This is a genomic window from Kribbella sandramycini (assembly GCF_013131805.1).
Classification (GTDB): domain Bacteria; phylum Actinomycetota; class Actinomycetes; order Propionibacteriales; family Kribbellaceae; genus Kribbella; species Kribbella sandramycini.
On sequence record NZ_JABJRC010000008.1, the window covers coordinates 164,159 to 220,977 of the forward strand.

The window sequence follows — 56,819 nt, forward strand, 5'->3', positions numbered from 1 at the left end:
TCCGTCTCCGACCAGCTATCAGCCAACAAGCTCGCCTGACCGCATGTTCAACCACGCTCCGGCGGACTACGACTGTCCCTTCTGCAGGCTGATCGCAGGCGAGGAGGACGACGTCACCTCCCAGCAAGACATCGTCCTACGGACGGACGGCGCACTCGCGTTCGTCGCCTCTCGCTGGTGGCCGAACAACCCGGGCCACGTCCTCGTCGTTCCCACCGCCCACCACGAGAACCTTTACGACCTCCCGCCCGAGGCCGGTCACGCCGTCCACGACGTCGTCCGCGCCGTAGCCATCGCCATCCGGCACACCTACAACTGCGCCGGCACCTCGACTCGCCAGCACAACGAACCCGCCGGCTACCAGGACGCCTGGCACCACCACGTCCACGTCTTCCCCCGCTACCCCCACGACAACCTGTACAACCTCCTCCCCCTCTCCACCAAACTCCGCAACTACCTCGCCAAACACTCTCCCCTTTGACCATCGGGAAGGTCGGCACGCTGCACTGCGTTGGCAGAACAGGTCGGAACATGGCAGAACCCCTAGGTCAGGAACGCTCTGACCTGGGGGTTCTTGTTGCTCCCCCGCCTGGTTTCGATCCAGGTCTTCGAGATTCAAAGTCTCGCGGGCTGCCGATTACCCCACGGGGGATCGTGGTGGTTGCCGGGACATCTTGCCATGAGTGGGGTGGATGACACGCCTGAGGGGTTCCTTACCTACGGTGTCGTAGGTTACGGTGGCGTAGGTAAGCCGTCCTCCACCCGAGGGATACAGACATGACGCCACCCCCTGTTGCCGCGCCGGAGGCGCCTGAGCGCGCTGGGCAGGTTGACGAGCTCGACGTGCACACCGGGACGCTCGGGGGTGAGCAGAAGCAGGTGTGGGAGCAGGTCGCGCTGGCGCTGTTCATCGGGATTCCGTTCCTGGCGGTGCTGGCGGCGGTGCCGATCGCGTGGGGCGGGTTCCTGGGGTGGCGGGACGTGGTGATCGCGGTCGTGTTCTACACGATCGCGGGGCACGGGATCTCGATCGGTTTCCACCGGTTGTTCACGCACAAGTCGTTCAAGCCGAACCGGGCGACGAAGTACGCGCTCGCGATCGCCGGGTCGCTGGCGATCGAGGGGCCGGTGATTCGCTGGGTGGCCGATCACCGCAAGCATCACAAGTTCTCCGACCGGGACGGCGACCCGCACAGCCCGTGGAAGTACGGGAACACGCTGGGCGCGCTGACCAAGGGGTTCTTCCACGCGCATGTCGGGTGGCTGTTCGACACCGAGCAGACGCCGCAGCGGCAGTACGCGCCGGATCTGCTGAAGGACAAGGACATCGTCAAGGTGTCGCGGCTGTTCCCGGTGCTGGTGACGATCTCGCTGCTGCTGCCGGCCGTGATCGGCGGGTTGTGGTCGTGGTCGTGGCAGGGCGCGCTGACGGCGTTCTTCTGGGCGAGCCTGGTCCGGATCGCGCTGCTGCACCACGTGACCTGGTCGATCAACTCGATCTGTCACACGATCGGCGACCGGCCGTTCAAGAGCCGGGACAAGTCGGGCAACGTCTGGTGGCTGGCGATCCTGAGCCAGGGCGAGTCGTGGCACAACCTGCACCACTCCGACCCGACCTGCGCGCGGCACGGCGTCCTCAAGGGGCAGCTCGACACCTCCGCCCGGACGATCTGGTTCTTCGAGAAGATGGGCTGGGTGAGCGACGTCCGCTGGCCGGTCAAGGAGCGGCTCGAAGCCCGGCGCCAGGACGACTCGCGCCGCACCCTGAAGGCGGCCTGACCGTAAAACTCCCACCCCGCGGCACCGGAATGCGGCATGATGCAGACGTGATCTCGACGTGACGGACCCCAAACCGCGGCGATCCGGCCGGATCCGGATGACCAGTGCCGAGCGTCGCGAGCAGCTGATCGTGATCGCCCGCGGCCTGTTCGCGCAGCGCGGGTACGAAGCGACGTCGGTCGAGGAGATCGCCAACCGCGCCGAGGTCTCCAAACCGGTCGTCTACGAACACTTCGGCGGTAAAGAGGGCCTGTACGCCGTCGTCGTGGACCGCGAGGTCCGCGCGCTCCTGGACGGCGTGACCCAGTCGCTCACCGCGGGCCGGGCGCACGAGCTGGTCGAGCAGGCGGCGCTCGCGCTGCTCGACTACATCGAGAACAACTCCGACGGCTTCCGGATCCTCGTCCGGGATTCGCCGGTCGGCTCCGCGACAGGTTCGTTCATCTCGATCCTGAGCGATGTCGGCACCAGGGTCGAGCACATCCTCGCGGAGAACTTCAAACGCCGCGGCCTGGACCCGAAGAACGCCCCGATGTACGCCCAGATGCTGGTCGGCATGGTCGCGCTCACCGGCCAGTGGTGGCTCGACGCCCGCCGACCCCGCAAACAGGACGTCGCCGCCCACCTGGTCAACCTCGCCTGGAACGGCCTGTCCGGCCTGGAGCTGAAGCCGACCCTCTCGACCCGTCCCCACAAGTAGCGGACCGCGCCCTCCCCCAGTCGTACGACGACATCAGCCTCAGGCATGACCCGCGGGCGGGCGCGCCGCCGTACGCTGGCCGCTATGACGGGGTTCATGACCGCGCAGCCTTTGCCTGCCCGCAGTAAGGCGTTCGACCTGCTGCTCGCGGGCGCTTTGTGCATGACGCTCGGCTTCCTGAGCATCGCCCAGGCCGGGTACGGCGGTGTGCTCGCGTTCGCGATGCTCGGCCCGCTGTGGTGGCGACGCTCGTACCCCGAGCTGGTCTTCTTCGGCGTCTCCGCGGTCGCCGTCCTGCAATGGCTGGTCGGCATCGACCTGTTCCCCGGGAACGTCGGCCTGCTGATCGCCCTCTACACGATCTCCGTGTACGGCGACGTCCGCTACAGCCGGATCGCGCTCGGCGTCGGCGGCCTCGGCGTCCTGATGGCCACCTCGCGCTACTGGTCGAACTCCGACTGGCGCCAGCAGGTGACGATGATGGTCGCGCTCGGCGCCGTCGTCCTCGGCGTCTGGGCCTTCGGCGAACGCCGCCGGACGAGGGGCCTGTACGTCGCCCAGCTCGAAGCCCGCGCCGCCCAGCTCGAACGCGACCGCGACCGCGAGTCCAAACTCGCCGTCTCGGCCGAGCGCACCCGGATCGCCCGCGAGATCCACGACGTCGTCGCGCACGGACTCTCCATCATGATCGTCCAGGCCGACGGCGGCCTGTACGCCGCCGATCAGTCCCCCGAGGCCGCGAAGAAGGCCCTGGCCACGATCGGCGACACCGGTCGCGCGAGCCTGACCGAGATGCGCAAGATGCTCGGCCTGCTCAAGGCCGACGAGCAGCGCGAGCTCGACCCGAACCAGCCGCGCCCGCAGCCGGGCGTCTCCAGCCTGCCCGAGCTGATCGAGAACGTCCGCGAAGCCGGCCTGTCGGTCGACTACTCGGTCACCGGCCGGCCGCGCGACCTCCCGGCGCTGCTCGGGCTGACGGCGTACCGGATCGTGCAGGAGGGTCTGACCAACACGCTGAAACACGCCGGGCCGGGAGCGCGCACCTCCGTCGCGCTGGACTTCGGTCGCGAGATGCTGACCGTGGTGGTCACCGACGACGGCCGCGGCGGCGGCGTCGCCCCGAGTACCGAGCCCGGGCACGGCCTGGTGGGGATGCATCAACGCGCATCCGTGTCAGGCGGTACGGTGAGCGCCGGACCGAAGGCGGGCGGCGGTTACGAGGTGATCGCCAAACTGCCGTACAACCTGCCCACCGGAGGCCAGCAGTGAGTGACGAGAACATCCGGGTGTTCCTGGTGGACGACCAGGAGCTGGTCCGGGCCGGGTTCACCATGCTGGTGGACTCGCAGCCCGACATGCGGGTGGTCGGGCAGGCCGGGGACGGCGGCGAGGCGGTCGAGAAGATCTCGGTGACGGCATGCGACGTCGTGCTGATGGATGTCCGGATGCCCCGACTGGACGGCGTCCAGGCCACCCAGCAGCTCCAGTCGTTGCCGCAGGCCCCGAAGGTGATCGTGCTGACCACCTTCGACCTGGACGAGTACGCGTTCGCCGCGATCAAGGCCGGCGCGGCCGGGTTCCTGCTCAAGAACACCCCGCCGGCCGATCTGCTGTCGGCGATCCGCCAGGTGTACTCCGGCGACGCCGTCGTCTCCCCCAGTACGACGAAGCGGCTGCTCGAGCACTTCGCGGGCGCCCTCCCGGACTCCGAGGTCGAGCGCCCCGACCTGGCCGACCTGACGGCTCGCGAGCGCGAGGTGCTGGTCGAGGTCGCGCGCGGCCTGTCGAACGCCGAGATCGCCAAGCTGTTCACGTTGTCCGAGGCAACGGTCAAGACGCATATCGGCCGTATCCTGGCCAAAACCGGTCTCCGCGACCGGGTTGCCCTGGTCGTTCTCGGGTACGAGACCGGGCTGGTCCGCCCGACCAAGTAATACCCAGGTACTACACGGAATACGTTCCGTGGGACGACGTACCGGCGCACCGCGTTCACTACCTTGAGGAGCATGACAGGGCGGGCCTGTCGATGATCCGAGGAGTGACATGAGTTTGCAGACCGGTGGACTTGCGGTGGGGCGGCTGCCGCAGGACGGGATGCCGCGTACGGCGATCCGCGCGCACGAGCTGCGTAAGGTCTACGGCCAGGGCGACACCGCCGTGGCCGCGCTGGACGGCGTGTCGGTCGACTTCGCCGTCGGCAACTTCACCGCGATCATGGGCCCCTCGGGCTCGGGCAAGTCGACGCTGATGCACTGCCTGGCCGGCCTCGACACCCCGACCAGCGGCCAGGTCCTGCTCGGCGAGACCGAGCTGACCCAGCTGCCGGACGCCGCGCTGACCAGGATCCGCCGGGACCGCGTCGGTTTCGTCTTCCAGTCGTTCAACTTGTTGCCGATGCTGTCCGCCAAGGACAACATCCTGCTCCCGCTCGAGCTGGGCAACCGCAAACCTGACGAGCAGTGGCTCGCGACGCTGGTCGACGTCCTCGGTCTGCAGGACCGCCTCACGCACCGGCCGTCGGAGCTGTCCGGCGGTCAGCAGCAGCGCGTCGCCGTCGCTCGCGCCCTGGTCGGGCGGCCGGAGGTCGTCTTCGCCGACGAGCCGACCGGTAACCTCGACTCGCGCTCCGGCGCCGAGGTGCTCGGCTTCCTGCGGCGCAGCGTCCGCGAGTTCGGCCAGACGGTCGTCATGGTCACCCACGACCCGCTGGCCGCGTCGTACGCCGATCGCGTCGTGATGCTTGCCGACGGCAAGCTCGCCGGCGAGCTGCGCGACCCGAAGCCGGAGACCGTCCTCGACGCCCTGCGCCGGCTGGGGGCGTGACGTGCGTCGTTCATTGCTCTCCTCGCTGCGCGCCCACCTGGGCCGCTTGATCGCCGCCTGTCTGGCGATCGTGCTGGGCGTCGGTTTCGGCGCCCTGGCGATGACCGCGCACGCCTCCGCGTCGCACGGGATCGACGAGACGATCGGCGTCCAGTACAAGGGTGTCGACACCTTCGTCGAAAGCCGGAGCGACACGATCACCCCGGCCCTGGCGGCCAAGGTGAAGGCGCTCCCGCAGGTGGCCGAGGTCGTGCCGAAGTCGACCGCCTACCTGCAGGCGACTTTCCCGGGCCTGGTCCGGCCGGTCAACCTGGCGATCGACGCGCTCTACCAGACCACCCAGATCGCCACGCCCGGGACGACGTCCGGGCGGTTGCCGACCGCAACCGATGAGATCGCGCTACCGAACAAGCTGGCCGCCAAGCACAACGTCGCGGTCGGCCAGACGCTGCGGATCACGTCGTACGAGAAGAAGTCCTGGACTGTGAAGGTCGTCGGTCTGATCGACGACAAGAGCGCCTTCGGGCTCGGGGCCGCGGTCGCGACCCCGGCCGCGCTCAACATCTTCGAGAAGAACGGCTGGATCAGCGGGATCGCGATCGCCGGCAAGTCCGGCACCGACCCGCAGAGCCTGACGGCGGCCGTCCAGGCCGCGGTCGGCTCCAGCTTCACCGCCATGACGGGCGCGGACAAGATCGCGGCGGAGGTGAAGGACTACACCAACGGCATCGACGTCCTCGGCGGCGTGTTCGGGATGTTCGCGGTGATCGCGCTCTTCGTCGCCTGCCTGGTGATCAGCAACACCTTCACGATCGTGATCGCCCAGCGCACCCGGGAGATGGCGCTGCTGCGCTGCGTCGGCGCCTCCAAGCGACAGGTCTTCAGCTCGGTGCTCGCCGAGGCGACCGTGGTCGGCGTCGTCGCCTCCGCGATCGGTGTGGTCTTCGGGGTCGCACTGTCCGCGCTGGCGCTCGCCCTGTCCCGCGAGTTCGACTGGGGTATCCCGCCGGTCTCGCTGCACCTCGGCCTGACGTCGATCTTCGTCCCGCTGCTGCTCGGCACCGTGGCCACGATCGTCGCGGCCGTCGTACCGGCTCGCCGGGCGACCAAGGTCGCGCCGCTGGCCGCACTTCGGCCCGAGGCCGCGCCTGCGGCGGCGTCCAAGCGCGGGATCGTTCGGCTGGTCTTCGGGTTCCTGCTGCTCGCCGGCGGCGGCGCCCTGCTGGCCGGCTCGGCCGCACAGCACAGCGTGATCTTCGGCGTCGCCGGTGGCGTGATCTCGTTCCTCGGTGTCCTGGCGATCGGCTCACTGCTGGTCCCGGCGCTGATCCGGGTGCTCGGCGTCTTGCCGGCCAAGACCGGCGTCCCGTCCCGGATCGCCGTCGCGAACGCCGTCCGGAACCCGAAGCGGACGGCGGCCACCACCGCCGCGCTGCTCATCGGCGTGACGCTGATCAGCCTGACCTGCGTCGGCATCGCCTCGGTGCAGAAGACGTTCGACGTCTCGATGGACGCGCAGTACCCGGTCGACCTGACCGCGACGACGTACGACGAGAAGCTGCCGGCCAGCGCCGAGCAGCAGCTCAAGGAGATCAAGGGCATCACACACGTCGTCCCGGTCAAGAAGGTGCTGGTGAAGGCGGGCGAGAACCAGTTCCCGGTCGTCGGGATCGACCCAGCCACGGCCGGCTCGATCATTCACAACTCGCAGCTGGTCGCGGATCTGAAGCCCGGTACGGCGCTCGTCGACAACAACACGCTGTACATGCTGAAACTCAAGGAAGGCGATCCGGTCACGATCGTCTCCGGGCAGAACAAGCTCACCGCGACACTCAAACTCGGGCTCGGCCTGGAGCCGTTCAACCTGACGACGACCGACCTGGCCAAGCTGGCCCCGAACGCGCCGATCGGCAGCTACTGGCTGGCCGCCGATCCGAACGCCGACGGCGCCAAGGTGATCGACGCGCTCAGCCAGTCGATGCCGTCGGTGCAGAACCTGGAGATCAGCGGCGGGCTGGCCAAGCGGACGGCGTACACGAAGATCTTCGACGTCCTGCTGGCCGTCGGGATCGGGCTGCTCGGCGTCTCGGTGCTGATCGCGCTGGTCGGCGTCGGCAACACGCTCAGCCTGTCGGTGCTGGAGCGGACCCGGGAGAACGCGTTGCTCAGGGCAATGGGTCTGACCCGGCGCCAGCTGCGCAGCATGCTCGCGATCGAGTCGGTGCTGATGGCGCTGGTCGCCGCCGGCCTCGGGATCGCGCTCGGCCTGATCTACGGCTGGGTCGGGACGACGGCGCTGATGGGCAGCCAGACCAAGGACGGCACGGTCGAGTACGCCCTGCCGATCGGGTTGCTGATCGCCATCGCCGCCGTCGCGATCGTCGCCGGCCTGCTCGCCTCGGTCCTGCCCGCCCGCCGGGCCGCCAAGGTCGCCCCGGCCGGCGCGCTGGCGACCGAGTAACCAGAAGCTAGCGGCTCGCCCGGCTTGAGGGGGCTGGGCGAGCCGCTGTTTTCAGACGATCTCGATCCGGTTCCCGTGGCCGTCGGCGGTGTGAAAGCGCCGGCGGCCCGGGATCGTTTCGTTGTCCCAGGCAACCGGGTAGCCCTGGTTCTCGAGTCTGGCTGCCAATGCGTCCAGATCGTCGACCGCGAGCGCGGGATGGGCCTTGCGGGCCGGGCGGAAGTCCTGCTCGACGCCGACGTGGATCTCCGCGCTGCCGCGCCGGAACCAGCAGCCGCCGCGCGGTTTCAGCAGCTCGGGTTTCTCGAGTTCGATCATGCCGAGCGCGTCGCGGTAGAACGCGCGGGCGACATCCTCACCGCCGGGCGGGCAGGAGACCTGCACGTGGTCGAGTCTCATCGCTTCTGCGCAACCGCGAAGATGCGGCGGAACGGGAGCAGCGTGCCGTAATCCTGCTGCGGGTACGCCGCGGCCAGCCGGGCGCCGTACTCAGCCTCGAACTCCGCCCGCAGACCATCCGGCAGCGACTGCAGAACCGGCCGCGCGCCCGTCCCCTTCACCCACTCCAGAACGGCGTTGTCGCCTTGCAGGGCATGGATGTACGTCGTCTCCCACGCATTCACCACGCAGCCTTCGGCACTCAGGACGTCGACGTAGTCGGCCGGGCCGGGCACGTCGGGGCGCAACGAGGTGTCGCGGGCGAACTCGGCGTACGGCTCCTTGGCCGCGAGCTCGCGGAGGATCGCGTGCGACGGGGCGTTGCCGTTACCGGGGATCTGGATCGCGAGCGTGCCGCCGGGGCGGAGCGCCTGGACGAAGCCGGGGAGCAGGTCGAGCTGTTCGGGCACCCACTGCAGGGTCGCGTTGGTGACGATGACGTCGAGGCTCGCCGCGGGCGCCGTCCACTCCCGGACGTCGCCGAGCGCGAAGCTCAGGTGATCGTCGGCGTACGGCTGGGCGGCCTCGATCATCTGCGGGGAGCTGTCGATACCGACGATGGACGCCGTCGGCCAGGCCTCGCGCAGAGTCGCAGTGAGGGCGCCGGGGCCACAGCCGAGGTCGACGACGGTGGTCACGTCGGTGGTGCGGATCTGGCGAACCAGGTCCGCGAAGGGGCGGCCGCGCTCATCGGCGTACGTGCCGTACTGCTCGGGACTCCAGACGGGGGACGTGCGCATCCTCGGCACCTCTCATCAGCGATTTATCTTGATGTCAAGATACATTGAACGCTCTCAGGTCTCTTGATGTCAAGAGTCTTGATGGCGTACGCTCGCGGTATGGAAGACGAGGTCGATCGGCTGCTGGAGGCCTGGCGCCGGGAGCGGCCCGATCTCGATGTGACCCCGATGGAGGTGCTCTCGCGGGTCAGCCGGCTCGCCCGGCATCTGGACCGGGCGCGCAGCCAGGCGTTCGAGACCCACGGGCTGGAGTCCTGGGAGTTCGACGTCCTGGCGGCCCTGCGGCGGGCCGGATCGCCGTACCAGCTGTCGCCCGGGCGGCTACTGAAGGAGACGCTGGTGACGTCGGGGACGATGACGAACCGGGTCGATCGATTGACCGCACGCGGGCTGGTCGAGCGCCTGCCCGATCCGGGAGACCGGCGCGGCGTCCTGGTTCAGCTGACCGACGCCGGGCGGGATGCGGTAGATGCGGCCATGGCCGATTTGCTGGCGCACGAGCGGACGTTACTGGGGTCGATCAGCGAGCAGGACCAGTCGCACATCGCACAGGTGCTGCGCGAGCTGGTCCGCCCGTTCGATCTCGAAAAACACTGAGCGGGTTTTGTATACACATTAGTTGGGCAGAAATCCGCCGCAATTCTTCGAAATACCCGGCCGTCACTTCGCATCTCCCGAATCGTTGCTAGTTGCAACGAGATCGAGAGGCTGTTGTAGCGGACCACTATCGACACTGAGTGATCGGGACCACTAGGGTCATCACTGTCGGTGGTTGATCGACTACAAAACGTTAGAGTTGCACGGTGACTTCGGCGGCAAGAGGTGGTCCGCCGAAAGCGGTCGTGCGGTGTCCGGGGCTCGGGGCCCGAACAACGCCGACCGGCACGGGGCCCGCTCACCCTGGGCGGCGAGCCCTCCGAATCACAGGGGATCGGAGGGCCGCCGCCTCCATCACGGCCCCGCGGATTTGATCAGATCCGCATTCTCGAATGGTTATTCCGCGCGTTCGGCGGCGTCGAACCAGGCGGTTTCCAGCTCGCCGCGTTCGTCGCCGAGTTTGCGCAGTTCGGCGTCCAGCTCGGCGAGGCGTTCGTAGTTACTCGCGTTGGCCGCGATCTGGTCGTGCAGCTTCGCCTCGGACTCGGTCAGCTTCTGCAGCTGCCGTTCGATCCGGTTCAGCTCCTTCTTCGCCGCGCGGGCCGCGGCGGCGTCGGCCACCGGCGCCTCGGCCGCGGCCTGGGGCTGCTGCGTGGGCTCCGCCGTCCGCTTCGGGGCGCTCTCGAGCTCCTCGATGTACTGGTCGACGCCGCGCGGCAGGTGCCGGACGCGGGCGTCGCCCATGATCGCGTAGACCATGTCGCTGACCCGCTCGAGGAAGTACCGGTCGTGGGTGACCGTGACGACGACGCCGGGCCAGCTGTCCAGGAAGTCTTCGAGGACCGTAAGGGTCTCGACGTCCAGGTCGTTGGTCGGCTCGTCGAGGATCAGCACGTTCGGCTCGTCGAGCAGGATGCGCAGCAGCTGCAGGCGGCGCCGCTCACCACCGGACAGATCCGAGATGCGGGTGGTCAGCCGGTCGCCGGTGAAACCGAACCGCTCCAGCAGCTGGGACGACGTGAGCTCACCGCCTTTGCCGGCGAGCGCCGCCGTCCGCTTGATCGCGGTGATGTGGTCGAGGACGGTCGCCGTACCGTCGATCTCCTCGAGGTTCTGCGACAGGTTGGCGATGCGGACCGTCTTGCCCTGTTTGACCAGACCGCCGTCCGGCGGGAGCTGGCCGGTGAGGACCTTGAGGAACGTCGTCTTACCGGCGCCGTTCGGGCCGAGCAGGCCGATCCGGTCCGCCGGGCCGAGGCGGAAGGTGACATGGTCGAGCATCTTCCGCGCGCCGAAGCTCAGGCTGACGTCCTCGGCGTCGAACACGTCCTTGCCGAGGCGGGCCGTCGCGAGCTTGGACAGCGCGAGTTTGTCGCGCGGCTCCGGCTCGTTCTCGATCAGCGCGTTGGCGGCGTCGATCCGGAACTTCGGCTTGCTCGTCCGCGCGGGCGCACCGCGCCGCAGCCAGGCCAGCTCCTTCTTCAACAGGTTCTGCCGTTTGGCCTCACTCACCTGCGCCGAGCGCGACCGCTCCGCCTTGGCGAGCACGTAGGCGGCGTACCCACCGTCGTACGACGTGACGTTCCCGTTCTGCACCTCCCACGTGTCGGTGCACACGGCGTCCAGGAACCACCGGTCGTGGGTCACCACGATCAGCGCCCCGGCCCGATCCACCACATGCGCGGCAAGCCAGTTGACCGCCTCGATGTCCAGATGGTTGGTCGGCTCGTCCAGGATCAGCAGATCGACGTCCGTCAGCAGCAGCTTCGCCAGACTCGCCCGGCGCCGCTCCCCACCACTCAGCGTCCCCACCTTGGCACTGTGGTCGACTCCACCCAGCAAGTGCTCCATCACCGACCGCGCCCGCGGATCCGCCGCCCACGTGTACGTCTCGACATCCCCCAGGACGGCGTACTCCACCGTCTCCTCAGGATTGAGCTCGTCGGCCTGCCCCAGATACCCCAGCCGCAGATCCCGCACATGCGTGATCCGCCCCCCGTCCGGCTCCAACCGCCGAGCCAGCACCTGTAGCAACGTCGACTTCCCGTCGCCGTTCCGCCCCACCACCCCGACCCGGTCGCCCTTCCCCACCCCCAGGCTCACCGAATCCAGCAACACCCGCGTCCCGAACCCCTTGGACACGCCTTCCAAATTCACCAAATTCAAGGCAGCCATAACCGCCCCAGCGTACCCTCCCACCCCTACTGCTCAGGATGGAACGCCTCCACCTGGCTCCACTCCCAGTGCAAGTGCCCAGCCGCAGCTGCCCCCACGACGAACTCCCCCAGCTCAGCGGGCTGAGCCTCCGGTGGGACGTCGATCGCCACGTGCCGGCCCCCGCGCCACTCGTGAGCCAGCCCAGAGGCCGCGAGCACTGCCTCCAACGGGCCAGGAGCGTGCTCCGGTGCGATGAGAATTCGCAGCGCCCGGTGACCAGATGCCGTGACCAGATCGGTCGCGTGTGAGCCGTCCGGCGAGATGCGGACGACGTCGTTCAGCGCCAGGCCGTAGGCGACGAACGGGATGCAGCACAGCTCGGCGAGGTCGCCGTCGAGGCGCCGCAACCACACCTGCTCGACCTCACCCTCGAAGCCGAACCGCTCGAGGTCGATGCGGGCGACGTAGTTCGCGTCGGCCCGCCGTGCGGGGTTGTCATGGACGACGAAGGTCGTGGGGCGGTGGTCTCGCATCAGCTGATTCAAGCTCAGGCCTGTTGCTGTGGGCATCTTTGTGACCAGGCTGTGATCCAACTAAGTTCGAGGTGCTGGCGTCTCTATGGGCGGCGGGCTCACTGGGGGCCCTTGTTCTAGAGGGGAAAGTTACGATGCGCGTTCGTTCTCAGGTGGTTCGCCGGGTTACCGCGGTTGCGGCTGGGCTGGGGCTGGCGGCCGGTGCGGTGGTGGGGGTTGTGGGGGCGGCGTCCGCGAACGCCGAGACCACCAAGAGCGCGTCGAGCGCGGCGGCGGTGAAGAAGTCGGTCACGATCGACGCCTCCGACTGGATCGTCCCGGCCGGCTCGAAGGTCCGCTACTTCGGCAAGACCGCGGGTATCGCGAAGAACACCGTCGTCCAGGTCCAGCGCCTCGAGGGCACGAAGTGGGTCAACTTCCCGGCCACCACCAAGGTCACCTCGAAGGGCACCTACTCCGTCTACGTCCAGACCTCCCGCGTCGGCAAGCACCAGTTCCGCATCGCCGTCGCCGGCCTCGTCACCAAGCCCCAACACCTCACCATCACCAAGAAGTAACCACCCCGCCGGCGCCCGAAGTCCCCAAGACTTCGGGCGCCGCCGCATTTCACAGCCGGCGGAGCGCCTTCAACCGCTCGGCGGCCAGGTTTCGCGCACGTCGCGTACGTGCCTCCGCGGCCAGCTTCACCGGGGTCTCCTCCCTGGTGCTTGTGCTCGCAACTCGACGGAGCAGCCAGTCGGACCACCCGGAGACATCAGCCGGCGGCGACCCCGTCCGATGGACGTCGGCCGTCGCCAGCTCCGCGGAGCGGCGCGTCAGGAATGCCCGCCCGCTTGAAGGGACGACGGCAATCCACGAGTCGCGCTCACCAGGTGGAAGCTGCTCGAACAACACAAGGACCGTCGACGTCGCCAGGCTCTGATCTGGCTCAGCAACAAGCGCCGGCCGCAGCGCCGGATGGGCCGACGGTTCCACGAGCGCGCGTTGACAGATCGCCCACCGAACATGCTCGTCCGTCAGGTCGACGTCCTCCGCCGGGGCGAACCCCACCAGCATTTCCCAAGGATCCGCGGCGCCGGAGGTCATCGGAGTCCGTTCAGGTGGGTTTGGTATTCGGCGGGGTTGAGGGGGTTGCCGTCGGTTCGGGGGGTGGTGGGGTAGGGGGGTCGGGTGGGGTGGTGGGTGTGGAAGGTGGTGGTGAGGAGGGCTTCGCCGTGGGTTTGGGCGGGGAGGGCGGTTTCGAGGGGGGCGGTGTGGGCGGCGGGGAGGGTGCCTTCGAGGTGGGTGGGGGTGATGTGGGTGGGGGTGGCTCGGTGGTCGGCGAGGAGGGTGAGGACTTGGGGGAGGGTTTCGGGTGGGATGTCGAGGGTGAAGTGATTGATGGGTTCGCGGACTGTGGTGCCGGCTTGGTTGACGGCCTCCAGGAGGACTGGGGGCACCAGACGGCGGAAGTCGGCGGCGGTGGTGGCGACGCTGCTGTAGGCGGTGTGAGTCAGGATGATGTGGATGTTGGGGATTTCCCAGCCGTAGAGACCCTGATGGAGGGTTTGGCGGATGGTTTCCTCGATGGCGGTGTGGAAGGCGCGCGGGAGACCGCCGAGTTCGACGGCGAGTTCGTACGCGAGACCTTCGTCGTGCGGGGCGACCCGGAACCCGATGCCGGCCGCCCAGAGGTTGCTGGGGGCACCCATCTCTCGGCGGGATTCCCCAATGCCGTTCAGGTGTTCGATGTAGATGGGCGTCGTGGGGCTGAACTCCGCGTGCAGCCCGTACTCGGAGTCGAGCAAGGAGGCGATCACCTCCTTCTGAACCTCGCCGTACAACCGAACGGTGATGTCATCAGCACGGCGGACCTGGATCAACGGGTCCTGTTCAGCGAGCTGGGTAAGGGCTTGGAAGAGCCGGCCGCGATCCCGCGCGGTGACGACAGTCTCCAGGGTCGGCCGGGCGAAGAGCTCCGGCACGTCGGACGTCGGTACGCCGAGCTGATCGCCGATCCGAACATCCTTCAGCCCGCGGAGCGCGACGATCTGCCCGGCCTCCGCACAGGACGCCGTACGACGGACGCCGCGTTCGTAAACCTCGATACCCGACGGGCGGGCCTGGTACGCACGGTCGGCGGTGTGAACGTCGACGTACGAGCGCTCGGTCAGCCTGCCGGCGTAGATGCGCGCGGAGGCGAGCTTCTGCCCCGCGGCGACCCGCTCGACCTTGAACACCTTTGCCTGTAAGGGCTGATCAGCTACGGCGGTTGGCCGCGGCAACCAAGTGCGGATACCGTCGATCAGCTCCGGTACGCCGATACCGGTCATCGCGGAGCCGAAGTACACCGGATGCGCCAGCCCGGCGCCAACCTGCCGCCGAAGCTCATCCACATAATCCCCCGGCGCCAACCCGTCATCGAGATACCGCTGCAGGAACGCATCGTTGCGCTCGGCAAGGAACTCCCCCAGCTCGGGTTGCCGGGCAACAAACCGGGCCGCCCGAGCGCCCAAGCCGGCTACCACCCCCATCGGTACGGCGTTCGGCGTCAGCAACCGATCGATATCGGCGAGTAGACCCACGTCACGCGCACCCACCCGGTCGATCTTGTTGACGAAGATCAGCGTCGGAATCCCCAGCCGACGCAGCGTCCGCATCAGCAACCGAGTCTGTGCCTGCACGCCCTCGACAGCAGACAGCACCAACACAGCGCCGTCCAGCACCGACAGCGCCCGCTCCACCTCGGCAATGAAATCCGCATGCCCAGGCGTATCGATCAGATTGACCGAAAGATCCCCCAGCTCGAACGCCACCACCGCCGACCGGATCGTGATCCCCCGCCGGCGCTCCAGCTCCATCGAGTCGGTCTGCGTGTTCCCGTCATCGACCCGACCAACCCGGTCGATGACCCCGGCGGCATACAGCAGCCGCTCGGTCAGGCTCGTCTTACCGGCGTCGACATGCGCGACAATACCCATCGTCAAAGAGTTCAACGGTCCTCGCGAGTGCTCCGAAGTGATCAGTCCAGATGGGTTGGATCACTGAGCACCGCATCCCGCTCTCCTTCACTCCCGACAGGTCTCCCCGGAAGCTAACACCCCGCCACCCGCAGGTCGACCGATTTACCGGCTGATGGTGGCGGGGAGGATTCGGGCGCCGGGGACGGGGGCTTCGGCTTGGCGGACCATGCGGCAGAGGCCGGATTCGGCGAGTTCTACGGCTAGGTCGACGGCGGAGCGGGAGTCGGCGGCGAGGAAGAGGCAGGTGGGGCCGGAGCCGGAGATCTGGGCGGCGAGGGCGCCTTGGTCGAGGCCGAACTGGAGGGTGTCGCCGAGTTCGGGGCGCAGGGAGAGGGCGGCGGCCTGGAGGTCGTTGCTGAGGGCAACTGCTAGGGCTTCGGGGCGGCCGGAGAGGAGGGCGGACATGAGTTCGGGGCGGACCTGGGGCGGTTCGACGCGGCGGAGCGGGCGGAGGCGGTCGAGCTCCTGGTAGACGGCGGGGGTGGAGAGGCCGCCGTCGGCGATCGCGAAGACCCAGTGGAAGGTGCCGCGGGACATCACCTCGGTGACCTGCTCGCCGCGCCCCTGGCCGAGGGCGGTGTGCCCGACCAGGCAGAAGGGGACGTCGGAGCCCAGCTCGGCCGCGAGCCCCTGCAGCTCGGTCTGCGACAACTGGAGGCCCCAGAGCCGGTTGCAGGCAACCAGCGTCGCCGCGGCATCGGTCGAACCGCCGGCCATACCGCCGGCGACCGGGATGGTCTTGCGGATGGTCAGCTCGACGCCCTCGTCGATGTCGTACTCCGCCTGCAACAACCGGGCGGCCTTGACGGCGAGGTTCGACTCGTCGGTCGGCACCTCACCGGCGAAGTCACCGGTCACCTCGACCGAGATCGTCGGGTCGTCGTCCCGCAGGACGGCCGTGACGTCGTCGTACAGCGCCACGGCCTGGTAGACCGTGGCCACCGGGTGGAAGCCGTCCGGCAACGGCGGACCGACCGACAGACCCAGGTTGATCTTGGCCGGCGCCCGCACCGTGACCTCAGCAGAAGGTGGCACGGGCACACACTAGGACATCAGGCAGTCTTCAACGACTGTCCTGCGCCGGCCAGGGCGGCGAACTCGGCGATTCCGAGCATCTCGCCGCGCAACGCCGGGTCGATCCCTGTGATGCGGAACACCTCGTCGAGGGCCGCACGATCCGGCATCCAGCGGGCGAGCGCCGAGCGTACGGTCTTCCGCCGCTGTGAGAACGCCGCCTCGATCACCGCGAACACCTCCTCGCGGGACGCCGCCGTCCCCGGGGGCTCGCGGCGCTCGAATGCGACCAGGCCGGAGTCGACGTTCGGCGCCGGCCAGAACACGTTCCGCCCGATCGGCCCGGCGCGCCGCACCTCGGCGTACCAGGCCGCTTTCGCCGACGGTACGCCGTACGTCCGCGACCCCGGCCCGGCAGCCAACCGATCAGCCACCTCCGACTGGACCATCACCAGCCCGTGCCGCAGCGAGGGCGACACCGCGAGCAGGTGCAGCAGGACCGGTACGGCGACGTTGTACGGCAGGTTCGCCACACACGCGGACGGCGACCCGATCTGCTCGGCCGTGACCGTCATCGCATCCGCCTCGATGACGGCGAAGTCGCCCACCTGACCAGGCGCGTACTCGGCGATCGTCGACGGCAGCGCGGCCGCCAGCACGGAGTCGATCTCGACCGCGGTGACCCGGTGGCCCTCGGCAAGTAACGCCAGCGTCAGCGACCCGAGCCCCGGCCCGATCTCGAGCACGGTCTCACCGTCGGCCGACAACTCCGCGGCGCGAACGATCCGGCGCACGGTGTTCGGGTCGATGACGAAGTTCTGGCCGCGCTGTTTGGTCGGACGGACGCCGAGCCGCGCGGCCAGGGAACGCACATCGGCCGGACCGAGGAGTCTCGGTCCGGCCGTTGTGGATGAATCAGACGAGGTCACCCCGTCAGTCTCGCACTATCAGGCCTTCTTACCGCAGTGCGGCCAGTCACCGTAGCCGCCGCGCGCCGCGCGAACCTTCTCGGCGATCGCAATCTGCTGGGCCTTGCTGGCCTGGTGTGCGTTCGGGGCGTACGTGCGGCCGCCGTAGGCCGCCCACGTCCCGCTGCTGAACTGCAGACCGCCGTAGAACCCGTTACCGGTGTTCAAGTTCCAGCGGCCGCCGGACTCACAGGCGGCGATCCGGTCCCAGGCGCCGGCGTTACCGCTGGTCGGCGGCTCCGGGGCTTCCGGCTTCTCCTTGGTGCCGACGGTGACCTTCTCGTCGACAGCCTCGGTGAGCACCTTGCTGGTGACGACCTTGGTGGCGCTGAGCTTGCCGTCCAGGTACGTGTACAGGTAGGTGACGGACTTGGAGCCGTCGGTGCCCTTGGCGGTGACCTTCTTCTCGCCCTCGAACATCTCGGCGGACTCGGTCTCGTCGGTGCCGTGGGCGACCTTCTCGGTCTTGGTCGCCCGCTTGGTGTCGACCTTGACGAAGCTGATCTTGTTCACACCCGTCTTCAGCACCGTCGCCGGCGCCGGGACGATCTTGTCGTCCTCGTCCCAGGCGATCTTGGCCGCCGTCAGCGCCTCGCCGACGGTCGAAGCCATCAGCTTCGCGGTCGACGGCTTGCCGGCCCGGACGATCTGCACCGTCCGCGGGGTCTTGACCGTGAGCTCCAGACCCTCACGCCCGATCGGGGCGGAACGGCTGGTCGAGAAGTAGGCGCCGGTGTCATATCGCAGGCCCAGGTCGGCCAGCGCCTCGGTGACGGTGTCGGCCGTCGTCCAGAAGGCCTTCTTCACGCCGTCGGCGTTCACGGTCAGCTGGCGGCCGTACTGCACCGCGATCTCCTGGCCGTCCTGGAGCTTCGAGTCCAGAGCGGGGGCGACCACGTCATGGTCGCCGACCTGAACTTTCTCCGCCTTCAGGGCGTCGGAGACGGTGGAGCCGAAGGTGTGCACCTTCTGCACCTGACCGTCGATGGAGAGGCTGACCGTCTTGCTCTTCGCGGCGTACGCCACGGAGCCGCCGACGACGGCGAACGCGGCTGTCACACCGACGGCCGCGATGATGGACTTACGCACTAACGCTCCCAGGTAGAGCTACCCGGGCACGGGGTGGGACAGCACTGGCAGCGGCCACAATCTCCGGGCTGGAGGCCCGGCTACCACGGTCGACGCCGAGGGGCGTGCTGTCCGGAATCTTCCCCGATCCCGGCCAACATCACGGGACCATAACGAAGAAGTCGCGTTGACGCCAATCCTCTTCCCGGCGCGTCGGAAAAAGGTGTAATGACGCGATCACGCCGAGTGATTCCCCCACTGCCCGCGATGGACGACTTCGGCCGTCGTCCGGCGGCCTCTCTTCAACGATGGAGACCGTTTGTCCGGGGCCCGGTACCCGATCGACAACACCCCGATCAGGTCGAACCCGGCCGGTACGCCGAACTCGGTCAGCAGGGCCCCCACCTGGTCCGCCGGAGGCCCGAAAAAGCAGGCTCCCAAGCCTTCGTCGACCACCGTCTGCAGCATCAGCAGCGATGCCATCCCGGTGTCGACGTACCAGTACGGCGCCGTCCAGCGGGACTCGTCGCGGTCGGTCCAGCCCTTGTCCGGCGCGGTGTACCGATCGAGGTACGCGTCCTTGTGCGCGAAGGCCAGGATCAGCAGCGGCGCCCGGCGCAGCCCTGTGACCCATTCCACATACTTCGGATCGGGGTCCGCGGCCGCGATCTCCCAGTAGCGCTCGCGATCCGCGCCCTCCAAGGTGAGGAAGGCCCAGCCCTGGGTGAACCCACCCGACGGCGCGCGGAGACCGTTCTCCAGGATCCGCTCGCGAATCTCGGCCGGGACCGGGCGGTCCGGGTCGTAGTTGCGCACCATCCGGCGCCGGCGGACGACCTCGCTGAACTCCATTACCAGGCCCCGCCGAAGGCGCGGTTGGCGTTGTCGTTCAGCGCCGCGCAGAGCTCGGGCACGGAGATGTTCAGCACGCCGGCCATCTTCCGCACGGTGTGCGGGATCAGGTACGACGCGTTCGGCTGCCCGCGATGCGGGGACGGCGTCAGGTACGGCGCGTCGGTCTCGACGAGCACCCGATCCAGCGGCGTGACCGCCAGCGCGTCGCGTAACGAGGTCGCGTTCTTGAACGTGACCACCCCCGCGAAACTCAGGAACGCGCCGCGGTTCACGCACTCGCGGGCGAACTCGGTGTCACCGGAGAAACAGTGCATGACCAGGCGATCCGGCACCCCTTCGCGATCCAGGATGCGCAGGATGTCGTCGTGTGCGTCCCGGTCGTGGATCATCAGCGTCTTGCCGAGCCGCTTGGCCAGCTCGATATGCGCGGCGAACGACTCGTGCTGCGCGGCGCGCCCGTCCTCGCCGGTGCGGAAGTAGTCGAGCCCGGTCTCGCCGATCACGCGAACCTTGTCGGAGACCTGAGCCAGCCGCTCGATATCGGCCAGCGCGCTGTCGAGCTCACCGGCGGCCTTCAGCTTCGGCGCCTCGTTCGGGTGCAGGGAGACGCCGGCGATCAGGTTCGGGTACTGCGTCGCCGCCTCGACCGCCCAGGCCGAACCGGGCAGGTCGCAACCGACCTGGACGATCCGCGTCACGCCGACCGAAGCGGCCAGCTTGATCGCCTCGGCCGGGCTCAGCCACGCGCCGTCTTCTCCGTCGGCGATATCCAGGTGGCAGTGCGCGTCGACCACGCTCATCGGCAACGGATCGGGCAACACCGGCCGGCTCCGGTCCCGCGAACGCCCGTCCTCACTGACCGCCGCCCGCTCTCGCGTCGGCCCGCCGATATCTGCCATGCGCCCAAGGTTACGGGGCGGACCGCCCCCACTCACCAACTATGCACAACCCCGCACCCCCACGCTCAGCCGAGCGGCCCAGACCACCCATCAGGCGAGTTGGTGAGTGTTGCAGGTCCGCCCTCCAACCGAGCCATCTCGACCTCCACGACCTCCGGGCCAAGTTTCGTGAACACCGGCCGAGGCACCGGCACCGCCGTCCCCGGGACAATCGGCTCGGAGGCCCACCGGGGCTGGGTTTCGTAGTCGCCGGCGATGACCGGATAGCCCGGGCCGCCGTCGAGGTCGGCGACCTCGCGGATCTCCGGAGTGGGCAAGAAGGCGCCGCGCCCGCCCAGAGCCTCGTGGACGCGCTGCGCCGCATGCGGGAGCACCGGCGCCAGCAGCCGGTTGGTATCGGCGACGACCTGAGCGGCCACATGCAGGACGGTTGCCTTGCGCTCCCGGTCGAACAGCTTCCAGGGCGCCTGCTGGGAGAGGTACTGGTTCGCCTCGGCGGCGTTGCGCATCGCGGCGCTGACGCCCTGACGGAGACGTTGCCGACCGAGCAAGTCACCCACGACGCCGAAAGCTTGTTTGCTCTTGGCAAGCAGCTCGTGATCGGCCGGGGTCAGCTCGCCGGGCGGCGGGATCGCGCCGTAGTTCTTGGCGATCATGGACGCCGTCCGGTTCACCAGGTTGCCCCAGGTGCCGACCAGCTCGTCATTGGTCCGGCGGACGAACTCCGACCAGGTGAAGTCGGTGTCCTGCGTCTCCGGCCCAGCGACCGCGATGAAGTAGCGCAACGGGTCCGGCCCATAGCGCTCCAAGACGTCGCGAACATAGATCACCACCGATCGCGACGACGAGAACTTCCGCCCCTCCTGAGTCAGGTACTCGCTGCTCACCACCTCGGTCGGCAGGTTCAGCACGCCGTACTCCCCCGGCGCGGCGTTGTGCGCGAGCAGCTCGGCCGGCCAGATCTGGGCGTGGAAGGTGATGTTGTCCTTGCCCATGAAGTAGTACGACTCGGCCGCCGGATCGCACCACCACTTCCGCCAGGCCTCCGGATCGCCGCTGCGCCGGGCCCACTCGACACTGGCCGACAGATACCCGATCACCGCGTCGAACCACACGTACAGCCGCTTCGCGCCCCAGCCCGGCAGCGGAACCGGGATCCCCCAGTCGATATCGCGGGTCATCGCGCGCGGACGGACGTCGTCCAGCAGGTTGGTCGCGAACTTCAGCACGTTCGGCCGCCACCCGGACCGGGTCTGCAGCCAGCCGCCGAGCTGGTCGGCCAGCGCAGGCAGATCGAGGAAGAGGTGCTCGGTCTCGACGAAGGCCGGCTTCTCGCCGTTGATCCGGCTGCGCGGGTTGCGCAGGTCGATCGCGTCGAGCTGGTTCCCGCAGTTGTCACACTGGTCGCCACGGGCGGCGGCGTACCCGCAGATCGGGCAGGTGCCCTCGATGTAGCGATCGGGGAGCGTGCGGCCGGTGGACGGCGAGATCGCGCCCTGCATGGTCTTCGGGACCAGGAAGCCGTTGCGGTGCACGACTTTGAAGAGCTCCTGCGCGACGGCGTAGTGGTTGCGCGTCGTCGTTCGGGTGAACAGGTCGTACGAGAGGCCCAGCCCCTGTAGGTCCTCGACGATGACCCGGTTGTACCGATCCGCGAGCTGTTGCGGGCTGACGCCGTCCCGCTCGGCCTGGACGAGGATCGGCGTCCCGTGCTCATCCGTCCCGGACACCATCAGAACGTCGTGACCGGCCATCCGCGAGTACCGGCTGAAGACATCGGACGGTACGCCGAACCCCGACACATGCCCGATGTGCCGGGGTCCGTTCGCGTACGGCCAGGCGACCGCGGACAGGATGTTGGTCATGCGGCCGACTGTAAGGACCGGGCCGACCGCGGACCAAGTATTTACGGCTGGATGACGAGCTTGCCCTGGGCGTGGCCGCCCTCGCTGATCTCCTGCGCCTTGGCGGCGTCGGTCAGCGCGAAGCTCTCGGCGACGCGGACGACGAGCTTGCCGTCAGCGGCGGCCTGGAGCTGCGAGTCCAGACCGGCGCGGACCTCCTCGGGGCTCGCCGAGCCGCTGGCAGAAGCGTGGACGCCGAGCTCACCGGCGCTGAAGTCGGCGATCGTGATCACCCGCTCGGGGCCGCCGAGCAGCTCGATCGACTCCGGCAGGCCGCCCTGGCCGGCGGTGTCGAAGGCGGCGTCGATGCCCTGCGGGGCGACGGCGCGGACGCGGTCGACCAGGCCGTCGCCGTACTCGATCGGGGTCGCGCCGAGCTCGCGGAGGAACTCGTGGTTGCGCGGCGAGGCGGTGCCGATCACGGTCAGCCCGGCGGCCGTCGCGAGCTGGACGGCGATCGAGCCCACAGCCCCCGCGGCGCCGTGGATGAGGATCGTCTCGCCCGCCTGCACCTTGAGCAGGTCGAGGACGCGCTGCGCGGTCTCGCCGGCCACCGGCAGGCCGACGGCCTGCTCCCAGCTGACGCCCGCGGGCTTGCGGGTCACGTTGCCGGCGATCGCGTACTCGGCGTACGAGCCGCCCGCCGCCCAGCCGACCACCTCGTCGCCGACCGCGAACTCCGCACCGTCACCGGCCTGGTCGACGACGCCCGCGACCTCGAAGCCCGGCGTCGCGGGGAAGGTGACGTCGAACATGCCCTGCATGTAGCCCCGGCGGACCTTGTAGTCCATCGGGTTCACACCGGCCGCGTGCACCTTGATCCGAACCTGCCCGGCGCCTGCCTGCGGCTCCGGCACCTCCTGGACCGCGAGTACCTCGGGACCGCCGAACTCCTCGAACACCACCGCTTGCATGTCACGCCTCCATCGGAATTTGCTTGATGCTTCAATCAATCATCGAGTGGTCCCGGATATTCCCGACTGGCCGAACGGACGGTTGTCCACTGGCCGTTCGGCCAGCTCGGGTGGATACGTCAACCGACGTACGCTGAGTGACATGGACGTACTGGCCGCAGCGGCGCAGATCCTGGACGGATCGCCGGAGGAGCTGCTCCCCCGGCTCTCCACCGCACTCGCGGAGCTGGTCCCGCATCGCGCGGTGGCGCAGCTGGCCAGCCAGTGCGCGACCACGCCCGTCTACACGTACGGCGATCCGACGCTCGCCCGCGCGATCACCGGCGCGGAGCTGGCCGGTCTGCTCGGCACGGTCACCGCGGGCCGGCCGTGGCACGGCGTCGTCCCGGTCGGCGGGGTGGACCACCCGGCCCTCGCGATCGCGAGCGATCGAGCGCCGCGCGGGTCGGTGCTGCTGTTCATCAAGGTCGACGGGGTCGAGTACGGCGAACATGACGCCGTCCTGCAGGCCGTGTGGGATCTGGCGACCATTCACATGTACCGGCTGACCCAGGAGAGCGATCCGAGCGCGACCGCGCAGTCCCGGGCGGTCGCGGACGCGCGGTTCGACGTCGCGGCCGAGTTGGGCGAGGCGCATGCGGCCACGCTCGCGACGCTCCTCGGCGTCCTGCGGAATCAGCGGATCGACGACGCCGCGGCCCGGTCGACCGCGGTCGAGGTCGCGCTGAACAGCCTTGCCGAGCTACGGATCGACACCCGGCGCGAACGCACGTACCACGGCGAGGAGTCGGCCGGGCGAGCCTTCGACCGGCTGGCCGAATCGCTGCGCGCGCTGCTCCGGCACACCACCGTCGAACTCGAACTCGATGCCCCCGGCAACGACCAGATGCTCCCCGGCGACCTCGCCCACACCGCCCGCGTCGCCGTCCGCTCCATCGTCCTCGCCATGCTGACCCAGGACGACGTGCGCCGCATCCGCGTCGGCTGGCAGTGGGACGGCGCCGACCTGCACACCGTCATCCGCGACGACGGCCCCGGCCGGTTGGACGGCGTCCTCGTCCTCGGCCAGCTCTCCGAACGCCTCCGCCTCCGGGCCGGCCAACTCGACCTCGAAGCCGTCCCCGGCTGGGGCCTCACCGCCCGCATCACCCTCACCCTCGGCGCCACCCCTCTCCCCGCCGAAGACCCCCTGGCCCCGCTCGGCGCCCGCGAACTCGAAGTCCTCGAACGCATCGCCCAAGGCTCCCGCAACCGCTCCATCGCCGACGACCTCCACATCAGCGAATCCACCGTCAAGTTCCACGTGGCCAACATCCTCACCAAACTCGCCGTCACCACCCGAACCCAAGCCGCCGCCCTCTACCACGCCACCTCCGCCTGACTCGCGCGCGAAGTACGGTTCGGGGATGGGGTTGACGGTGGGTGAGGTGGGGGTGTTCGAGGCGGCTCGGGGGCGGTTGGGGGCGATCGCTTACCGGATGCTGGGGTCGGCGGCCGAGGCTGAGGATGTGGTGCAGGAGACGTGGCTGCGGTGGGCGGGCGCAAAGCGGGAGCGGGTCGAGGTGCCGGAGGCCTGGCTGACGAAGGTGCTGACGAATTTGTGCCTGAATCAGTTGGCGTCGGCTCGGGCTCGGCGGGAGACGTACGTCGGGCAGTGGCTGCCGGAGCCGTTGCTGGCCGGGGATCCGATGCTGGGGCCATTGGAGACGGCGGAGCAGCGGGAGTCGGTGTCGATCGCGGTGCTGACGTTGATGGAGCGGCTGACGCCGAACGAGCGGGCCGTCTACGTACTGCGGGAGGCGTTCGACTACTCACATCGGGAGATCGCAGAGATCCTCGAGCTGAGTGAGGCCGCGAGTCAGCAGATCTTTCATCGGGCCAAGAAGCACGTGGCGGACGGGAAGGCGCGGACGGCGGTGGACGCGGCGACGGCCCGGCGGATCGTCGAGGAGTTCCTGGCCGCGGCGATGAGCGGGCAGACCGAGCCGCTGGTGAAGTTGCTGACCGGCGATGTGGTCGCGATCGGCGACGGCGGCGGCAAGGTGCCGGCCCGGGCGAGCGCGTTCGTCGGCGTCAAGGCGGTGGCGGCGTTCCTGCGCGGGCTGTTCAAGCCGGCGGCGGTCAAGCGGGCGTACGTCGGCGGCAGCCCGGACATGTACGCCGGGGTCGCGAACGGCGAGCCGTCGATCGTGGTCGTGGTGGGCGGCACGGTGGTCGGGATCATGCACCTCGAAGTGACGGCCGACGGCATCACCGCCGTCCACACCGCCGTGAACCCGGACAAGCTGGAGCGCGCGACCGCGCACTGGAACGCGACCGAGCACGAGGCGCCGCTGATCAGCCAGTGGTGATGTGAGCTGCTTCACAGTCGAGACCTGTCAGGAATCCGCGGGCTGCCCGGTTCAGGAGGCACAACCCCGCAGACAGGAGCACGGATATGAAGCACCGCATCGTTGTCCTCGGCGCCGGCTACACCGGAGCGGTCGCGGCCGGCCGGCTCGCCCGGCGGCTGCACGGCGACGACGTCCAGCTCACGGTCGTGAACGCCGAGCCGGACTTCGTCGAGCGGGTCCGCATGCACGAGCTGGCGGCCGGCCGGACGCTGAAGCCGCGACCGCTCGCCGAGGTGTTCAAGGGGACGGACGTCGTCCTGCGGGTCGCGAAGGTGGCCGCGGTCGACGTCGATCAGAAGCTCGTCACGCTCGATGACGGCGGTGAGCTGGGGTACGACACCCTGGTCTACGCGCTGGGCAGCCGGGTGAACGACCACGGCGTACCGGGCGTTTCGGCGTACGCCGAGCAGATCGCCGGCCGTCCGGGTGCGCTGCGGGTGCGGGCCAAGCTGGCCGCGCTGAAGGCCGGGCAGACCGTCACGGTGGTCGGTGGCGGGCTGACTGGGATCGAGGGTGTCACCGAGATCGCCGAAGCCCGGCCGGATCTGAACGTCGCTCTGGTGGCGGCCGGTGGGCTGGGCGATTGGGTGTCGGCCAAGGGGCAGCGGCACCTGCGGAAGGTCTTCGCCGGGCTCGGTATCACCGTCCACGAGCACACCAAGGTCACTCGCGTCGAGGCTGACGCGGTCGTGACCGCGGCCGGTACGACGATCCCGTCGGCGCTGACGATCTGGACGACCGGGTTCGCCGTCCACCCGATCGCGGCGGCGACGTCACTCGGGACGGCCGCGTCCGGGCAGATCCTGGTCGACGACCTGATGGCGTCGGTCTCGCACCCGGACGTCTACGCGATCGGCGACGCCGCCCAGGCCAAGGGCTCCAGCGGGCAGCTGCTCCGGATGTCGTGCGCCTCGGGCACCTTCACCGCCTACCAGGCAGCCGACGCGATCGCCGCCCGCCTGACCGGCGGCAAACTGCCGCACACGATGATCCGCTACTTCCAGCAGTGCATCAGCCTCGGCCGCAACGAAGGGCTCATCCAGTTCGTCACCGCCGGCGACCGGACCAAACAGTCCGCCCTCCGCGGCCGCGCCGCCGTCATCTACAAAGAGCTCATCTGCTGGGGCGCCTACGTCGGCGTCGCCAACCCCACCCTGGGCATGCCAGTCCGCCGCCGCCACCTCACCACGCGACCGACGCACCGCACCGCCACCCGCTGACCCACCAACAACTCCACCCCGCAAAGCGGGATGGTCGGGGAGCCGGATGAGGGAGGGGCCGGAGTTGGCTCCGGCCCCGGGTGGGGTGGGCCTCAGGCCTCTTCGAGGCGGGGGAAGAGCGGGTCGCCCTTGACCAGGACGGAGCCGGCGGGGAGCTGGCCCCAGGCGCCGGCTTCGGGAAGGCGCTGGTCGGCGAGGGAGCCGAGTTTGGGCTCGGCGCCGAGGAGCTCCCAGAGTTTGGTGGCGGTCTTCGGCATGGTCGGGTTGTGCAGGACGGCGACCGCGCGCAGGGTCTCGGCGGCGGAGTAGAGGATGGTGGCGAGGCGGGAGCGCTGCGACTCGTCCTTCGCAACCTTCCAGGGCTCCTGCTCGGTGACGTAGCCGTTGACCGCGCCGACCAGGTCGTTGATCGCGGCCAGGGCGTCGTGGAAGGCGAGCTTCTCGATCGCGGCGTCGGCTGTCGTGACCGTCTGGGCGAGTTTGTCGGCCAGCGCCTGCTCGGCCGGGCCGTGGTCGGTGGCCTCGGGCAGGGCGCCGTCGAAGTACTTGCCGACCATGGCGGCGATCCGGCTGGCCAGGTTGCCCAGGCCGTTGGCGAGCTCGGAGGTGTAGACCGCGCTCAGGTGCTCCCAGGAGAACGAGCCGTCCGAGCCGAACTGGATGGTCCGCAGGAAGTAGTAGCGGAAGGCATCCGAGCCGAAGTGGTCGGTGATCTCGTGCGGCGCGATCGCGGTCAGCTTCGACTTGCTCATCTTCTCGCCGCCGACGAGCAGCCAGCCGTGCGCGAAGACCTGCTGCGGGACGGGGATCCCGGCGGCGATCAGCATCGCCGGCCAGATCACCGCGTGGAACCGCAGGATGTCCTTGCCGACCAGGTGCACGTTCGCCGGCCAGAGCTTCGCGAACCGCTCCGGGTCGGTGCCGTAGCCGGCCGCCGTCACGTAGTTGAGCAGCGCGTCGACCCAGACGTACAGGACGTGCTTCTCGTCCCACGGGACCGGAATCCCCCAGTCGAACGTCGAGCGGGTGATCGACAGGTCCTGCAGCCCCTGCTTCACGAACGCGACCACCTCGTTCCGCGCGCTGGTCGGCGCGACGAAATCGGGCTGCGACTCGTACAGCTCCAGCAGCCGGTCGGCGTACGCCGAGAGCCGGAAGAAGTAGTTGGTCTCGGAGACCGTCTCCAGCTCGGTGCCGTGGATCGTGCACCGCTGGGTGCCGTCCTCGTCCGTCCGGATATCGGCCGGGAGCTTGAACTCCTCACAGCCGACGCAGTACAGCCCCTCGTACTCGCCCTTGTACACATCGCCCTGGTCGTACAGCGCCTGCACGAACTCACGCACCCGCTCCGTGTGCCGCGGCTCCGTCGTCCGGATGAAGTCGTCGTACGCGATGTCGACATCCACCCAGGCCGGCTTCCACGCCTCCTCGACCAGCTTGTCCGTCCACTCCTGCGGCGACATCCCCTGCGCCTCCGCGCTGCGCAGCACCTTCTCGCCGTGCTCGTCGGTACCCGTCAGGTACCACTTCTGCTCACCCCGCTGCGCGTGCCACCGGGTCAGGACATCCCCCGCCACCGTCGTGTAGGCGCTCCCGATATGCGGCGGCGCCGTGACGTAGTAGATCGGAGTAGTGACGTAATAGGCCTTCTCGGACATGTCTCAAGCCTAGTCCCGCTCACCAGCGCTTTTGACCAGCCCTCAGGCGATCAGCCCGCCGTGGTACCGCAGCCGGTAGTACACCGCCCCGCCCGCCCCGCTGATGTACTCCGTCCCCTCGAACCGCGCGAAGTCGCCGGAGTTCTCGTCGACGTAGGTGAGATCGCCGTCTCGGTAGCTGAACCCGCCCAGGAACCGGCCCTCGGCGTACAGCGCCGAGAGCGCCTGCTTGATCAGCCGCCCGGCGGCGGCCGCGGTCAGCCGCTCGGGCTGGAGCAGATAGCCGTAGTAGTTCATCCCCCAGACCGGACGGCCCGAAGCGTGGACCACCTCCTGACCGAGGAAGTCGGCGTCGCCGTAGTAGCTGTCGAGATACGACAGCTCGCCGTCGACGAAGCGCAGGTCGTGGGCACCGGGACGGCCGGACTCGGCGAAGCCGCCGTCACCGGCGTACGTAGCGGCCTTGGCACGGACGACGAAGGTCTCAAGCTCCATCCGGCAGGTCTACCAGCCGGCTCCGACAGTTACTTGCGGGCGGCGAGGACGGCGTCGTACACGGTGCGTTTGGGGACGTTGAAGCGTTTGGCGACGTCGGCGATGGCTTGTTTGCGGGGGGTGCCGGCGGCTTCGTCGGTGGCGACCTCGCGGGCGAGGTCCGCGGGGGTGAGCACCTGGCCGGGGTCGGCGCCGGCGACGACGACGGTGATTTCGCCGCGGACGCCGTCCTTGGACCAGGTCACCAGGTCGCTGAGGGGGCCGCGTTTCACCTCTTCGTAGGTTTTGGTGAGCTCGCGGCAGACCGCCGTCCGCCGGTCGGCGCCGAAGGCTTCGGCCATCGACTCGAGCGAGGCGGTAAGGCGATGCGGGGCCTCGAAGAAGACCATGGTGCGGGGTTCGTCGGCGAGCTCGGTGAGGCGGCGGAGGCGCTCGCCGGGTTTGCGCGGGAGGAAGCCCTCGAAGGTGAAGCGGTCGACGGGGAGGCCGCTGAGCGCGAGGGCGGTGAGGACGGCGGAGGGGCCGGGGACCGAGGTGACGTCGATCCCGGCGTCGATCGCGGCCGCGACCAGGCGGTAACCCGGGTCGGAGACGCTCGGCATCCCGGCGTCGGTGGCCACGACGACGGTCCGGCCTTCGACGAGCGCCTGCAGCAGCTCCGGCGTCCGCTCGCGCTCGTTCCCCTCGAAGTAGCTGACGACGCGACCACTGACGGTGATCCCCAGCTCACCCGTGAGGCGGCGGAGCCGCCGCGTGTCCTCCGCGGCCACCACATCCGCCTCGGCCAGCACCCGCGCCAACCGCGGCGAAGCATCCGACACGTCCCCAATAGGAGTCCCCGCCAACACCAATCGCCCGGTCACCCGGCCATCATTCCAGGCCGCTCGTGCGATGGGAGGAGGCGGTGAGACTCCGGGCTCCGTACGATGGCGGTCGTGACGGCTGTGATCGAGGACGGAACCACGCGCCGGGACGAGGCTGCCGAGGGCCGGGAGGCGCTCGGCAGAGACGTGCTGGGACGGCGGTTGCCGCCGCTGGCCGACCGGTTGTACCCGCCGATGCCGAAGGATTTCGAGGGCGGCTGGATCGCGACGCTGGCGATCACCGCGCTGGCGGCGTTCATCCGGTTCTGGGACCTGGCCAACCCGGTGAAGTTCGTCTTCGACGAGACGTACTACGCCAAGGACGCCTTCAGCCTGCTCAAGTTCGGGTACGCGCGGCAGTTCATCGACCAGCCCGAGGGGGCCGCCGACAAGGCGATCCTGGCCGGCAATCTGGACGTCTTCAAACCCAGCCCGAGCCTGACCGTGCACCCCGAGGTCGGCAAGTGGATGATCGCGGCCGGTGAGCAGCTGTTCGGGATGACGCCGTTCGGCTGGCGGTTCATGCCGGCGCTGTTCGGCGCGCTGACCGTCCTGCTGGTGATCCGCACCGTCCGCCGGATGACCCGCTCGACCCTGATCGGCGCGATCGCCGGCCTGCTGCTGGCCGTCGACGGGCTGCACTTCGTGATGTCCCGGGTCGCGCTGCTCGACATCTTCCTCGCGTTCTGGCTGGTCGCCGCGATCTCCTGCCTGGTCGCCGACCGGGACTGGACCAGACGCCGGCACGCCGACTCGGTCCGCGCCCTCGGCGAGCCCGACGACTTCGCGCCGCGCAAGTTCGGCCGCTGGCTGCTGCTGCGGCCGTGGCGGATCCTGGCCGGCGTCTGCTTCGGCCTCGCGCTCGGCACCAAGTGGTCGGCGGTCTGGGTCATCGCCGGTTTCGGCCTCCTCGTCTTTGCCTGGGACCTGGGCGCCCGGCGCGCGCTCGGCGTCCGGTTCGCGTTCGTGAAATCGGCGCTGATCGACGGCGTCCCCGCGTTCCTCAGCATCGTGCTGGTCGCGCTCGTCACCTACACCGCGACCTGGACCGGCTGGCTGCTGCACGACAACGCCTACAGCCACGACTACGCGTCGAAGAACCCGGCGACCGGCGTGATGAAGATTGTCCCGGACGACTTCCGCTCCCTGCTGCATTACCACCAAGAGGTCTACGAGTTCCACACCGGCGACTACATCAAGAACGCCACCCACCCCTACTCCTCGAACCCGGCCGGCTGGCCGATCATCGCCCGTCCGATCGGGTTCGACGCGGTCAACGACATCAAGCCCGGCTCCCCCGGCTGTGACGCGCCCGCCGGGACGAACTGTCTGTCGGTGATCTCCGCCGTCGGGACGCCGTTGCTGTGGTGGGGCGGCGCGCTCGCGCTGCTGGCGGCCGTCGTGTTGTGGATCGGCCAGCGGGACTGGCGATTCGGCGTCCCGATCATCGGGTTCGTGACGTGTTGGGTGCCCTGGTTCGCCTACGACGACAGACCGATCTTCTTCTTCTACGCCGTCACGATGATCCCGTTCACCGTGATGGCGGTGGCGCTCGTCCTCGGCAAGATCCTCGGCCCGGCCCGAACAGCCAGCGGAGCCGCCGCCCCACGCCGCCTGATCGGCAGCGCCATCGTGGGCGCGTTCGTCGTCCTCGTCGTCCTGAACTTCGCCTACATCTGGCCGATCCTGACCGACAAGGTGCTCCCCCACCCGGACTGGCTCAGCCGAATGTGGTTCAAGACCTGGATCTGACCCGCCGGACGACCACCCGCCGAACCCGGCACCGGCGGATGCCGGCCCTCGAAGCCGACGACCCGGTCCGATCGAGCGGCTGCCAGGACCGTGGTGACGCTCTCACCGCCTGCGGTCCGGAACGTCACCCGCGCGCCGTCGAACTGCAACTGCGGAGGCGAGTTCTTCGATTTGACCATGCGGTGGCCGACCTCGACATCCGTCACCTGGGCGGAGACCCCGGCGGAGTTCAGGCGGCGGGCCAGGCCCTGGTCGTTGGTGACCACCATCAGGAAGTAGCCCCCGATGGCAGCGACCACGAGCCCGAGGGCGCCGACGGCGAACAGCGCGCGGGTCGCGAGAACAGCCAGCAGGTTGCGGTCCGCGGGGTGCACCCGGCACAGCCGAATGTGCTCAGCCGCCGTGGCCGAGTTGGCCGTGGCCTTTCTTCTTCTTGCCGTGGCGTTTGCTGGAGTTGCGGCCGCCGACGCCGCCGAAGAGGGCCAGGCCCTTGATGACGACGGTCGGGGCGTCCGGGTGCGGTTCGGTGTCGCCTTCGAAGCCGAAGCCGCCGAAGATGCCGATGCCCTCGTTGCGGACGGTGACGCCGTCGGGGACGGTGAGGTCGATGCCACCGAAGACGGCGAACGTCCAGACGGTGACCTCGCGGCCCTCGAAGACGGCGTGCGTCATGTCGAGGTCGTGACCGCCGAAGACGGCGAAGACGTTCGTCCGGCGTTTGACCCGCCAGGCGCCCTTGCGCTCGCCGCCGCCGAAGATCGCGACCATCGTGGTGAAGCTGTCGTCGGGGTTGGCCGGCTCCTCGATCGGGACCGGGCTGTTCGAGACCGTGCGCGCCGGAGCGGACGACGCGAGCGGCGTCAGCTGCGGACCGGCGACGATGAGGTCGCTGGTGATCGGCTCGAGCTCGCCCAGCGTGCGGGCCTGCAGGGTCTGCTCGAGCCGGTCGGCGTGCTCTTCCTGGGTCAACCGGCCGGCCATCAGCGCATCCCGCAGGACGTCGACGACCTGGTCGCGGTCGATATCGGACGCGCGCAGGTGCGCATGCGGGTTCGGGCGGTCGGGCAGGTTGTCCATATCAGGAACGATATATCGCCTATCGGCGCACGCGCAGTGCGCAGAGCACCGCAACCAGGGTGATCACGGCGAAAGTCAGGGCCGTCCCGGGGTAACCACCGAGGCCGAGGCCGAGACCGCCGAGCGCGGCGCCGAGGAAGGTGCCCAGGCTCATCCCGGCCGCGTTCACGCTGAGCGCCGAGCCGCGGAGTTCGCCGCTGCGCCGGACGAGCAGGGTGGTGACGCAGGCGGCGACGGTCGCGTGGCTCGCGCCCATCAGCGCGGTGAGCAGCAGCGTGAGCGGGATCGTCGGGGAGAAGTAGAACGCCGAGACGCTGACGAGCGCGACGCCCAGACCGACCAGCAGCATCCGCTCCGGGCCGATCCACGGGCGCTCGACCGCGAGGAAGCGGCCGGAGAGCAGGTTGCCGAGGAAGAACGACCCGCCGCTCAGCGACCAGACCAGCGCGAACCAGCCCGGCTCGAGGTCGAAGCGCTGATCGTAGAACGCGGCGAGATAGGCGAGGTAGCCCATGAACGCCGCCGTCCGCAGCATCGCGATGATCAGCAGCGGGACGGCCCCCGGGATCCGGCCGAGCTCGCGGTAGGTCGCGAGGTAGCTCATCCGCGGCGCGCCGCCGGCCCGGAGCGGCGCCGTCCGCCCGCGGCCGCGCCAGAAGAACGCCGCCGACAACACCAGCGAGACCACCGCGGCGGCGATCAGGTTCCCCCGCCAGCCCCACACGATGCCCGGTACGGCGAGCAGCGGCGCGGCCAGCATCGCCATCGCGGACGTCGTCGCCGACACCAGCGTGGCCGCGCGCCCGGCCGCGGCCGGCGTACCGAACCGGTCCGCCGCGGCGGCGCCGATCGACGGCGCGAGGATGGACGTCGAGGCCCCGATCAGCAGACAGAACGCGGCCAGCGCGAACACGTTGCCGATAGCACCCAACAGCGCCGAGATCCCCAGCAGCGCCAGCCCGCCCGCGGCCACCACCTCCCGGGCCAGCCGATCGATCAGCGGCGCCACCGAGAACCCGACCACCAACGCGGCCAGACCGCCGAGCCCCCGCAGCCCGCCGATCTCCGCCACATTTCCGTCCGCCGCGGCCGCGATCGGCACCAGATACATCCCGAACACCGTGAACGGAATCAAACTCACCGCGGAAGCCACCAGGAACGGCCACAACCGCTTCACCATCGCCCAGTCCCCTGGAACTTCGGGCGCACTGGCGGAAGCTGGTAGCGGATTCGGGGCTGCGGGCAACGGATTGGGCCGGGAAGGGGTGGTCGTCATAGGACTTTCCTGGGGAGGTAGCGGTAGAGGGAGGTGGGACGGGCGGAGAACTGGGAGAAGGGGAAGGGTTCGGCGGAGAGGGCGGTGACGCCGGCGCCGAGGAAGGCGCGGGCGACGGCGCTTCCGGTCTGAGCATAGATGGCCAGCGGCTTTGCTTGCTCACGGCAACTGGAGAGCAGAGTGTCGAAGGAGCCGTTGGACAGCGTCATACCGGTGGCCACGACCGCGTCGGCGGCGTCCACCACAGCTTGCATGTCCCGGGAGACCTCGAGACCGGAGGCGGTGCGATCGAGGTTGAAGTCACAGGGCAGGCAGACGCCGCCGCGGGCGGTGATGGCGTCGACGAGCGGGTTGACGACGCCGATCAGCGCGACTTTGGTGCCTTCGGCAACATCCAGCAGCCCGGCGACGGCAGCATCGCGAGCACGGGCGCGGACGTCGGGGGCGCCGGCCGGGAGGACGACCTCTTCGGCCTCAGGCGCGAGGTGGTGCGGGGCGACGGCGGCCAGGTAGGCATCCAGAGCAGCGATCCGGACGGGCAGCGCGTCATCCGAGGTGAGGAGGTCGGCGATGGTGCGGCCGGAGGTGTCGGCGCAGTACGCCGGCTCCAGCTCGCCCGCCTCGAAGGCGCAGGCGCCGAAGACCTCGCCGACGCGAAGCAGCACGTAGTAGTTCCGATAGGTGACGTCGGCACCGGGCAGCTGAGTGGTGTGGTGCAACCAGAACGCGCTGATCACCGGCAGCGACGCCGGATCCGGGCCGTACGACCCCGCAAGGACGGCGGTGGTGAGTTCGGAGACCGAGGTGGGGGCTGTCATGGGAGGGCGGCCAGCCTTTCGGGGTGATAGGTGAGGGCGGAAAGCTCAGGACGACCAGCGGGCTGGAAGCAGTAGAGGAGCGAACGCCGATCGGACGCCGTCCGGTTCGGCGCGGACCGATGCACCATCAGCCCCGGGAACATCAGCACCGACCCCGCCGGCGCCTCGACGGTCACCGCCCGCGACCCGTCCACGGCGGTCGGGTCGACGAGCAAGCCGGTCGGCTCCAGCGGATCCCGGCGTACCGGCCCTTCGGCGGGGCTGCCCGGGATCAGCGTCAGCGCGCCGTTCGCAACGGTGTTGTCGTCGAGCATCACGATCGCGGTCGCGATGTCGTACGCCGGCTCCCCCGCGCAGCAGTACCAGTACGGGAAATCCTGATGCCAGGCGAACTCCGACCCCACGCCGGCCCGTTTGAAGTTCAGCTTGGCCACGAACCGCCCCGCGGCGGCCCCGATCAGCGAGCTCATCGGCTCCACCAGCCGCGGCTCCGCCCACAGCGCCTCCAGCGCCGGGTGCAACTGCGACACCGGCGACAGGCTGCGCACCGCCTTGCCGACGGCATCCGGCTCCCAGTGGATCGTCGTCCCGCGGACCTTCTCCAGCCGGTGCCCGTCGGGCCAGACGGTCACCTCGGTCTCCCCCGCCTCGGCCGCGGCGACGACGTCCACGTGGACCTGCTCGACGACGCTCCGCAGCCGCTCGACCTCGGCGGCCGTGAACAGTTCCGGCAGCAGCACATACCCCGTCATACCCATCACGTTAATGCGACGGGGTCGCGGATGGAAATTCCTCCCGCAGGGTTTGGGCAGGCTCCCGGCGGTCCCACGACATCGCCGACCAGGGCACCGCGAGCTCATCCAGGGAAGCGATCTCGCGCGGTCGCATCGAGGCCATCGGCAATGCCTCGGCATGCCGGGAAAAAGCGGACTCGACGTACCGCGTGCCGGTGTCGGCGGCCAGGAAGACGTGCGTTCGCGAGCTGTCACAGGTGTGTTCCCACAACGCGGTCAGGTACGCCGCGCCCGCGGACAGCCCGGCGAACACCCCCGACGTCCGGAGCAGGTCGACGGCCGCCGACATCGCGTAGTCGAACGACACCCAGTGCAGCCGGTCGTACAGCTCGTGCCGCACGTTCCGGAACTCGATCGAGCTGCCGATCCCGGCGATGATCATCTCCGGATCCCGGGTGTGCCCGGCACCGAAGGTGATACTGCCGAACGGCTGGACGCCGATCAGGTTCACGTCCCGGCCGCGGTTGCGCAGGTACTCCGCGATCGCACCGGTCGACGCGCCGGTCCCGACGCCACCGACCAGGCACAGCGGCCCCTCCGGCACCAGCTCGGCGACCTGATCGGCCACGGCGCCGTACCCGAGGTAGTGGATGTCGTCGTGGTACTGCTGCATCCAGTGGTACGTCGGGTTGTCACGCAGGATCTCGCCGATCCGGCGGACGCGCAGATTCTGGTCGAGCTGCAGGTTGTTCGACGACGGGACCTGCTCGACACTCGCGCCGAGGATCTCCAGCTGGATCTTCAGCGTCTTGTCGACCGTGGTCGAGCCGACGATATGGCATTTCATCCCGTACCGGTGACAGGCCAGCGCCAGCGCGTGCGCGTAGATCCCGCTCGAGCTGTCGATCAGCGTGTCACCGGGCCGGACGACGCCGGTCTCCAGCAGGTGCCGGACCGCGCCGAGCGCGGAGTACACCTTCATCGTCTCGAACCGCAGGCAGATCAAGGCGTCGCCGACCCGGATCGGGTCCGGGTCCTTGATCGCCTCCGCCAGGTGGTCGTGCAGTCGGACTGACGTCATCGCCGCGGCTCGCTCCTCGGGTCGGCAGTGTCGAAGGGCGGGGTGGGCAGCTTCGGTGGCGGCTCCGGCTCACGGCCGAGCCGCGCGGCCCGAACGAGCCGTTGGGTCAGCTCGTGCCGGGGCTCGGTCATCACGCGGGCCGACGGGCCCTCCTCGACGACGCGGCCGGCGTCCAGCACCAGCACGTGGTCGGTGACCGAGGCGACCAGGCCGAGGTCGTGGCCGATCCAGACCAGCGCGGTACCGCGGGCCTTCAGCTCGTTGAGCAGGTCGACGACGAGCGCCGTACCGTCGTCGTCGAGCGCGGTGGTGATCTCGTCACAGATCAGCACGTCGGGCTCGGCCAGGACGGCCCGCGCCAGCGCGGCGCGCTGCAGCTCGCCGCCGGAGAGGCGGCTGGGCGGCCGGGCCGCGGTCATCGCGGAGACGCCGAGCCGGGCGAGGGTCGCGACGGCTTCGGCCCGGGCCTGCTCGGCGGCCAGGCCGCGGAGGCGTTGCGCGGTGCGAGCGACCTGCTGGTCGACGGCCCGTCGTTCGTCGAACGAGCCGCGGACCTCCTGCCAGACGTACTGGACGCGGCGGTTCTGTTCTCTGGTGCGCTTGCGGAGGACGGGGAGCGGGGCGCCGTCCAAGAGGAGATTGCCGGTACTGCGTTCGTGCAGACCGGCCAAACATCGGGCCAGCGTGGTCTTGCCGCTGCCCGACCGCCCGACGACGCCGACGCTCGCGCCGGAGCGGACTGTCAGATCGACGTCGTACAGGATCGGCGTCCGGCCCCGCGGGCGCACCGACGCGGACAATTTCGTTGCTTGTAGCAATGGCTTGCCGGGCGTGCTGGGCCCCGGTTTCGGCGGGTCGATCGATAGCGGCAGGACGTCGCCGATCACGCGGCCGGCGTTCAGGACGACGATGTGGGACGCGAGCTCGCGGACGAGATCGAGGTCGTGGCTCAGCAGCAGGATGCCGAATCCTTGGCCGGCCAGATCCTTCAGCTCATTGGCCAGCTGGAGCCGAGTCACCGAGTCCAGACCGGTGCTGGGCTCGTCCAGGACGAGCACCTCGGGGCGGCAGGTGAGCGCCTGCGCCAAGGCGACTCGCTGGCGTTGGCCGCCGGAGAACTCGTGCGGGAACCGGCGCAGGGTGTCGCGGTCGCCGGGGAGCTGGGCGGCTCGGATCGCCTCCTGGGCCACGCTTTCCCCGGGGTGATGGAGTCGTTCGAGCTCCTTGAGGGTGGCGCCGACTCGGCGGGCGGGATTCAAGGCGCTGCCTGGATGCTGAGGCATATATGCAACGACCCGACCGCGTACCGCGGCGGCCGCGGCGGTGACTCCGTTGCTGTCGACAACCGTTGTGTCGCCGACGACTACCTCGCCGGTCAGTTGGACGCCATTGCCGCACTCGCCGAGCAGGGCGAGCGCGGAGGTGGTCTTGCCGGAGCCGGATGCGCCGACGAGGGCTGTCACCTGCCCGGCGTACACGTCGAAGGAAACGTTGTCGACGAGGACGGCGTGACCGGCGGTGGCCGAGAGGCGGCGTACTTGGGCGACGATCGTCATGCGGTCACCTCCGCCGGGCGGCGGGTGCGATGGACGAGGCGGTCGGCGAGCAGGTTGAAGCCGAGGGTGAAGGCGACGAGCAGGAGGGCCGGGGCGAGGACGGACCAGGGTTGCAGGAGAAGCCCTTCGCGGTTGCGGGAGATGCTGACGGCCCAGTCGGGCGCGGTCGGGCTCAGGCCGAGGCCGAGGAAGTTGACCGACGCGACCAGGAAGACGGCGAGGGTGATCCGGGTGCCGATATCGGCCGCGACCGGGCCGAGGACGGCGCGGCCGACGTACCCGAGCTGGATCGTCACCCAGGACTCGCGTTGCATCCGCAGCGCCTCGACCACCGGTGAACTGGCCGCATCCAGCGCGGCCGCTCGTACCAAGCGCGCCACTGTCGGCACATTCACCATCGCGACCGCCACGGTGATGGCAAGCGCCGAGGCGCGCCAGCCGACCGCGACCACGCTGATGACGAGCAAGGAGGGCAGGGGCAGGAGGACGTCGAGCGGTCGAATCAGCAGTTCGTCGAGCCACCGATGGCGCGTCGAGGCCGCGACCAGCCCGATCACCCCACCCACCAGGTAGGCGAGCACAACTGCCCCGAACGCCATCCCGAGCGCCGTCCGTCCCCCCACCAGCAAGAGCCCGAACACATCTCGCCCCAGCCCGTCAGTTCCCAGCACACCATCCGCGGCGTAAGGCATCCCGGGTTTGACGTCGTGCGGGACAAGCGGGCCGAGGACGGCGACAAGCAGCGGCACGCCAACCAGAACCACCGACACCGCAACCGGAATGCGCCGAAGAACCGCGAAGACACGGACGAGCGGGCCGCGCGGGGTCGGCTGGGGACTGGAGAGTGCGTCCTCCTTCCGGCCACTCATTTGAGGAGGGCCGATCGGGGGACGAGGCGGTTGCAGGTCAGGTCGGCTAGGAGGTTGAGGAGGAGGGCGGCTACGGCCAGGACGAGGGTCAGGGCTTGGACTACGGGGAGGTCGCGGGTTTCGACGGCGTCGACGAGGGCGGTGGCGAAGCCGGGGATGGCGAAGATGGCTTCGACGACGAGGACGCCGCCGAGGAGGGTGTCGCCGGTGCGGGCGAGCTCCTGGACGCCGGGGACGGCGGCGTTGGGGAGGACGTGGCGGAACAGCAGGCGGCGCCGGGGGACGCCGAGGCGGCGGGCTTGGGTGATGTAGTCGGCGTTCAGGGTGTTGATGGTGCCGGCCCGGACCTGACGGGAGAGCAGGCAGACCGTGCGGCCGAGCAGGACGGCGACCGGGAGCACGAGCAGCACCGGCGAGGTGAGCAGGTCGCCGCCGATCCAGGTCGCCGGCAGCCAGCCGAGTTTCAGCGAGAACACGGCGACCAGGACAACGGCGATCACGAAGTCCGGGATCGCGCTCAGGGCGAGTGTGATCGAGGTGATCGTCCGGTCGAGCCGGCCGTTCTCCCGGGTTCCCATCAAGATGCCCAGGGCAACGGCCAGCGGGACGACGATCGCCAGCGTCGCGATCGTCAGCACGAGGGTCGCGCCGACCGAGTCGCGCACGATGTCGACCACCGGCCCGCCGCTGATCAGCGACGTCCCGAGATCACCGGTGAGGACCTGACCGAACCAGTGCCCGAACCGCTCGGCCGCCGGCTGGTCCAGGCCGAGCTGCTCGCGCAACCGCTCGACCTGCTCCGGCGACAGCGTCTCGGTGAACCGCAGATCGGCCGCGTCGCCCGGAAGCAACGACGTCAGCGCGAAGACCAGCACGGACAGCACCGCGAGCTGGACGACGGCGAGCGCGGCGCGCCCAGCGGCGTACGACCGCATTCAGGCCAGCCACACCTTGTCGAACCGGCCGAAGTCCAAGGTGTTCGGCGGCGCCGCCTCGACCCCCTGGACCTTCGCCGACACCGCGACCAGGTAGTCCGGCAGACCCCAGGCGATGATCCCGCCGTCGTCCCGGATCGTCTTCTGCAGCTCGCCGTACTTCGCCGCCCGGGCCGCCTCGTCGGTCTGCACCTGGGCCGCCGCGAACGCCGCGTCGAACTCGGGCTTACGCCAATGCGTCACGTTGAACGGCGACTTCGACAGCAACCGGTCCGTCAGGTACTGCGGGATCGGCATCGCCCCCGACCGATGGTTGCCGATGACACCCTTCGTCAACAGGTCCTTGGAGTAGGTCTGCGCGCTCCCGGTGGTCACCTTGAGTTTGACGCCGGCCTCGGCCACCTGCTCGGCGAACAGCGTCGCCGACTCGACGAACCCGGCCGACGCGTCGGCGGTGAAGATCTCGATCTCCTTGTTCACCAGCCCGGCCTTCTTCAGCAGCCGTTTGGCCTCCTCGACGTCCCGCTCGCGCTGCGGCAACCCCTCCGGGTAGTACTGATAGCCCTTGCCGAACAGGTCGTTGCCGACCGCGCCGCGCCCGGCCAGGACGACGTCCACCAGCCGCTGCCGGTCCGCGAGCAGCTTGAAGGCGAGCCGGACGTCGGGGTTGTCGAACGGCGCCTGGTCGACCTTCATCACGAACGCCTGCATCGTGCTCGCCTTGGCGGCCACGATCCGCACCGACTTACCGGCCTCGGCCGTCCGCGCGAAGGTCGCGGTCATGTCGTTCGCGTACTCGGCCTGCCCGCCCTGGACGGCGTTCGCCCGCGCCTCGGCGTCCGCGGAGAGCAGGTGCAGCTCCTCGAGTTTCGCGGCGCCCTCCCAGTAGTCGTCGAACCGGGCGGCGACCATCGATCGGCCGGCCTCGAACGAGACGAACTTGAACGGCCCGGTGCCGATCGGCTTGGTCGGGTCGGTGAACCCGTCGCGGACGATCTGGGTGCCGATCCCGGCCAGCAGCGCGGGGAACTCGGCGTTCGGCGCGGCCAGCACCAGCTCGACCGTCCGCGGGTCGACGGCCTTGCTGCGGCGCAGGTCGAGCGCGGCCAGCGAGGACTGCGCGACCCGCTCGGGCACCTTCGGATCGGCGACCCGGGCCAGGCTGTAGAGCACGTCCTCGGCGGTCAGCTTGCGGCCGTCGTGGAAGGTCGCGTCGCGCAGCGTGAACCGCCAGACGAGTGCCTTTCCGTCGTGGTCCCACTTCTCGGCCAGCCGCGGCACGGGTTTCAGATCCGGCCCGAGCTCGACGAGTTTCTCGTACATCGCCTTGTGCCGCGCGAGGTCGACGAACAGGCTCTGGACGTGCGGGTCGAGCACCTCCTTCGCCCCGCCCCCGGCGTACACGGCACGCAGCCGCCCGCCCGCTGACGGCTGGGCGCCGGACGACTGGCCGCTCCCGCAACCGGTGAGCGCAGCCACCCCCAGCGCGCCGGCCAACCCGAGAAATCCACGACGGTTCAGAGCATCGGACACGCGCAACATCCTCACGTTAGTGAAAACGATTGTCAATTCAGCGCGCATCTGAACGGGACGGCATCATTCTTTCGGCCGGGCGCGCCGACTGCTCTGCGTGACGGCGTGTCCCGCACGGACTACCCCCGAGTACTCCGCGTGACCGTCACTGGACCGCGAGAATCTGGTAGCCGAACGCGGGCAACTGCACCTGGTACGCCGATCCGGTGATCGCCGGGCCGGGGCGGGACTCGACCAGATCGGTCGGGGTCTGAGCGGTCGCGATCCCGGTGCCGGTGAGGTCGACCGAGACCGTCTGCGGAGTGCTCTGGAAGTTGAGCAGGACGAGGGCCTTCGACGTCCCGTCCTTGTTCAGCCGTTTGTAGGCGTAGTACTTGCGGTCGTCGTTGGTCGGGATACGGACCCGCAGGCCGAGTGGAGCGAGCGCGGGGGACGCGTTCTGGGCGCGCATCAGCTTGTCGAGCTGCTCGCGCTGGGCGGCGGGCCAGTTCGGGATCTCCTGCTCGTCGGGCAGGATCGTGTAGTAGTCGTTGTGCAGATAGAACAGCGTGCCCATCGAGGTGAGCATCGCGATCTCGAGCAGCCGGCGGTCGACCGGATAGTTGGTGCGGCCCCAGTTCGGCGCGGTCTGCGTGATGCCGCCGGCGTTCACCATCAGGTCGCGGTAGTTCTTCAGGGTGTTCTCCAGGCCGCTCGGGTCACCCGAGTCGATGGCGGACAGGATCGCGCTGGCGCCCTGGTTCGGCGGGATCCCCCACTGGGTGATCGGATAGTCCTGCAGGCTGTTGTAGTGCCAGTCGTAGATGAACTCCGGCTCGCGGACGCCTTCGCCGTTCATGAACGCGTCGTAGTTGCGCAGCACGTCGGTGATCGCATAGTTGTTCTTGGCAACGGTCGTGGTGTGGTAGACGTTCGGCGCGTCGAGCGCGATCCCGTCGACGCCCTTGTCCATCCAGAACCGCAGGTACTTGCGGGTCTCGTCGAGCCAGGCCTGGCTGGAGTAGTTGAAGGACGGCGCCTTCGCATCCCACGTCCCCCAGTAGTAGCCCTGGGCGCGGGCGCTGTAGTGCCACAGCTCAGGATATTCGCCACGCCGCTTGCGGATGTCGAACCAGGACCGCTCCAGACTCTGGACGCCGTTGCGGAAGTCATCTTGAGCCTTCTGGAAGTACGGCGAGTCGATCGACGCGTAACCCGGGTTGGTGAAGATGACCACCTTGAGGCCGCGGGCATGCGCGGCCGCGATCAGCTCCTCGAAGTCCTGCATGGTGCCGATATCGGGGTCGATCGTGTAGAGGTTCATCACCGGGAGCCCGGCCCACAGGTTGCGGTCGCCGTCGTTGACCGGGGAGAGCTCGATCGCGCGGAATCCCCTGGCTTTCAAGGAGTCCAGCCGGGCGGTGATGTCGTCGAGGCGGAGCTGTTGCCAGATCGGGTAGTACCGCATCACGCCGGAGCGGTTCTCCCACCACTTGGTCGTGACGGGTTCGCCGGAGCCGAAGACCTTCAGCTCCTGGCTGCACGCCCAATGGCCGGCGCCGCTGTGGAGAACGGTGAGTTTGAGGTAGCGGTAGGTTCCGGAAACGTCCTGCCCGAAGACACGGCCGACTTCGTCCTTGCTGACCAGGGTCTGCCAGGTCTGCTTGTCCCGGGAGCCCTCGATACGGAACTTCCAGTGGTCGTTGTCGACGAAGGACTGCTCGATCCGGGTCATCGCGATGTCGTTGCCGAAGTCAAGCATCAGCCACTGCGGGAGGTCGGGTTTCTCCGCACCCCAGTACGTCGCCGGGTCGCCGTCGACCGCCTTGAACGGCTCGTATCCCGGCCCGAGTGAGGACGACGTGGCCGACACCGCACGAGCCAGGTTTCGCGGCGCGTCGTCGTACCCGTTCACGGCGAACTCCGTACTCCCGGCCCAGTAGCCGGCCGCGGACCCGGTGATCGTCAGCCGCACGTACCGGTACGAGCCGGTCACCGGCTGGGTGAACACCTGCCCGCGCGCGCCCCCGCGCCGGTCGAGCAGCGTCGTCCACCCGCTCCCGTCCGTCCGGCCCTCGATCACGAACGAGTGCACGTCGACGTCCTTGAAGTTCTGCTCCACCGAGGCCAGCTGCCGGACCTGACCCAGGTCCACCTCGAGCCACTTCGGCTTGGCGCCGTTCGAAGCCGCCCAGTAGGTCGAGCTGTTCCCGTCCACCGCCTTGCCCGGCTCGAACCGCGCCAGACTGTCGCTCGCGGTAGCTCTCGCACCCACCGCCAAATTCCGTACAGCAGCCACGGCACCCCCTGCCGGCAGCGCGCCAAGAGTCAACAAGCCGGCCAGAACCAGGGCGGTGATCCTGCGCATGAGCAACTCCCTCCGAGTCCACTCACGGTCGCACAGCCATCGAACCGCCCGCAGACCTTTCGACCTGCGTCAAATGCGTGGAGGTGCGCCCCGAGCCGGCCGCACCTCCACCGACAGCCGTCAGGCCGCGGGGCGCACCGTCTTGAGCGCGTTCGACCAGCTGATGACCTGGTCGAGGGTCTGCTGGAGGGCGGGCTCCTGGTGCGGGAGCGGGGTGAACTTGGAGTAGTTCTCGAAGTCGGTGGCCAGCGGGAGGGTGACCTGGCTGCGGACGGTGGCGACCTTGAGTTCGGCCATCACGAGGCGGAGGTGCTCGACGGCGCGGGCGCCGCCGACGGAGCCGTAGCTGACGAAGCCGGCCGCTTTGTCGTTCCACTCGGCGAACAGGAAATCGATGGCGTTCTTGAGCGCGCCGGACGTCGAGTGGTTGTACTCCGGGGTGACGAAGACGAACCCGTCGAACGACGCGATCTTCTCGGCCCAGGCGAGCGTGTGCGGCCGGCTGTACTGCCCCATCGCGGGCGGCATCGCCTCGTCCAGGTGCGGCAGCCGGTACTCCGCGATGTCGACCAGCTCGAACTCGGCGTCACCGCGCTGCTTGGCGATGTCGAGCACCCAATGGGCGACGGCTTCGCCGTTCCGGCCCGGCCGGGTGCTGCCGAGGATGATCGCGATCTTGGGCATGACAGTTCCTTCACGACGCAGGAGTGAATGCCATCGTTTGATGACGTATCACCAAAATACTCCTTCGAGGTGACATGTCAACTCAAAGCTGGGGTGCTACTCGGCGCAGTCGCCGGACGGGTCGTCACACGGCGAGCTGGGAATCCCGCCCAGCACCCGCTCGAGGACCGCGGTGAGCTCGCCGACCTCGGCCGGGCTCAGATGATCGAAGAAGTACGCGCGGGCCGCCTCGACATGATCCGGCGCGGCGGCCTCGACCGCCTTCCGGCCGAGCTCGGTGAGCCGGACCATCGAGCCGCGGGCGTCGTCCGCGCACTCCTCGCGGCTGACCAGCCCGCGCTTCTCCATCCGGCTGACCTGGTGCGACAGCCGGCTGCGCTCCCAGCCGACCGAGCGGCCGAGATCGCGGGTCCGCAGGACGCCGTCCGCCGAGCTCGACAGCGGATGCAGCAGCGCGTAGTCGGCGCCGGACAGGCCGGAGTTCGCGATCAGGCGGGCCTCCAGGACACGGTTCAGCTCACGCTGGGTGTCCCGCCACGCCTGCCACAACCGCGCCTCCCGCGCGTTCAGCCAGCGTGGTTCGGTCATGCGGCCAGTGTACGGGCGGCTGTTGACATATCACCGACTCCGCGCGTCACGGGGTGCGCGAAAGGGCAACGGCGAGCCCGACCGTCGCCGCCATCACGATCAGCTCCCCGATCGCGAGCCGCCGGAACGCGCCCGGCTGCCCGGCGGCCAGCGCGGGTAGCGTCGCCCGCCGATGCTGCCGGCCGATCGCGACCAGCCCGGCGTACGCGATCGCCTTGGCGAACACCAGCGCGCCGTACCCGGTCGTCACCCACTGGGTGATCAGGCCCCAGCCGTCCTCCCGGCCGCCGAGGTGGATCTCCGCGGTCAGCAGCCCGGTCACACCGATCGCCACCGCACATCCGAGCGCCAGCGCGCTGAATCGCTGCACTGCGGCCGTCTCCCGCGCATAGCGCAGCACGCCGTACAGCCCGCCGACCCACAGCGTCGCGGCGAACACGTGCACTACCAGGGACGTCGTTGCCGTCACCGACCAGAACGACGTCCCCTCACTCGCCCCGTGGCCCGTCAGCAACGGTCCGACGAGCGCAGCCCCGACCAGCACCAGCGCGACCCGGGCGCCGCGCAAGCTCTTGACGCCACTCACGAGGACCGCCAGCACGGCCGTCAGGACGATCGCGACCGCCAGCGCCCGGACCTGGCTCAGCTGCCCAGCCTGGCCGGCGTACTCCCCCAGCTGTGCCACCGGCACCCCCAGGATCACCGCCGCCGTTGCCACCAGCCCGCCGATACTCGCCAGCGCCCAGACCCCAGCCGCGAGAGCGGCGTCCTGACAGGCCTTGAGCGCCCGCTCGCCCAGTACGCCGTCCGTTGCTGGGAGCAACCACGCCGCAGTCAGCACGGCACCACCGGCCAGCACCGCTGCGCCGTCCGCAAGCAACCGCAGCACCGGAACTGCCCAGGAGACCGGCAGCCCGGCCCCGTGCAGCCCGTGCGGAGTCGATTGCGGCGCACCGCCGGCAGCCAGCAGCGCAACGATCAGTACGACGACTCCGGCCGCGGTCGCCGCGCTCCAGACTGCGAAGCGCGGCGTCGCCGGAGAGCTCATGGACGAGCCGGGCGACGCCGGACGATGACGACAGCCAGCGCGACGACGACCAGCATGACCAGACACATCGCCACGATGGTGACGGTGTTGTTGTTACTCGGCTGAACCGGCTGCGTCCCAGGTGGGCTGTCCGGCGGGTGCCCGGCGTGCGTGACCGTGAAGCCGGTGCTGACGGTGATGGGGTGACCGTCAGCGGAGACGACGCGGGCGTCGACTTGGTAGCGACCGGTCTCGATCATCGCGCCGACCGGCTGGGTGACAGTACCGTCGAGCACCTGCGGCTCGCCAGTGGCCACATTCACGCCGGCCGGCGATTTCACCTGAATCTGCAGGCCGCTACTCCCGACCGGTTCGTTGAAGGTCAGCACGACCTTCTCCGGCGGTGCGGCCATCGAAGCGCCATCAGCGGGCGAGATGGAGTCGAGCTTGGCATGCGCCGCCGCTGGCCCGGTGGAGATCACCAGAGCCAGCAGCGACGCGGCGAGTACTGCGATCGGACGACGCACGGCTACTACTGTGCCTTCTCGGTCTTACGCGGCCGCAATCCGAGGCCCAACCCGACCAGACCGAGCAGCAGCCCCGCACCGCCCAGCCAACGGGCTACTGGGTCAGAAGAGTCCTTGTCGACCGGGTTGGTGTTCGCAGCGACCGGAGTGACCGCGGCGACCAGTTTCAGTGCCGGGGCCGGGTGCTCAGGCTCGTCGGCGCCCTCTGTCCGCGGCTGGTCCCATTTGACGACCTCACCGTCGCTGTAGGTCTGCACAGCCGGGAAGCTGAGTGAATCGACCTTCTCCGGGAGGCGGCCGACCGACAGCGCGAACTCGTCGAAGTCGTTCGCCGGGACACCACCTGCGGTCGCGGTCCAGGTGACGGTGGTGATCGCCTCGGACAGCGTCACATCGCCGACCTTGACCGGGGTGGCCAGTTTCTCGGTCGTCTTCTCGACCTTCCAGCCCTGTTTCACCTGCGCGCCGACGTGCGCGAACGGATGGTCCTTCGGCAGCGAGACGACGAGCTTCGTGGTCGAGCTGGTGTCGGACTCGGTCGGCACCCGGAAGACGAGCTTCGCGTAGCCGCCAGGTTTCGCATCCGGCGATGACACGGAGACATGGGCGGACGCCGAGCCGGTCGCACCGGCGAGGACGAGAACGGACGCGGCGGCAATGGCGCCGGCCCGCAGAAAGAGCTTCTTGGACATGGCAGTGGGAACCTTTCGCGGTCATACACGGGGCGGACCCGGCCGCGGAAGCCACGACCGGTTTCAGAACAGAGCTGGCTGCACTCCGCGCCCAGGCGGCCCACGCCACGACACTGCCGACCCGATCCACCACCGCTGCGCCCACGCCGCAACCGAAGCGGGCATCACCGGTACGACGGTTGTTGCGGGCACCCGCCGTACGACGGGCCGCACTGGCAGCAGCCGAGCCAGGATCGCGACCACCCGTCGGCCCCACTCGTGTGCGAACCCGACCGCGAGCACACCGGCGCCCAGAACGGCCAGGTGCGTCAACGTCATCAGGACACTGCCGCCCAGCCCGGCTGACATCGGCATCGGGTGGTGCGCGGCGTCCAGCGTGACGTGGACGAAGAGCTGCACGCCGCCGAGCACCAGCGCGATCAGCACCGGCTCATCAGCCAGATACTCACCCAGCAACCAGCAGGCCGCCGTCAGCGCCAGCAGCGGCGGCAGCACCGGTAACGGCACTCCGCCGCCACCCGCGAGCACGTGACCGACCGCCGCCACCACGACGCTGAGCGCCGCGACCACGGACGTCGTCCCTGTCTGCGCTCGCACGTGTCCTCCTCACCGGACCTGGCCTCAACTCTACGAGTACCGCCCAGTCACGGTTCGTCGCGGCGGAGCGGCGAAAATTCCGGTCTAGCCATGACCCGCTTTCCGGTCACCATGATCTCGGTCGAAAAAGTGCCGTCCGCCGTGCAACCGCCCCTGCCGGTGATCGCGTTAGGCACACAGAGGTGTGGAGAGGGTGGGGCATGAAGAGCGACGTCGAACAGGACTACGTCGACTTCGTCCGGCATCAGGCGAACGCGCTGTGCCGGACCGCGTACCTGCTGTGCGGCGACTGGCGCCGGGCAGAGGACGCGACACAGGAGGCGCTGATCCGGATGTACCGGATCTGGAGCCGGATCCAGCGCAAGGGCAGCGTCAGCGCCTACGCGCGGAAGGTCGTCGTCTCCACCACCCTCGACGGTCTGCGCCGCAAGTCGAGTCAGGAGGTGGTCGGCGACAGTGAGATGTTCAGCGGTCAGCCGGACCCCGCTGACCCGCTCGGCGTCCTGGAGAACCGCATGGTGATCACCGAGGCGCTCGCCACGCTCCCGCCTCGCCAGCGCGCCTGCGTCGTCCTGCGGTACTTCGACGAGCTCACGGTCGAAGAGACCGCGATCGCTCTCGATTGCCGGCCCGGGACGGTCAAGAGCCAGACGATGCGCGCGCTGGAGAAGCTCCGTGAACACCCCGCACTCAGACACTTCTCGGAACTTGCCGGGATGGGAGGCTGATATGACCGAAGACCTGAAAGCGCTGATGGAGCGCGAGAGCGACCGCTCCGACCGCTACTTCGCACCGGACCCGGTCGCCATCCTCACCGCGGGCCGCCGCCGCGCCCGGATCCGCACAGCCACCGTCACCCTCACGGTCGTCGCTGCGCTCGCAGTACTGACCAGCGGCGTCGGTCTGGCGCTCCGGGAGCGCGAGGCCCCAGTGGCGGGCCAGCCACGGCCGCCACAGGAGGCCTGGCTGCAGTGCGACTCCTCCAGCGGCCGCCGGATGGGCAAAGACACCTGGACCTGGCCGGTGGTCGTGGAGCAGCACGATGCCTACGGCGCGGCGTCCATCCGTAAGGACCCCAACTCGCACGTGGTCGTCTACTGCCTGAGCCAGCCCGACCGCGGCACCGCTCAACTCCCCCTCGGGCACGTGGGCGGAATCGTCCTCCGGAAGACCGCAGTCGGCGATGGCAGCAAGCAAAGCGTGACCACCGTGTACGGCGTGCTACCCACCCGGGACGGGGCCGTCGACGTCGCGGTCGACGGCAAGTGGCGAACCGAGCAGGCCTCGGTGCGTGATGGCTTGTTCGTCTATCGAAAACTGGAGTCGCTGCCCTGGCCGGGCCCGACTCCCAGCGGAGCGGTGATCATGCTGCCCGACGGGCGGCAGGCCCTCCGCATCACTCATTCGTGACACCGCGTGCGGGATGATGTGCGCATGGATGTACCGGTGCTGGAGGTCGGGGGTAGCCATGTGACGGCGGCAGTCGTGTCGCCGGACGGGTGGCGGGTCGAGGTGGTCGAGCGGATCGACCTGGCGTCGCAGCAGGCGGCGGAGCAGGTCGTCGGGCAGCTGGCCGACGCCGCGCGGAAGCTGCCGGGTCTGCAAGGGCTGGCGATCGCCATCCCCGGGCCGTTCGACTACGAGGCCGGCATCGGCTGGTACCAGGGTCAGACGAAGTTCGACGCGTTGTACGGCTTCGAGCTCGGCGCCGCGCTGCGCGCCGAGCTGGGGCTGGAGCGGCTGGAGTTCGTCAACGATGCCGAGGCGTTCGCCGTCGGCGAGTGGACCGCCGGGCCGACTCGCGGCGCCGAGCGCTGCGCGGGCGTCACGGTCGGCACCGGCATCGGTACGGCGTTCCTCGCCGACGGCTACGTCGTCCGCACCGGCGGTACCGTCCCGCCCGGCGGCGAGCTCTACCGCACCCAGTACGACGGACGCCCCCTCGAAGACTCGATCTCCGGCCGGGCCCTGCTCCGCGCGTACTTCGACCGCACCGGCGTCGACGAGCCCGGCATCGGCGTCAAACAGATCGCCGACCGGGCCCGCGCGGGCGACGGCACTGCCCTCGACTCCCTCCGCGCCGGCTTCACCGTTCTCGCCGAAGCCCTGACGCCCTGGATCGATCGCTTCGCCGTCACCCGGACCGTCCTCGGCGGCTCCATCTCCGGCGCCTTCGACCTCGTCCACGACGTCTTCCCGTTCGAGGTGGTCGCCACCCGCGACACCGAACACGCAGCCCTGATCGGAGCCGCGGCGCACTCCCTGCGTACTCCTTGAGAGCCTGCGTACTCCTTGAGAGATTGTCGGTGGACCTGGATACGGTCCTCGCATGCCTCCTCGGAAGATCGCTGCGCCGCGGCTGCGGGCGCAGCTGGACACCACCCTGCCGGACGAGATCGAGGACGAGACCCGGTTACTCGATCTCGAGCTCGACGATGTCGACCTGAGCGACCTGGAGGCCGAGCATCTGGAGCTGGGCGGGTGCCGGCTGACCAGGTGCCGGGTCGCGGGGTCGGGGCTGGAGAAGCCGATCGTGGTGGACACCGAACTGGTGCAGTGTGACCTCGCGAATTCGCGGTGGGTCGACGCGGGGCTGACGCGAGTGGCGGTGGTTTCGTCGCGGCTGACCGGGTTCGCGGGGCCGGGGATGGTGCTGCAGCACACGACGTTCCGCGACAGCGTGCTCGACTACGCGTCGTTCCGGTTCGCGAAGTTCAACCGGGTCGAGTTCACCGACTGCCGCCTGCAGAGCGCGGATCTGGTGTCGGCCGACCTGAGCGGGGCCGTGTTCCGCCGGTGTGACCTGAGCGGCGCGGAGTTGTCCCAGGTGAAGGCGGCCGGCGCGGTGTTCGTCGACTGCACGTGGGACGGCGCGAAGGGGCTGGCCTCGCTGGCCGGGTCGACGGTCGCGGCGGCGTCCCCGATCGACACCCTCGGCTTCACCAGCGCGGTGACCGTCGCCGCGGGGATCACACTGGCCCACCCGGACGACCTTGACGCAGAGTGAGCCTGCCCACGTGCAGGCAGAGCCGGTCCAGCCGCCCATTAGGGTGGGCTCTGTGACTGACTCGACGATCATCTACACCCACACCGACGAGGCGCCCGCGCTGGCGACGTACTCGTTCCTCCCCGTGATCCAGGCGTACGCCGGGCAGGCCGGTGTCGGCGTGGAGACCCGGGACATCTCGCTGGCCGGCCGCCTGCTGGCGGTCTTCCCGGAGTACCTGCAGGAGGACCAGCGGATCGCGGACGCGCTGGCCGAGCTCGGCGAGCTGGCCAAGACCCCGGCGGCGAACATCATCAAGCTGCCGAACGTCTCCGCCTCGATCCCGCAGCTGAAGGCCGCCGTCGCCGAGCTCCAGGCCCAGGGCTACGCGCTGCCGGACTACCCGGACGAGCCGAAGACCGACGAGGAGCGGGAGATCCAGGCCCGCTACGACAAGGTCAAGGGCTCCGCCGTGAACCCGGTGCTCCGCGAGGGCAACTCCGACCGCCGCGCACCCGCCTCGGTCAAGAACTACGCCAAGACCCACCCGCACCGGATGGGCGTCTGGGCAGCCGACTCCAAGACCAATGTCGCCACGATGGGCCAGAACGACTTCCGCTCCACCGAGAAGTCGACGGTCATCGCGGCCGACGACTCGCTGCGGATCGAGCACGTCGCCGCCGACGGGACGACCACCGTCCTGCGCGAGTCGGTCCCGGTGCTGGCCGGTGAGGTCGTCGACTCGTCCGTCCTGCACGTCGCCGCGTTGCGCGAGTTCCTGACCGCGCAGGTCGCGAAGGCGAAGTCGGACGACGTCCTGTTCTCGCTGCACCTGAAGGCGACGATGATGAAGGTCTCCGACCCGATCGTCTTCGGCCACGCCGTCCGCGCCTTCTTCCCGAACACCTTCGCCCAGTACGGCGAGACGCTGGCCAAGGCCGGCCTGAGCCCGAACGACGGCCTCGGCGGCATCCTCGCCGGGCTCGCGAACCTGCCCGAGGGCGACGCGATCAAGGCCTCCTTCGACGCCGAGCTCGCGGCCGGCCCGGCGCTCGCGATGGTCGACTCCGACAAGGGCATCACCAACCTGCACGTGCCGTCCGACGTGATCGTCGACGCGTCGATGCCGGCCATGATCCGCACCTCGGGCCACATGTGGGGCCCGGACGGCGCCGAGGCCGACACCCTCGCCGTCCTGCCGGACAGCAGCTACGCGGGGATCTACCAGGTCGTCCTCGACGACTGCCGTGAGCACGGCGCGTTCGACCCGGCCACGATGGGCTCGGTCCCGAACGTCGGCCTGATGGCGCAGAAGGCCGAGGAGTACGGCTCGCACGACAAGACCTTCGAGGTCGCGGCCGCGGGCGTCGTCCGGCTGGTCAACGGCGCGGGCGACGTCGTCCTCGAGCAGAACGTCGAGCCCGGGGACATCTTCCGCGCCTGCCAGACCAAGGACGACCCGATCCGCGACTGGGTCAAGCTGGCCGTCGCCCGGGCCCGCGCCACCGGCGACCCGGCGATCTTCTGGCTGGACGAGACCCGCGCCCACGACGCGAACCTGATCGACAAGGTGAACCGCTACCTGACCGATCACGACACCGAGGGCCTGGACCTGAAGATCCTCGCCCCGGTCGACGCGATCAAGCTGTCGCTGGACCGGATCCGCCGCGGCGAGAACACCATCTCGGTCACCGGGAACGTGCTCCGCGACTACCTGACCGACCTGTTCCCGATCCTCGAGCTGGGCACCAGCGCGAAGATGCTGTCGATCGTGCCGCTGATGGCCGGCGGCGGCCTGTTCGAGACCGGCGCCGGCGGCTCGGCCCCGAAGCACGTCCAGCAGCTCGTCAAGGAGAACTACCTGCGCTGGGACAGCCTCGGCGAGTTCTTCGCGCTGGCCGCGAGCTTCGAGCACCTGGCCCAGTCCACCGGTAACGCGCGGGCCCAGATCCTCGCCGACACCCTCGACCGCGCCACGGCGACCTTCCTCAACGAGGACAAGTCCCCGACCCGTCGCGTCGGCGGTATCGACAACCGCGGCAGCCACTTCTACCTGTCCCTCTACTGGGCCCAGGAGCTCGCCCAGCAGACCGACGACGCCGAGCTGGCCGCCCAGTTCACCACCCTCGCCGAGACGCTCGCCACCAACGAGCAGACCATCGTCGACGAGCTGAACGCCGTCCAGGGCACCCCCGCCGAACTCGGCGGCTACTACCAGCCCGACCCGGCCAAGGCCGCCGCGATCATGCGTCCCTCCAAGACCTGGAACGACGCCCTCGCAGCGATCTGATCACCGCCGTCAGCCCGGCGACCCCAGGGTCGCCGGGCTTTCTGCTGCCCGAAATCCCTTCGCCAGCCGAATGAGCCCGTTCCTACACTGGCGAACATGACAGCGACCCGATCCGTGCTTGCCGCGCAGGCGACGGACTTTCCCCGGTGGTACCAGGATGTGATTGCCAAAGCCGAGCTCGCCGAGAACGGGCCGGTGCGGGGGACGATGGTGATCCGGCCGTACGGGTACGGGATCTGGGAGTTGTTGCAGCAGGCAATGGATCGGCGGATCAAGGCGGCCGGCGCCGAGAATGCCTATTTCCCCTTGCTGATCCCCGAGAGCTACCTGCAGCGCGAGGCCGAACATGTCGAGGGGTTCAGCCCCGAGCTGGCCGTCGTCACGCATGCCGGCGGCAAACAACTCGAAGAGCCCGCCGTCATCCGGCCGACCTCCGAGACGATCATCGGTGAGTATCTGGCCAAGTGGGTGCAGAGCTATCGCGATCTGCCCTTGCTGCTGAACCAATGGGCCAACGTCGTCCGCTGGGAGCTGCGCCCGCGCGTCTTCCTCCGGACGACGGAGTTCCTCTGGCAGGAAGGACATACGGCGCATGCCACGGCCGCGGAGGCCCGCGCCTACGCGATCAAGATCCTGCAGGAGGTCTACCGGGAGATCATGGTCGGCCATCTCGCGATCCCCGTCGTCGTCGGTCGTAAGACCCGGCGCGAGCGGTTCGCGGGCGCGGTGAACACGATGACGCTCGAAGGGATGACCGGCGACGGCAAGGCGCTGCAGCTGGGCACCTCGCACGAGCTCGGGCAGAACTTCGCCCGCGCCTTCGACATCGGCTACCTGTCCGCCGAGGGGCGGCGCGAGCATGCCTGGACGACGTCCTGGGGCACCAGCACCCGGATGCTCGGCGGCCTGATCATGATCCACGGCGACGACGCCGGGCTGCGGATCCCCCCGCTCGCCGCGCCCACTCAGGTCGTCGTCCTCGCGGTCCGCGACGAGACGCTCGAAGCCGCACACCGGATCGCGACCGACCTGCGAGCCGCCGGCGTCCGCGTCCAGGTCGATACCCGGACCGACCAGCCCTTCGGACGCCGGGCGGTCGGCTGGGAGCTCAAGGGCGTCCCGATCCGGATCGAGGTCGGTCCGCGCGACCTGGAGTCGGGTGTCGCCACCGTCGTCCGTCGGCTTCGCCTGTCCGACAAGGCCCCGGTCGAGCTGGCAACCCTCACCAGCACGGTCGCCGAAGCGCTCGCCGCAGACCAAGCCTGGCTCCTCGACCAGGCTGCGGCCCGCCAATCCGCCCGCACCACGCCCGTCGCCACAGTCGAGGAGGCCCTCGAAGCGACGGACTGGGTGACCATCCCGTACGACGCGGTCGGCGAGGAAGGTGAGGACCGCCTCGCCGAAGCGGGCCTCACCGTTCGCTGCCTCCAACGCCCCGACGGCACCCTGCCGACCGAGGACGACGAACGCGGCCTGATCGCCTACGTCGCCCGGGCGTACTAGTCGTTGTAGGCGTCGGCCTCCAGCCGCAGCCCCGAGGCCGACGTGGGTGTGGTGACGGTGACGGCTCGGGATTCGCCCGGGAGCAGCCAGAAGTAGTTGTCGCTGTAGACGGCCGGCAGGACGCGTTCGCCCTGCCGGTCGCGCAGTGACAACCGGATCAGCGCCGCCACCGTCTTCCCGGTGTTGCGCACCGTCGCCGTCAGCTTGCCCCGGCTCGCGGTCGAGCGGACGTCGAGCCGCGCGGCCGGCAACGCGTTCACGCGCTGAAGGTCGGCCGGCTTGCGACAACGCCAGTACGTGTTCTCCGACAACACCTTGCCCTGCGCATCGACCAGCTTGAGCCGCAGCAGGTGCAGCGCCGGCAGCTCGGCCCCGAAGCCGACCTTGAACGACTCCGTCTTGTTGCTAGCAGCAACAGATACCGCAGCCTGCTGCGACCACAGCTTCGCGCCGTTGAGGTCGCAGAGGTCCGCGACCACAGTGGCCGACAGCGGCGCTGTGGTGTGGTTGAGGGCGACCGTCGTCCAGTCCGTCGGGTTGGCCTGGACGTGGATCGGCTCGCACCCCTTCCGGGCGCCGTAGTAGCTGCCGTTCACATCGAGGTCGTAGTCGTAGGTCTGCCAGACCGTCGAGTGCCAGGCCGGGTGCGACATCCAGAGCAGCAGGGCGGAGGCGTCCGTCCACAGGTTGGCGTTCCAGGCCTCGAACATCGCCCGCATGTTCTCGTAGTTCACGAACTGCGCCTTACGGGTGAACTCCTCCAGCCCGCTCGACGCCCCGAGCCGCTCGTCGATCGCCCCCAGGTACGTCGCCGGCCGCTGGTTCCCGTTCGCGGACCAGTCGTGGTGGTACCACGGCGTCCCGATCGGCCAGCCCACCTCCCCCTCCCCGACCAGATTGCGCATACTCTCGATCACCGGGATCGTCGGCATCCCGATCTCGGTGTGGAAGCCGAAGTTGAACGTGTCGTAGGTGTTCGCGTCGAAGTACTTGGCCGGCTCGACCCAGTAGTACGGACCGTGCCCGGAGACGAACCCGGCCGCCGAGTCCGGCAGGTAGAGGATCTCGTCGTCCTCGGCCCGGATCGCGGCCTGGATGCCCTCGTGGATCGCGGGCGGCGGGTGCTGCTCGTTGGCCGCGCACCAGACCACGATCGACGGATGCGTCCGGTACCGGACGATGGTGTCGCGCGCGATGTCGACGTACCCGGGCAGGTTGTCGCTGAACGGCCCGGCCTCCCAGAAGTCGTTCCAGACCAGGATGCCGTTCTCGTCACAGGCCTGGTAGAACTCCTCGCGGGTGCTGGAGCCGATCCAGTTCCGGATCATCGTGAAGTTCATGTCGCGGTGCATACCGATCACCGCGTCCATCTTCTCCTTCGGCATCCGGCGCAGCAGTTCGTCCCAGCCCCAGTTGCCGCCGCGGACGAAGACGCGGACGCCGTTCACGCTGATCTTCAACGGGATCGGCGCGTTGTTCACCTCCTGCACCTTGCGCCACTCGTTCCCGTCGTCCGAGACCTGGATCTCGAACAACGACGCGTACGCCGTCTCCCACAACAGCTCGATCCGGTCGAAACTCTTCGCGGCTCCCAGGTCGATCTGGATCCACTCGTTGTCGTTGTACGCCGACGACCAGCGGCTCCGGTCGTTACCGTCGATCGCATTGGGGGCCGGGCTGCCGTCGTCCGACGAGGCGGTCGCGGTGCCGCTCCGGGCGAGGTCGACCGCTGGGTCCGCGCTGTCCTTGATCGCCAGTGTCCACAGCGAATAGCCCCAGCCGGTCGCGCGCCGGCGGCCCTGGATCCGGACGAACTTCGCGGTCTGCCGCGGGATCGACACGGTCTGCGCGGCGCTGTTGGTCGCCGGGTCGACCTTGATCGGGATCTCGTAGTCGTAACCGAACTCCCGGATGCCGAACGTCGTCTTGCGGCTGTCGCTCTTGCCGCTGCCGACGAGTGCGGTGTAGGTGAGCTCGTGCAGGGCCGGATCGCCGTACCCGTTGGGCCACCAGAGCTTCGGCTTGTCGATCGTGACGGTGTCGAAGACGACGTTCGCCGTCGCCCCGGCCGCGACGGTGACCGTCTTGCTCGCGGTCCGTCCGCCGAAGGCGGTCTGCACGGTGATCGCCTTCGCGGACGCCGCCGCGTTCCGGACCGGGACGGTGATCGCGACCGTCGCGCGGTCCCGGCTCGGCACCTTGGTCACGACCCGCGGGTCGCCCAGGACGGCGTCGCCGGTGAAGCGCAGCCGGACGTGGTTCCAGATCCCGGCGGCCCGGTCGCGGACGGCGGGCATCCAGTCCCAGCCGGACGCCGCGAGCAGCGTCGGCGAATCCAGGTACAGGGTCGCGGCCTGGACGAACGCCTGGCCCGCATCGCCTTTGTCACCAGCGGATCCGGGATGCGGCATCGGCGTGATCTTCACCGCGAGCCCGTTCTTCGCCTTCAGCGCGGCGGTGACGTCG

The 56,819-nt window shown here is 69.2% G+C and carries 53 protein-coding genes (1 of these 53 cut by a window edge); 19 read left to right on the forward strand and 34 right to left on the reverse strand.

What is annotated here, in order from left to right; genetic code table 11:
- The first annotated feature begins 43 nt into the window (after positions 1 to 43).
- The 7 genes from HPO96_RS28835 (at position 44) to HPO96_RS28865 (ending at position 7,763) form a co-directional block, all read left to right on the forward strand.
- Complete coding sequence (locus tag HPO96_RS28835; protein WP_171677512.1) at positions 44 to 481, forward strand: HIT family protein; 438 nt, start codon at positions 44 to 46, stop codon at positions 479 to 481.
- A 296-nt stretch (positions 482 to 777) separates the two neighbouring features.
- The gene (locus HPO96_RS28840; RefSeq protein WP_171677513.1) at positions 778 to 1,779 is read left to right on the forward strand and encodes an acyl-CoA desaturase; all 1,002 of its coding nucleotides are present in this window, start codon (positions 778 to 780) and stop codon (positions 1,777 to 1,779) included.
- A 58-nt stretch (positions 1,780 to 1,837) separates the two neighbouring features.
- On the forward strand, positions 1,838 to 2,479 hold the full coding sequence (locus tag HPO96_RS28845) for a TetR family transcriptional regulator (protein ID WP_171677514.1): 642 nt from the start codon (positions 1,838 to 1,840) through the stop codon (positions 2,477 to 2,479).
- Between the two features lie 84 nt (positions 2,480 to 2,563).
- Positions 2,564 to 3,748, forward strand: a complete 1,185-nt coding sequence (locus HPO96_RS28850; protein WP_238355627.1) for a sensor histidine kinase — start codon at positions 2,564 to 2,566, stop codon at positions 3,746 to 3,748.
- Complete coding sequence (locus HPO96_RS28855) at positions 3,745 to 4,413, forward strand: response regulator (RefSeq protein WP_171677516.1); 669 nt, start codon at positions 3,745 to 3,747, stop codon at positions 4,411 to 4,413. The genes HPO96_RS28850 and HPO96_RS28855 overlap by 4 nt, the downstream gene beginning before the upstream one ends.
- A 109-nt stretch (positions 4,414 to 4,522) precedes the next feature.
- Positions 4,523 to 5,302: an ABC transporter ATP-binding protein gene (locus tag HPO96_RS28860; RefSeq protein WP_171677517.1), complete on the forward strand. Its 780-nt coding sequence runs from the start codon at positions 4,523 to 4,525 to the stop codon at positions 5,300 to 5,302.
- 1 nt (position 5,303) lies between these two features.
- Complete coding sequence (locus HPO96_RS28865) at positions 5,304 to 7,763, forward strand: FtsX-like permease family protein (RefSeq protein ID WP_171677518.1); 2,460 nt, start codon at positions 5,304 to 5,306, stop codon at positions 7,761 to 7,763.
- Between the two features lie 51 nt (positions 7,764 to 7,814).
- Here the strand turns inward: HPO96_RS28865 and HPO96_RS28870 are convergent, their stop codons facing one another.
- Entirely contained in the window at positions 7,815 to 8,162 is a 348-nt protein-coding gene (locus tag HPO96_RS28870) for a VOC family protein (protein WP_171677519.1), read from the reverse strand.
- Complete coding sequence (locus HPO96_RS28875) at positions 8,159 to 8,941, reverse strand: methyltransferase domain-containing protein (RefSeq protein WP_171677520.1); 783 nt, start codon at positions 8,939 to 8,941, stop codon at positions 8,159 to 8,161. Before HPO96_RS28875 ends, HPO96_RS28870 begins: the two co-directional genes overlap by 4 nt.
- 99 nt (positions 8,942 to 9,040) lie before the next feature.
- Here HPO96_RS28875 and HPO96_RS28880 point away from each other — a divergent pair, with 99 nt between their 5' ends.
- Positions 9,041 to 9,538, forward strand: coding sequence for a MarR family winged helix-turn-helix transcriptional regulator (locus tag HPO96_RS28880; protein WP_171677521.1), 498 nt, complete (start codon positions 9,041 to 9,043; stop codon positions 9,536 to 9,538).
- A gap of 396 nt (positions 9,539 to 9,934) precedes the next feature.
- Here the strand turns inward: HPO96_RS28880 and HPO96_RS28885 are convergent, their stop codons facing one another.
- Both HPO96_RS28885 and HPO96_RS28890 read right to left on the reverse strand, forming a co-directional pair.
- Positions 9,935 to 11,713, reverse strand: coding sequence for an ABC-F family ATP-binding cassette domain-containing protein (locus HPO96_RS28885; RefSeq protein ID WP_171677522.1), 1,779 nt, complete (start codon positions 11,711 to 11,713; stop codon positions 9,935 to 9,937).
- A gap of 26 nt (positions 11,714 to 11,739) precedes the next feature.
- Positions 11,740 to 12,228 (reverse strand): DUF4265 domain-containing protein, encoded by a 489-nt coding sequence (locus tag HPO96_RS28890; protein ID WP_171677523.1) that lies wholly within the window; start codon positions 12,226 to 12,228, stop codon positions 11,740 to 11,742.
- 134 nt (positions 12,229 to 12,362) lie between these two features.
- On the opposite strand from HPO96_RS28890, the gene HPO96_RS28895 reads away from it, so the two are divergent.
- The gene (locus HPO96_RS28895; RefSeq protein WP_171677524.1) at positions 12,363 to 12,785 is read left to right on the forward strand and encodes a hypothetical protein; all 423 of its coding nucleotides are present in this window, start codon (positions 12,363 to 12,365) and stop codon (positions 12,783 to 12,785) included.
- Between the two features lie 49 nt (positions 12,786 to 12,834).
- On the opposite strand, the gene HPO96_RS28900 is transcribed toward HPO96_RS28895, so the two are convergent.
- From HPO96_RS28900 to HPO96_RS28940, 9 genes are all read right to left on the reverse strand, one after another.
- A complete protein-coding gene (locus HPO96_RS28900; protein WP_171677525.1) occupies positions 12,835 to 13,284 on the reverse strand; it encodes a hypothetical protein in 450 nt (149 codons plus the stop codon).
- A gap of 26 nt (positions 13,285 to 13,310) precedes the next feature.
- Complete coding sequence (locus tag HPO96_RS28905; RefSeq protein ID WP_171677526.1) at positions 13,311 to 15,188, reverse strand: elongation factor G; 1,878 nt, start codon at positions 15,186 to 15,188, stop codon at positions 13,311 to 13,313.
- 144 nt (positions 15,189 to 15,332) lie between these two features.
- Positions 15,333 to 16,271, reverse strand: coding sequence for a 4-(cytidine 5'-diphospho)-2-C-methyl-D-erythritol kinase (locus HPO96_RS28910; RefSeq protein WP_171677527.1), 939 nt, complete (start codon positions 16,269 to 16,271; stop codon positions 15,333 to 15,335).
- A gap of 11 nt (positions 16,272 to 16,282) precedes the next feature.
- On the reverse strand, positions 16,283 to 17,116 hold the full coding sequence (rsmA, locus tag HPO96_RS28915) for a 16S rRNA (adenine(1518)-N(6)/adenine(1519)-N(6))-dimethyltransferase RsmA (RefSeq protein WP_337796857.1): 834 nt from the start codon (positions 17,114 to 17,116) through the stop codon (positions 16,283 to 16,285).
- Between the two features lie 75 nt (positions 17,117 to 17,191).
- On the reverse strand, positions 17,192 to 18,301 hold the full coding sequence (locus HPO96_RS39285; protein ID WP_171677529.1) for a ubiquitin-like domain-containing protein: 1,110 nt from the start codon (positions 18,299 to 18,301) through the stop codon (positions 17,192 to 17,194).
- 216 nt (positions 18,302 to 18,517) lie between these two features.
- A complete protein-coding gene (locus HPO96_RS28925) occupies positions 18,518 to 19,132 on the reverse strand; it encodes a nitroreductase family protein (RefSeq protein ID WP_171677530.1) in 615 nt (204 codons plus the stop codon).
- Positions 19,132 to 20,034, reverse strand: coding sequence for a TatD family hydrolase (locus HPO96_RS28930; RefSeq protein WP_171677531.1), 903 nt, complete (start codon positions 20,032 to 20,034; stop codon positions 19,132 to 19,134). The genes HPO96_RS28925 and HPO96_RS28930 overlap by 1 nt, the downstream gene beginning before the upstream one ends.
- Before the next feature lie 65 nt (positions 20,035 to 20,099).
- Complete coding sequence (gene metG / locus HPO96_RS28935) at positions 20,100 to 21,899, reverse strand: methionine--tRNA ligase (protein WP_171677532.1); 1,800 nt, start codon at positions 21,897 to 21,899, stop codon at positions 20,100 to 20,102.
- A 41-nt stretch (positions 21,900 to 21,940) separates the two neighbouring features.
- Positions 21,941 to 22,852 carry an NADP-dependent oxidoreductase gene (locus HPO96_RS28940; protein WP_171677533.1) on the reverse strand — a complete coding sequence of 304 codons (912 nt, stop codon included), beginning with the start codon at positions 22,850 to 22,852 and terminating at the stop codon, positions 21,941 to 21,943.
- 142 nt (positions 22,853 to 22,994) lie between these two features.
- Between HPO96_RS28940 and HPO96_RS39290 the strand changes: the two genes are divergently transcribed.
- The 3 genes from HPO96_RS39290 (at position 22,995) to HPO96_RS28955 (ending at position 26,465) form a co-directional block, all read left to right on the forward strand.
- Entirely contained in the window at positions 22,995 to 24,233 is a 1,239-nt protein-coding gene (locus HPO96_RS39290) for a helix-turn-helix transcriptional regulator (protein WP_272954719.1), read from the forward strand.
- A 25-nt stretch (positions 24,234 to 24,258) separates the two neighbouring features.
- Entirely contained in the window at positions 24,259 to 25,203 is a 945-nt protein-coding gene (locus HPO96_RS28950; RefSeq protein ID WP_171677534.1) for an RNA polymerase sigma-70 factor, read from the forward strand.
- Positions 25,204 to 25,289: 86 nt separating this feature from the next.
- The gene (locus tag HPO96_RS28955; protein ID WP_171677535.1) at positions 25,290 to 26,465 is read left to right on the forward strand and encodes an NAD(P)/FAD-dependent oxidoreductase; all 1,176 of its coding nucleotides are present in this window, start codon (positions 25,290 to 25,292) and stop codon (positions 26,463 to 26,465) included.
- Positions 26,466 to 26,557: 92 nt separating this feature from the next.
- Here HPO96_RS28955 and metG (HPO96_RS28960) read toward each other — a convergent pair whose 3' ends face one another.
- Genes metG (HPO96_RS28960) through rsmI form a run of 3 tightly spaced genes read right to left on the reverse strand, consistent with a single transcriptional unit; the run spans position 26,558 to position 29,481 of the window.
- Positions 26,558 to 28,123, reverse strand: a complete 1,566-nt coding sequence (gene metG, locus HPO96_RS28960) for a methionine--tRNA ligase (RefSeq protein ID WP_171677536.1) — start codon at positions 28,121 to 28,123, stop codon at positions 26,558 to 26,560.
- A gap of 42 nt (positions 28,124 to 28,165) precedes the next feature.
- Positions 28,166 to 28,618, reverse strand: coding sequence for a DUF5680 domain-containing protein (locus HPO96_RS28965; RefSeq protein WP_171677537.1), 453 nt, complete (start codon positions 28,616 to 28,618; stop codon positions 28,166 to 28,168).
- A 29-nt stretch (positions 28,619 to 28,647) separates the two neighbouring features.
- Positions 28,648 to 29,481: a 16S rRNA (cytidine(1402)-2'-O)-methyltransferase gene (gene rsmI, locus HPO96_RS28970; RefSeq protein WP_171677538.1), complete on the reverse strand. Its 834-nt coding sequence runs from the start codon at positions 29,479 to 29,481 to the stop codon at positions 28,648 to 28,650.
- Positions 29,482 to 29,676: 195 nt separating this feature from the next.
- Between rsmI and HPO96_RS28975 the strand changes: the two genes are divergently transcribed.
- Complete coding sequence (locus HPO96_RS28975) at positions 29,677 to 31,233, forward strand: dolichyl-phosphate-mannose--protein mannosyltransferase (RefSeq protein WP_337796868.1); 1,557 nt, start codon at positions 29,677 to 29,679, stop codon at positions 31,231 to 31,233.
- Here HPO96_RS28975 and HPO96_RS28980 read toward each other — a convergent pair.
- The 17 genes from HPO96_RS28980 to HPO96_RS29060 all read right to left on the reverse strand — a co-directional run bounded on the left by HPO96_RS28980 (position 31,152) and on the right by HPO96_RS29060 (position 47,574).
- Positions 31,152 to 31,607: a hypothetical protein gene (locus HPO96_RS28980; RefSeq protein ID WP_171677540.1), complete on the reverse strand. Its 456-nt coding sequence runs from the start codon at positions 31,605 to 31,607 to the stop codon at positions 31,152 to 31,154. The genes HPO96_RS28975 and HPO96_RS28980 overlap by 82 nt on opposite strands.
- Before the next feature lie 19 nt (positions 31,608 to 31,626).
- The gene (locus HPO96_RS28985; RefSeq protein WP_171677541.1) at positions 31,627 to 32,310 is read right to left on the reverse strand and encodes a DUF1707 SHOCT-like domain-containing protein; all 684 of its coding nucleotides are present in this window, start codon (positions 32,308 to 32,310) and stop codon (positions 31,627 to 31,629) included.
- A gap of 19 nt (positions 32,311 to 32,329) precedes the next feature.
- Positions 32,330 to 33,490 carry an MFS transporter gene (locus HPO96_RS28990; protein ID WP_171677542.1) on the reverse strand — a complete coding sequence of 387 codons (1,161 nt, stop codon included), beginning with the start codon at positions 33,488 to 33,490 and terminating at the stop codon, positions 32,330 to 32,332.
- A 92-nt stretch (positions 33,491 to 33,582) separates the two neighbouring features.
- Positions 33,583 to 34,404: a Rossmann-like domain-containing protein gene (locus HPO96_RS28995; protein ID WP_171677543.1), complete on the reverse strand. Its 822-nt coding sequence runs from the start codon at positions 34,402 to 34,404 to the stop codon at positions 33,583 to 33,585.
- Positions 34,401 to 35,156 (reverse strand): phytanoyl-CoA dioxygenase family protein, encoded by a 756-nt coding sequence (locus HPO96_RS29000; RefSeq protein WP_238355628.1) that lies wholly within the window; start codon positions 35,154 to 35,156, stop codon positions 34,401 to 34,403. The genes HPO96_RS28995 and HPO96_RS29000 overlap by 4 nt, the downstream gene beginning before the upstream one ends.
- Positions 35,157 to 35,166: 10 nt before the next feature.
- The gene (locus HPO96_RS29005; protein ID WP_202886548.1) at positions 35,167 to 36,219 is read right to left on the reverse strand and encodes a pyridoxal-phosphate dependent enzyme; all 1,053 of its coding nucleotides are present in this window, start codon (positions 36,217 to 36,219) and stop codon (positions 35,167 to 35,169) included.
- On the reverse strand, positions 36,216 to 37,775 hold the full coding sequence (locus HPO96_RS38580) for an ABC transporter ATP-binding protein (protein ID WP_171677545.1): 1,560 nt from the start codon (positions 37,773 to 37,775) through the stop codon (positions 36,216 to 36,218). Before HPO96_RS38580 ends, HPO96_RS29005 begins: the two co-directional genes overlap by 4 nt.
- Positions 37,772 to 38,644 carry an ABC transporter permease gene (locus HPO96_RS29015; protein WP_171677546.1) on the reverse strand — a complete coding sequence of 291 codons (873 nt, stop codon included), beginning with the start codon at positions 38,642 to 38,644 and terminating at the stop codon, positions 37,772 to 37,774. The genes HPO96_RS38580 and HPO96_RS29015 overlap by 4 nt, the downstream gene beginning before the upstream one ends.
- Positions 38,641 to 39,579 (reverse strand): ABC transporter permease, encoded by a 939-nt coding sequence (locus HPO96_RS29020; protein ID WP_171677547.1) that lies wholly within the window; start codon positions 39,577 to 39,579, stop codon positions 38,641 to 38,643. The genes HPO96_RS29015 and HPO96_RS29020 overlap by 4 nt, the downstream gene beginning before the upstream one ends.
- Complete coding sequence (locus HPO96_RS29025) at positions 39,580 to 41,112, reverse strand: ABC transporter substrate-binding protein (RefSeq protein WP_184999652.1); 1,533 nt, start codon at positions 41,110 to 41,112, stop codon at positions 39,580 to 39,582.
- Between the two features lie 145 nt (positions 41,113 to 41,257).
- Positions 41,258 to 43,366, reverse strand: coding sequence for a discoidin domain-containing protein (locus HPO96_RS29030; RefSeq protein WP_171677548.1), 2,109 nt, complete (start codon positions 43,364 to 43,366; stop codon positions 41,258 to 41,260).
- Positions 43,367 to 43,579: 213 nt separating this feature from the next.
- On the reverse strand, positions 43,580 to 44,143 hold the full coding sequence (locus HPO96_RS29035) for an NADPH-dependent FMN reductase (protein WP_171677549.1): 564 nt from the start codon (positions 44,141 to 44,143) through the stop codon (positions 43,580 to 43,582).
- Between the two features lie 96 nt (positions 44,144 to 44,239).
- A complete protein-coding gene (locus HPO96_RS29040; RefSeq protein ID WP_171677550.1) occupies positions 44,240 to 44,731 on the reverse strand; it encodes a MarR family winged helix-turn-helix transcriptional regulator in 492 nt (163 codons plus the stop codon).
- A 46-nt stretch (positions 44,732 to 44,777) separates the two neighbouring features.
- Positions 44,778 to 45,779, reverse strand: coding sequence for a copper resistance D family protein (locus HPO96_RS29045; RefSeq protein ID WP_171677551.1), 1,002 nt, complete (start codon positions 45,777 to 45,779; stop codon positions 44,778 to 44,780).
- Positions 45,776 to 46,285, reverse strand: coding sequence for a copper resistance protein CopC (locus HPO96_RS29050; protein WP_171677552.1), 510 nt, complete (start codon positions 46,283 to 46,285; stop codon positions 45,776 to 45,778). The genes HPO96_RS29045 and HPO96_RS29050 overlap by 4 nt, the downstream gene beginning before the upstream one ends.
- 5 nt (positions 46,286 to 46,290) lie before the next feature.
- Positions 46,291 to 46,977, reverse strand: a complete 687-nt coding sequence (locus HPO96_RS29055; protein WP_171677553.1) for a YcnI family copper-binding membrane protein — start codon at positions 46,975 to 46,977, stop codon at positions 46,291 to 46,293.
- A 63-nt stretch (positions 46,978 to 47,040) separates the two neighbouring features.
- On the reverse strand, positions 47,041 to 47,574 hold the full coding sequence (locus tag HPO96_RS29060; protein WP_171677554.1) for a hypothetical protein: 534 nt from the start codon (positions 47,572 to 47,574) through the stop codon (positions 47,041 to 47,043).
- A 200-nt stretch (positions 47,575 to 47,774) separates the two neighbouring features.
- Here HPO96_RS29060 and HPO96_RS29065 point away from each other — a divergent pair, with 200 nt between their 5' ends.
- From HPO96_RS29065 to proS, 6 genes are all read left to right on the forward strand, one after another.
- Positions 47,775 to 48,302 (forward strand): SigE family RNA polymerase sigma factor, encoded by a 528-nt coding sequence (locus tag HPO96_RS29065; protein ID WP_171677555.1) that lies wholly within the window; start codon positions 47,775 to 47,777, stop codon positions 48,300 to 48,302.
- 1 nt (position 48,303) lies between these two features.
- On the forward strand, positions 48,304 to 48,984 hold the full coding sequence (locus HPO96_RS29070) for a hypothetical protein (RefSeq protein WP_171677556.1): 681 nt from the start codon (positions 48,304 to 48,306) through the stop codon (positions 48,982 to 48,984).
- A 24-nt stretch (positions 48,985 to 49,008) separates the two neighbouring features.
- Entirely contained in the window at positions 49,009 to 49,851 is an 843-nt protein-coding gene (locus HPO96_RS29075; RefSeq protein WP_171677557.1) for an ROK family protein, read from the forward strand.
- Between the two features lie 52 nt (positions 49,852 to 49,903).
- On the forward strand, positions 49,904 to 50,581 hold the full coding sequence (locus HPO96_RS29080; RefSeq protein WP_171677558.1) for a pentapeptide repeat-containing protein: 678 nt from the start codon (positions 49,904 to 49,906) through the stop codon (positions 50,579 to 50,581).
- Positions 50,582 to 50,633: 52 nt separating this feature from the next.
- On the forward strand, positions 50,634 to 52,850 hold the full coding sequence (locus HPO96_RS29085) for an NADP-dependent isocitrate dehydrogenase (RefSeq protein ID WP_171677559.1): 2,217 nt from the start codon (positions 50,634 to 50,636) through the stop codon (positions 52,848 to 52,850).
- 96 nt (positions 52,851 to 52,946) lie between these two features.
- Entirely contained in the window at positions 52,947 to 54,353 is a 1,407-nt protein-coding gene (gene proS, locus HPO96_RS29090) for a proline--tRNA ligase (RefSeq protein ID WP_171677560.1), read from the forward strand.
- On the opposite strand, the gene HPO96_RS29095 is transcribed toward proS, so the two are convergent.
- Positions 54,350 to 56,819: the 3' portion of a discoidin domain-containing protein gene (locus HPO96_RS29095; protein WP_202886550.1), read on the reverse strand. 1,049 nt of this gene lie beyond the right edge of the window; only the last 2,470 of its 3,519 coding nucleotides appear in the window; the start codon falls outside the window, past its right edge — the gene reads right to left on this strand; it ends in the stop codon at positions 54,350 to 54,352. The two genes, proS and HPO96_RS29095, sit on opposite strands and share 4 nt — an antisense overlap.

Coding starts and splice junctions, on each gene's coding strand:
- HPO96_RS28835 (WP_171677512.1), top strand. CDS start 44: ATGTTCAACCACGCTCCGGCGGACTACGACTGTCCCTTCTGCAGGCTG.
- HPO96_RS28840 (WP_171677513.1), top strand. CDS start 778: ATGACGCCACCCCCTGTTGCCGCGCCGGAGGCGCCTGAGCGCGCTGGG.
- HPO96_RS28850 (WP_238355627.1), top strand. CDS start 2,564: ATGACGGGGTTCATGACCGCGCAGCCTTTGCCTGCCCGCAGTAAGGCG.
- HPO96_RS28860 (WP_171677517.1), top strand. CDS start 4,523: ATGAGTTTGCAGACCGGTGGACTTGCGGTGGGGCGGCTGCCGCAGGAC.
- HPO96_RS28870 (WP_171677519.1), bottom strand. CDS start 8,162: ATGAGACTCGACCACGTGCAGGTCTCCTGCCCGCCCGGCGGTGAGGAT.
- HPO96_RS28875 (WP_171677520.1), bottom strand. CDS start 8,941: ATGCGCACGTCCCCCGTCTGGAGTCCCGAGCAGTACGGCACGTACGCC.
- HPO96_RS28880 (WP_171677521.1), top strand. CDS start 9,041: ATGGAAGACGAGGTCGATCGGCTGCTGGAGGCCTGGCGCCGGGAGCGG.
- HPO96_RS28885 (WP_171677522.1), bottom strand. CDS start 11,713: ATGGCTGCCTTGAATTTGGTGAATTTGGAAGGCGTGTCCAAGGGGTTC.
- HPO96_RS28890 (WP_171677523.1), bottom strand. CDS start 12,228: ATGCGAGACCACCGCCCCACGACCTTCGTCGTCCATGACAACCCCGCA.
- HPO96_RS28895 (WP_171677524.1), top strand. CDS start 12,363: ATGCGCGTTCGTTCTCAGGTGGTTCGCCGGGTTACCGCGGTTGCGGCT.
- HPO96_RS28900 (WP_171677525.1), bottom strand. CDS start 13,284: ATGCTGGTGGGGTTCGCCCCGGCGGAGGACGTCGACCTGACGGACGAG.
- HPO96_RS28905 (WP_171677526.1), bottom strand. CDS start 15,188: ATGGGTATTGTCGCGCATGTCGACGCCGGTAAGACGAGCCTGACCGAG.
- HPO96_RS28925 (WP_171677530.1), bottom strand. CDS start 19,132: ATGGAGTTCAGCGAGGTCGTCCGCCGGCGCCGGATGGTGCGCAACTAC.
- HPO96_RS28930 (WP_171677531.1), bottom strand. CDS start 20,034: ATGGCAGATATCGGCGGGCCGACGCGAGAGCGGGCGGCGGTCAGTGAG.
- metG (WP_171677532.1), bottom strand. CDS start 21,899: ATGACCAACATCCTGTCCGCGGTCGCCTGGCCGTACGCGAACGGACCC.
- HPO96_RS28940 (WP_171677533.1), bottom strand. CDS start 22,852: ATGCAAGCGGTGGTGTTCGAGGAGTTCGGCGGTCCCGAGGTACTCGCG.
- HPO96_RS39290 (WP_272954719.1), top strand. CDS start 22,995: ATGGACGTACTGGCCGCAGCGGCGCAGATCCTGGACGGATCGCCGGAG.
- HPO96_RS28950 (WP_171677534.1), top strand. CDS start 24,259: ATGGGGTTGACGGTGGGTGAGGTGGGGGTGTTCGAGGCGGCTCGGGGG.
- HPO96_RS28955 (WP_171677535.1), top strand. CDS start 25,290: ATGAAGCACCGCATCGTTGTCCTCGGCGCCGGCTACACCGGAGCGGTC.
- metG (WP_171677536.1), bottom strand. CDS start 28,123: ATGTCCGAGAAGGCCTATTACGTCACTACTCCGATCTACTACGTCACG.
- HPO96_RS28965 (WP_171677537.1), bottom strand. CDS start 28,618: ATGGAGCTTGAGACCTTCGTCGTCCGTGCCAAGGCCGCTACGTACGCC.
- HPO96_RS28975 (WP_337796868.1), top strand. CDS start 29,677: ATGCCGAAGGATTTCGAGGGCGGCTGGATCGCGACGCTGGCGATCACC.
- HPO96_RS28985 (WP_171677541.1), bottom strand. CDS start 32,310: ATGGACAACCTGCCCGACCGCCCGAACCCGCATGCGCACCTGCGCGCG.
- HPO96_RS28990 (WP_171677542.1), bottom strand. CDS start 33,490: ATGGTGAAGCGGTTGTGGCCGTTCCTGGTGGCTTCCGCGGTGAGTTTG.
- HPO96_RS28995 (WP_171677543.1), bottom strand. CDS start 34,404: ATGACAGCCCCCACCTCGGTCTCCGAACTCACCACCGCCGTCCTTGCG.
- HPO96_RS29000 (WP_238355628.1), bottom strand. CDS start 35,156: ATGACGGGGTATGTGCTGCTGCCGGAACTGTTCACGGCCGCCGAGGTC.
- HPO96_RS29005 (WP_202886548.1), bottom strand. CDS start 36,219: ATGACGTCAGTCCGACTGCACGACCACCTGGCGGAGGCGATCAAGGAC.
- HPO96_RS38580 (WP_171677545.1), bottom strand. CDS start 37,775: ATGACGATCGTCGCCCAAGTACGCCGCCTCTCGGCCACCGCCGGTCAC.
- HPO96_RS29015 (WP_171677546.1), bottom strand. CDS start 38,644: ATGAGTGGCCGGAAGGAGGACGCACTCTCCAGTCCCCAGCCGACCCCG.
- HPO96_RS29020 (WP_171677547.1), bottom strand. CDS start 39,579: ATGCGGTCGTACGCCGCTGGGCGCGCCGCGCTCGCCGTCGTCCAGCTC.
- HPO96_RS29035 (WP_171677549.1), bottom strand. CDS start 44,143: ATGCCCAAGATCGCGATCATCCTCGGCAGCACCCGGCCGGGCCGGAAC.
- HPO96_RS29040 (WP_171677550.1), bottom strand. CDS start 44,731: ATGACCGAACCACGCTGGCTGAACGCGCGGGAGGCGCGGTTGTGGCAG.
- HPO96_RS29045 (WP_171677551.1), bottom strand. CDS start 45,779: ATGAGCTCTCCGGCGACGCCGCGCTTCGCAGTCTGGAGCGCGGCGACC.
- HPO96_RS29055 (WP_171677553.1), bottom strand. CDS start 46,977: ATGTCCAAGAAGCTCTTTCTGCGGGCCGGCGCCATTGCCGCCGCGTCC.
- HPO96_RS29065 (WP_171677555.1), top strand. CDS start 47,775: ATGAAGAGCGACGTCGAACAGGACTACGTCGACTTCGTCCGGCATCAG.
- HPO96_RS29070 (WP_171677556.1), top strand. CDS start 48,304: ATGACCGAAGACCTGAAAGCGCTGATGGAGCGCGAGAGCGACCGCTCC.
- HPO96_RS29075 (WP_171677557.1), top strand. CDS start 49,009: ATGGATGTACCGGTGCTGGAGGTCGGGGGTAGCCATGTGACGGCGGCA.
- HPO96_RS29080 (WP_171677558.1), top strand. CDS start 49,904: ATGCCTCCTCGGAAGATCGCTGCGCCGCGGCTGCGGGCGCAGCTGGAC.
- proS (WP_171677560.1), top strand. CDS start 52,947: ATGACAGCGACCCGATCCGTGCTTGCCGCGCAGGCGACGGACTTTCCC.